The sequence below is a fragment of the Bacillus sp. JJ1566 genome, assembly GCF_036962685.1.
Classification (GTDB): Bacteria; Bacillota; Bacilli; order Bacillales; family Bacillaceae_L; genus Ferdinandcohnia.
The window spans coordinates 1-57671 of record NZ_JBALOP010000027.1 but is presented as its reverse complement, the minus strand read 5'-3'; the positions used below and the strand labels follow the sequence as shown (position 1 = coordinate 57671).

At 37.6% G+C, this 57671-nt stretch carries 58 protein-coding genes (1 of these 58 running past the window's edge); 6 read left to right on the top strand and 52 right to left on the bottom strand.

Annotated elements, in window-relative coordinates; genetic code table 11:
- From pstA to V7112_RS12135, 7 genes are all read right to left on the bottom strand, one after another.
- Positions 1 to 15, bottom strand: the 5' portion of a protein-coding gene (gene pstA / locus V7112_RS12165; protein WP_335419746.1) for a phosphate ABC transporter permease PstA. Its footprint begins 870 nt before the window's first position; 15 of the gene's 885 nt are visible here — the first part of the coding sequence; it begins with the start codon at positions 13 to 15; the stop codon falls past the left edge of the window.
- Between the two features lies 1 nt (position 16).
- On the bottom strand, positions 17 to 958 hold the full coding sequence (pstC, locus tag V7112_RS12160; RefSeq protein WP_335419743.1) for a phosphate ABC transporter permease subunit PstC: 942 nt from the start codon (positions 956 to 958) through the stop codon (positions 17 to 19).
- Between the two features lie 112 nt (positions 959 to 1070).
- Positions 1071 to 2051 (bottom strand): PstS family phosphate ABC transporter substrate-binding protein, encoded by a 981-nt coding sequence (locus tag V7112_RS12155; RefSeq protein WP_335419740.1) that lies wholly within the window; start codon positions 2049 to 2051, stop codon positions 1071 to 1073.
- A 204-nt stretch (positions 2052 to 2255) separates the two neighbouring features.
- On the bottom strand, positions 2256 to 4370 hold the full coding sequence (locus tag V7112_RS12150) for a peptidoglycan D,D-transpeptidase FtsI family protein (RefSeq protein WP_438823886.1): 2115 nt from the start codon (positions 4368 to 4370) through the stop codon (positions 2256 to 2258).
- A 145-nt stretch (positions 4371 to 4515) separates the two neighbouring features.
- Complete coding sequence (locus V7112_RS12145; RefSeq protein WP_335419735.1) at positions 4516 to 5802, bottom strand: MFS transporter; 1287 nt, start codon at positions 5800 to 5802, stop codon at positions 4516 to 4518.
- Positions 5803 to 6027: 225 nt separating this feature from the next.
- Positions 6028 to 6636: a superoxide dismutase SodA gene (sodA, locus tag V7112_RS12140; RefSeq protein ID WP_335419732.1), complete on the bottom strand. Its 609-nt coding sequence runs from the start codon at positions 6634 to 6636 to the stop codon at positions 6028 to 6030.
- Between the two features lie 175 nt (positions 6637 to 6811).
- Positions 6812 to 7294: a DUF456 domain-containing protein gene (locus V7112_RS12135; RefSeq protein WP_335419728.1), complete on the bottom strand. Its 483-nt coding sequence runs from the start codon at positions 7292 to 7294 to the stop codon at positions 6812 to 6814.
- A 129-nt stretch (positions 7295 to 7423) separates the two neighbouring features.
- Between V7112_RS12135 and V7112_RS12130 the strand changes: the two genes are divergently transcribed.
- Both V7112_RS12130 and ispG read left to right on the top strand, forming a co-directional pair.
- Complete coding sequence (locus tag V7112_RS12130) at positions 7424 to 7750, top strand: hypothetical protein (RefSeq protein WP_335419726.1); 327 nt, start codon at positions 7424 to 7426, stop codon at positions 7748 to 7750.
- 312 nt (positions 7751 to 8062) lie between these two features.
- Complete coding sequence (gene ispG / locus V7112_RS12125; protein WP_335419880.1) at positions 8063 to 9166, top strand: flavodoxin-dependent (E)-4-hydroxy-3-methylbut-2-enyl-diphosphate synthase; 1104 nt, start codon at positions 8063 to 8065, stop codon at positions 9164 to 9166.
- Positions 9167 to 9305: 139 nt separating this feature from the next.
- On the opposite strand, the gene V7112_RS12120 is transcribed toward ispG, so the two are convergent.
- The 5 genes from V7112_RS12120 to V7112_RS12100 all read right to left on the bottom strand — a co-directional run bounded on the left by V7112_RS12120 (position 9306) and on the right by V7112_RS12100 (position 12977).
- Positions 9306 to 9698, bottom strand: coding sequence for a DUF4190 domain-containing protein (locus V7112_RS12120; RefSeq protein ID WP_335419723.1), 393 nt, complete (start codon positions 9696 to 9698; stop codon positions 9306 to 9308).
- Positions 9699 to 9894: 196 nt separating this feature from the next.
- On the bottom strand, positions 9895 to 10308 hold the full coding sequence (locus V7112_RS12115; RefSeq protein WP_335419721.1) for a Fur family transcriptional regulator: 414 nt from the start codon (positions 10306 to 10308) through the stop codon (positions 9895 to 9897).
- The gene (locus V7112_RS12110) at positions 10305 to 11147 is read right to left on the bottom strand and encodes a metal ABC transporter permease (protein ID WP_335419718.1); all 843 of its coding nucleotides are present in this window, start codon (positions 11145 to 11147) and stop codon (positions 10305 to 10307) included. The genes V7112_RS12115 and V7112_RS12110 overlap by 4 nt, the downstream gene beginning before the upstream one ends.
- A gap of 4 nt (positions 11148 to 11151) precedes the next feature.
- Positions 11152 to 11925, bottom strand: coding sequence for a metal ABC transporter ATP-binding protein (locus tag V7112_RS12105; protein ID WP_335419716.1), 774 nt, complete (start codon positions 11923 to 11925; stop codon positions 11152 to 11154).
- 182 nt (positions 11926 to 12107) lie between these two features.
- Positions 12108 to 12977 carry a YitT family protein gene (locus V7112_RS12100; RefSeq protein ID WP_335419713.1) on the bottom strand — a complete coding sequence of 290 codons (870 nt, stop codon included), beginning with the start codon at positions 12975 to 12977 and terminating at the stop codon, positions 12108 to 12110.
- Between the two features lie 103 nt (positions 12978 to 13080).
- Between V7112_RS12100 and V7112_RS12095 the strand changes: the two genes are divergently transcribed.
- Positions 13081 to 13338 (top strand): DUF2624 domain-containing protein, encoded by a 258-nt coding sequence (locus V7112_RS12095; protein WP_335419711.1) that lies wholly within the window; start codon positions 13081 to 13083, stop codon positions 13336 to 13338.
- 35 nt (positions 13339 to 13373) lie between these two features.
- Here V7112_RS12095 and V7112_RS12090 read toward each other — a convergent pair whose 3' ends face one another.
- Together V7112_RS12090 and V7112_RS12085 are read right to left on the bottom strand one after the other, a co-directional pair.
- Positions 13374 to 14267: a deoxyribonuclease IV gene (locus V7112_RS12090; RefSeq protein ID WP_335419708.1), complete on the bottom strand. Its 894-nt coding sequence runs from the start codon at positions 14265 to 14267 to the stop codon at positions 13374 to 13376.
- 58 nt (positions 14268 to 14325) lie between these two features.
- Positions 14326 to 15633 carry a DEAD/DEAH box helicase gene (locus tag V7112_RS12085; protein WP_335419706.1) on the bottom strand — a complete coding sequence of 436 codons (1308 nt, stop codon included), beginning with the start codon at positions 15631 to 15633 and terminating at the stop codon, positions 14326 to 14328.
- A gap of 234 nt (positions 15634 to 15867) precedes the next feature.
- Between V7112_RS12085 and vrrA the strand changes: the two genes are divergently transcribed.
- Positions 15868 to 16422 carry a VrrA/YqfQ family protein gene (gene vrrA, locus V7112_RS12080; protein WP_335419703.1) on the top strand — a complete coding sequence of 185 codons (555 nt, stop codon included), beginning with the start codon at positions 15868 to 15870 and terminating at the stop codon, positions 16420 to 16422.
- Between the two features lie 118 nt (positions 16423 to 16540).
- Entirely contained in the window at positions 16541 to 17488 is a 948-nt protein-coding gene (locus tag V7112_RS12075) for a 4-hydroxy-3-methylbut-2-enyl diphosphate reductase (protein WP_335419698.1), read from the top strand.
- A 35-nt stretch (positions 17489 to 17523) separates the two neighbouring features.
- On the opposite strand, the gene V7112_RS12070 is transcribed toward V7112_RS12075, so the two are convergent.
- The 27 genes from V7112_RS12070 to rpsU form a co-directional block, all read right to left on the bottom strand.
- Positions 17524 to 18651 (bottom strand): Nif3-like dinuclear metal center hexameric protein, encoded by a 1128-nt coding sequence (locus V7112_RS12070; RefSeq protein ID WP_335419695.1) that lies wholly within the window; start codon positions 18649 to 18651, stop codon positions 17524 to 17526.
- Positions 18648 to 19352 (bottom strand): tRNA (adenine(22)-N(1))-methyltransferase, encoded by a 705-nt coding sequence (locus V7112_RS12065; protein ID WP_335419692.1) that lies wholly within the window; start codon positions 19350 to 19352, stop codon positions 18648 to 18650. The genes V7112_RS12070 and V7112_RS12065 overlap by 4 nt, the downstream gene beginning before the upstream one ends.
- Positions 19353 to 19477: 125 nt before the next feature.
- Positions 19478 to 19831, bottom strand: a complete 354-nt coding sequence (gene cccA / locus V7112_RS12060) for a cytochrome c550 (protein ID WP_335419689.1) — start codon at positions 19829 to 19831, stop codon at positions 19478 to 19480.
- Between the two features lie 387 nt (positions 19832 to 20218).
- Positions 20219 to 21358, bottom strand: a complete 1140-nt coding sequence (locus tag V7112_RS12055; protein WP_335419686.1) for an acyl-CoA dehydrogenase family protein — start codon at positions 21356 to 21358, stop codon at positions 20219 to 20221.
- A 67-nt stretch (positions 21359 to 21425) separates the two neighbouring features.
- On the bottom strand, positions 21426 to 21959 hold the full coding sequence (locus V7112_RS12050; protein ID WP_335419682.1) for a hypothetical protein: 534 nt from the start codon (positions 21957 to 21959) through the stop codon (positions 21426 to 21428).
- Positions 21960 to 22063: 104 nt separating this feature from the next.
- Positions 22064 to 23200 (bottom strand): RNA polymerase sigma factor RpoD, encoded by a 1137-nt coding sequence (rpoD, locus tag V7112_RS12045; RefSeq protein ID WP_335419679.1) that lies wholly within the window; start codon positions 23198 to 23200, stop codon positions 22064 to 22066.
- A 51-nt stretch (positions 23201 to 23251) separates the two neighbouring features.
- Entirely contained in the window at positions 23252 to 25063 is a 1812-nt protein-coding gene (gene dnaG / locus V7112_RS12040) for a DNA primase (RefSeq protein WP_335419677.1), read from the bottom strand.
- Positions 25064 to 25097: 34 nt separating this feature from the next.
- Positions 25098 to 25544 carry a YaiI/YqxD family protein gene (locus tag V7112_RS12035; RefSeq protein ID WP_335419877.1) on the bottom strand — a complete coding sequence of 149 codons (447 nt, stop codon included), beginning with the start codon at positions 25542 to 25544 and terminating at the stop codon, positions 25098 to 25100.
- Positions 25545 to 25960: 416 nt separating this feature from the next.
- Positions 25961 to 26773 carry a pyruvate, water dikinase regulatory protein gene (locus V7112_RS12030; protein WP_335419674.1) on the bottom strand — a complete coding sequence of 271 codons (813 nt, stop codon included), beginning with the start codon at positions 26771 to 26773 and terminating at the stop codon, positions 25961 to 25963.
- Between the two features lie 27 nt (positions 26774 to 26800).
- A complete protein-coding gene (locus V7112_RS12025; RefSeq protein ID WP_335419671.1) occupies positions 26801 to 27439 on the bottom strand; it encodes a helix-turn-helix transcriptional regulator in 639 nt (212 codons plus the stop codon).
- Between the two features lie 129 nt (positions 27440 to 27568).
- Positions 27569 to 29647, bottom strand: coding sequence for a glycine--tRNA ligase subunit beta (glyS, locus tag V7112_RS12020; RefSeq protein ID WP_335419668.1), 2079 nt, complete (start codon positions 29645 to 29647; stop codon positions 27569 to 27571).
- Positions 29640 to 30530 carry a glycine--tRNA ligase subunit alpha gene (gene glyQ, locus V7112_RS12015; protein WP_335419665.1) on the bottom strand — a complete coding sequence of 297 codons (891 nt, stop codon included), beginning with the start codon at positions 30528 to 30530 and terminating at the stop codon, positions 29640 to 29642. The genes glyS and glyQ overlap by 8 nt, the downstream gene beginning before the upstream one ends.
- Positions 30531 to 31017: 487 nt before the next feature.
- Complete coding sequence (recO, locus tag V7112_RS12010; RefSeq protein ID WP_335419663.1) at positions 31018 to 31767, bottom strand: DNA repair protein RecO; 750 nt, start codon at positions 31765 to 31767, stop codon at positions 31018 to 31020.
- 95 nt (positions 31768 to 31862) lie between these two features.
- Positions 31863 to 32006, bottom strand: a complete 144-nt coding sequence (locus V7112_RS12005) for a YqzL family protein (protein ID WP_099352231.1) — start codon at positions 32004 to 32006, stop codon at positions 31863 to 31865.
- A gap of 154 nt (positions 32007 to 32160) precedes the next feature.
- A complete protein-coding gene (gene era / locus V7112_RS12000; protein ID WP_335419656.1) occupies positions 32161 to 33072 on the bottom strand; it encodes a GTPase Era in 912 nt (303 codons plus the stop codon).
- Positions 33062 to 33463 (bottom strand): cytidine deaminase, encoded by a 402-nt coding sequence (locus V7112_RS11995; protein WP_335419653.1) that lies wholly within the window; start codon positions 33461 to 33463, stop codon positions 33062 to 33064. The genes era and V7112_RS11995 overlap by 11 nt, the downstream gene beginning before the upstream one ends.
- Positions 33464 to 33577: 114 nt before the next feature.
- Positions 33578 to 33964: a diacylglycerol kinase family protein gene (locus tag V7112_RS11990; RefSeq protein WP_335419651.1), complete on the bottom strand. Its 387-nt coding sequence runs from the start codon at positions 33962 to 33964 to the stop codon at positions 33578 to 33580.
- Positions 33948 to 34418 carry an rRNA maturation RNase YbeY gene (gene ybeY, locus V7112_RS11985; RefSeq protein ID WP_335419649.1) on the bottom strand — a complete coding sequence of 157 codons (471 nt, stop codon included), beginning with the start codon at positions 34416 to 34418 and terminating at the stop codon, positions 33948 to 33950. The genes V7112_RS11990 and ybeY overlap by 17 nt, the downstream gene beginning before the upstream one ends.
- Positions 34415 to 36613, bottom strand: coding sequence for an HD family phosphohydrolase (locus V7112_RS11980; RefSeq protein WP_335419647.1), 2199 nt, complete (start codon positions 36611 to 36613; stop codon positions 34415 to 34417). The genes ybeY and V7112_RS11980 overlap by 4 nt, the downstream gene beginning before the upstream one ends.
- Positions 36614 to 36684: 71 nt before the next feature.
- Positions 36685 to 37656: a PhoH family protein gene (locus V7112_RS11975; RefSeq protein ID WP_335419645.1), complete on the bottom strand. Its 972-nt coding sequence runs from the start codon at positions 37654 to 37656 to the stop codon at positions 36685 to 36687.
- Positions 37657 to 37659: 3 nt separating this feature from the next.
- Entirely contained in the window at positions 37660 to 38847 is a 1188-nt protein-coding gene (gene yqfD, locus V7112_RS11970; protein ID WP_335419642.1) for a sporulation protein YqfD, read from the bottom strand.
- Positions 38848 to 38878: 31 nt separating this feature from the next.
- Positions 38879 to 39163 (bottom strand): sporulation protein YqfC, encoded by a 285-nt coding sequence (gene yqfC, locus V7112_RS11965; protein ID WP_057998720.1) that lies wholly within the window; start codon positions 39161 to 39163, stop codon positions 38879 to 38881.
- A gap of 89 nt (positions 39164 to 39252) precedes the next feature.
- On the bottom strand, positions 39253 to 39735 hold the full coding sequence (locus tag V7112_RS11960; protein WP_335419639.1) for a hypothetical protein: 483 nt from the start codon (positions 39733 to 39735) through the stop codon (positions 39253 to 39255).
- A 45-nt stretch (positions 39736 to 39780) separates the two neighbouring features.
- On the bottom strand, positions 39781 to 40770 hold the full coding sequence (gene floA, locus V7112_RS11955) for a flotillin-like protein FloA (protein WP_335419637.1): 990 nt from the start codon (positions 40768 to 40770) through the stop codon (positions 39781 to 39783).
- Positions 40771 to 40791: 21 nt separating this feature from the next.
- Positions 40792 to 42123, bottom strand: a complete 1332-nt coding sequence (locus V7112_RS11950; RefSeq protein WP_335419635.1) for an NfeD family protein — start codon at positions 42121 to 42123, stop codon at positions 40792 to 40794.
- Between the two features lie 234 nt (positions 42124 to 42357).
- A complete protein-coding gene (locus V7112_RS11945; protein ID WP_335419633.1) occupies positions 42358 to 42804 on the bottom strand; it encodes a GatB/YqeY domain-containing protein in 447 nt (148 codons plus the stop codon).
- A 16-nt stretch (positions 42805 to 42820) separates the two neighbouring features.
- Complete coding sequence (gene rpsU, locus V7112_RS11940) at positions 42821 to 42994, bottom strand: 30S ribosomal protein S21 (RefSeq protein ID WP_015595024.1); 174 nt, start codon at positions 42992 to 42994, stop codon at positions 42821 to 42823.
- 327 nt (positions 42995 to 43321) lie between these two features.
- On the opposite strand from rpsU, the gene V7112_RS11935 reads away from it, so the two are divergent.
- Positions 43322 to 44248 carry a Na/Pi symporter gene (locus V7112_RS11935; RefSeq protein WP_335419630.1) on the top strand — a complete coding sequence of 309 codons (927 nt, stop codon included), beginning with the start codon at positions 43322 to 43324 and terminating at the stop codon, positions 44246 to 44248.
- 34 nt (positions 44249 to 44282) lie between these two features.
- On the opposite strand, the gene deoC is transcribed toward V7112_RS11935, so the two are convergent.
- The 11 genes from deoC to V7112_RS11880 form a co-directional block, all read right to left on the bottom strand.
- Positions 44283 to 44954 (bottom strand): deoxyribose-phosphate aldolase, encoded by a 672-nt coding sequence (deoC, locus tag V7112_RS11930; RefSeq protein WP_335419874.1) that lies wholly within the window; start codon positions 44952 to 44954, stop codon positions 44283 to 44285.
- A 145-nt stretch (positions 44955 to 45099) separates the two neighbouring features.
- The gene (mtaB, locus tag V7112_RS11925; RefSeq protein ID WP_335419627.1) at positions 45100 to 46458 is read right to left on the bottom strand and encodes a tRNA (N(6)-L-threonylcarbamoyladenosine(37)-C(2))-methylthiotransferase MtaB; all 1359 of its coding nucleotides are present in this window, start codon (positions 46456 to 46458) and stop codon (positions 45100 to 45102) included.
- Positions 46459 to 46463: 5 nt separating this feature from the next.
- Positions 46464 to 47207: a 16S rRNA (uracil(1498)-N(3))-methyltransferase gene (locus tag V7112_RS11920; protein ID WP_335419625.1), complete on the bottom strand. Its 744-nt coding sequence runs from the start codon at positions 47205 to 47207 to the stop codon at positions 46464 to 46466.
- A gap of 15 nt (positions 47208 to 47222) precedes the next feature.
- Complete coding sequence (gene prmA / locus V7112_RS11915) at positions 47223 to 48167, bottom strand: 50S ribosomal protein L11 methyltransferase (RefSeq protein WP_335419620.1); 945 nt, start codon at positions 48165 to 48167, stop codon at positions 47223 to 47225.
- Positions 48168 to 48396: 229 nt separating this feature from the next.
- Entirely contained in the window at positions 48397 to 49527 is a 1131-nt protein-coding gene (gene dnaJ / locus V7112_RS11910) for a molecular chaperone DnaJ (protein ID WP_335419618.1), read from the bottom strand.
- A gap of 153 nt (positions 49528 to 49680) precedes the next feature.
- The gene (dnaK, locus tag V7112_RS11905) at positions 49681 to 51510 is read right to left on the bottom strand and encodes a molecular chaperone DnaK (RefSeq protein ID WP_335419614.1); all 1830 of its coding nucleotides are present in this window, start codon (positions 51508 to 51510) and stop codon (positions 49681 to 49683) included.
- Positions 51511 to 51675: 165 nt separating this feature from the next.
- Complete coding sequence (grpE, locus tag V7112_RS11900; RefSeq protein WP_438823885.1) at positions 51676 to 52272, bottom strand: nucleotide exchange factor GrpE; 597 nt, start codon at positions 52270 to 52272, stop codon at positions 51676 to 51678.
- A 282-nt stretch (positions 52273 to 52554) separates the two neighbouring features.
- Positions 52555 to 53586, bottom strand: a complete 1032-nt coding sequence (gene hrcA, locus V7112_RS11895; protein WP_335419612.1) for a heat-inducible transcriptional repressor HrcA — start codon at positions 53584 to 53586, stop codon at positions 52555 to 52557.
- A gap of 101 nt (positions 53587 to 53687) precedes the next feature.
- The gene (gene hemW, locus V7112_RS11890) at positions 53688 to 54824 is read right to left on the bottom strand and encodes a radical SAM family heme chaperone HemW (RefSeq protein ID WP_335419607.1); all 1137 of its coding nucleotides are present in this window, start codon (positions 54822 to 54824) and stop codon (positions 53688 to 53690) included.
- A 75-nt stretch (positions 54825 to 54899) separates the two neighbouring features.
- Complete coding sequence (gene lepA, locus V7112_RS11885; protein ID WP_335419605.1) at positions 54900 to 56723, bottom strand: translation elongation factor 4; 1824 nt, start codon at positions 56721 to 56723, stop codon at positions 54900 to 54902.
- A gap of 344 nt (positions 56724 to 57067) precedes the next feature.
- Positions 57068 to 57421: a YqxA family protein gene (locus V7112_RS11880; protein WP_335419602.1), complete on the bottom strand. Its 354-nt coding sequence runs from the start codon at positions 57419 to 57421 to the stop codon at positions 57068 to 57070.
- Between the last annotated feature and the right edge of the window lie 250 nt (positions 57422 to 57671).

The following is a 57671-nucleotide window of genomic DNA, read 5'->3' as shown; positions in this document are numbered from 1 at the left end:
ATTTACATATTTCATCTTAATATTCCTCCTTAAACTTGCGAGAAATATATTGGGCAAGCAGGTTCATAACTAATGTAAATACAAATAGAGTAATAGCTACAGCATATAAACTATAATATAAAGTCGAGCCTGCTGGTGCATCACCACTATTGACTTCAACAATGTAAGAAGTCATTGTTTGCATTGATTGGGTAATATCAAAGGTAAAGTTCTTGGTACTTCCACTAGCAAGAGTAACAATCATGGTTTCACCAATTGCTCTGGATATACCAAGAACAAAAGAAGCAATGATTCCAGACATTGCAGCAGGAATAACAACCTTCCATGTAACTTCAAGTTTTGTTGAGCCTAGACCAAGCGCACCTTCCCTTATAGAACTTGGCACTGAGCTCATAGCATCCTCTGATAGAGATGCGACCATAGGAATAATCATTATACCCATGACGATACCTGGACTGAGGATATTGGTCGGTTCAAGACCAGGAATAATAAATTGTAAAAGAGGTGTTACGAACGTTAATGCAAAGAAACCATAGACAATCGTCGGAATTCCTGCAAGAATTTCAAGGATTGGCTTTAAAATTCTTCTAACTCGGTCTGAAGCATATTCACTTAAATAAATAGCTGACATCATACCGATTGGAATTGCGACTAACATTGCTATAGTCGATGATATAACTGTTCCTGTTAGTAGAGGTAAAACCCCGAACTCAGCATTTTCACCGAGGGGTTTTAAGACGGTACCAGTATAGAAATCGAGAAACGGTACACGTTTAAAAAACTCGAATGTTTCAAAAAGAAGAGTAAAGACGATACCAATTGTCGTTAAAATGGAAACAATCGCAATTAAAAGCAAACCTTTTGGAATGACTTTTTCAATAATTGTGTTCATGCTTTTATTGCTTTTATTTTGAGCGATCAGCTCTCTCACGTTTAAAGCTTTAGAACCTTCCTTCATGATAAACTCCCTTCATTCCACTTTATCATTTATCAAGACCAAAAAATATTTTTCTATCTATAATCAGGTTAAAGATGAGAGCAATTCGTGCTCTCATCCTCTATTTTATTTCTTATTTTAAACCTTCTAATTCTTCAACTGCTTTTTGTAATTCATCTTCTGGAAGTGGAGCGAATCCAGTTTCAGATGCTACACCAGCCGCATTTTTCATAGTATAAATTGCATAGTCTAATACTTGTGGCTTTTCTTTTGCCATGTTTACATTAAGGTAAGTAAATACTGGTCGTGTAAATGGAGCGTAATCTCCATCTTCACTGATTGTATCTGTACTTGGTTCTACAGGACCGTTACCGAAATCAATTTTTACAATTTTTACTTTTTCTTTGTTGTTTGCTGCATAACCATATCCGAAGAATGCAATTGCATTTTTATCTTTTGATACTAAATCTACTAGAGTTGAATATTCTTGTTGTAGATTTGCTTCTGCTACTAAATCTTGCTCATCTAAAATATTTTCCCAGAAGAATTCATACGTACCGTGGTTTTCGTTAGGACCATATGTTTTAATTGGTTCATTTGGAAAATCAGAACGAACATCTGACCAATTTTTCTTACCAGCACTCGCTAAGAAAATATCAATTACTTCTTGCTGTGTTAGCTCTTCTGCCCAATCGTTATCTGGGTGAACTACAAATGTTAAACCGTCAAGCGCAACTTTTAATTCTTTTACATCAATTCCAAGATCCTTAGCAGTAGCTGCTTCCTCGTCTTTGATTTGACGTGATGCGTCATTGAAATCTGTTCCGCCATCTTCAACTAAAAACTTTTTAAATCCAGCACTTGTTCCAGCGCGGCTAACTTCTACTGATACACCCTCTTGTTCATTTAACATATAATTTTCTGCCATTTTAGACATGAAAGGAAATACTGTTCCAGATCCATCAATTACTACGCTGCCTTCCAATTCTGCACTTTCTGTATCACTACCTGTTTGTGGTTCTTCACTATTTGTGTTACTTTCGTTACCGCATGCTGCTAATACAAGCAGTGCAAAAGTGATCATTGCTAAACCTAAGAACTTTAAGCGTTTCATTTCCTTTATTCCCCCTAAGAGTGAGTTTGTTTTGCCTTTGTCTTACAAGATTAGAATAATGGTATTCTATTAATCTCATATGAATTGAATGTAAATGTTTTGTAAATATAAATAAAATGATGAATACACCCTATTTTTGTCGAGGTCTATTACTAATTATTTGCATATAAAAAAGCCTAACGAGTAGTTAGACTTTACTTAAGTTTATTCAGTTTCTTCGGATTCCACTTCATCCTCAGGTGTTTCTTGATGTGTATCTGTATCTGGTGAATCCGTTATTTGTTGTGGTTGTGTTGCTCTCATTTCTTTTAGTTCAAAATATTTATCTAAAACGGCTTCCCCAACTTTAAGGTTCATGTTATGTGAAGTGTTACCATAATATGCGTATGGAATGACTACCGCAAATGCAACCTCAGGGTTGTCAAATGGAGCATAACCAACAAGTGTACTATTAACAGCTTCTATCCCATTAATAAACGATTGGGCTGTTCCTGTTTTTCCGGCAGGATTATATGATTTACCTGCAAAAACGCTGCGGGCAGTTCCATTTCCTCCTTGAAAAACTAATTTAAATCCCTGTTGGACCCGATCGAAATATTTCTGGTCGATATCGACTTTGTTTAAAACGGTAGGTTCAAACGGCTTTTGGATTGGGCCTAATTCATTTTCCTCCATTGTTGGTTGATGAATTTCTCTTACAATCTTAGGTTGCATTCTATATCCATCATTCGCAATCGTTGACACATACTGTGCTAATTGTAGGGTTGTATAGGTGTCATATTGTCCAATTGCTAAGTCCATAAGTAAACCAGAAAGACGGTCTGGCCCAGGAAAACCTATAGCTTCACCTGGTAAATCAATTCCCGTCTTCACACCTAAACCAAACTGACTGAAATAATTTCTAACAGTCCGGAAGGCATCTTCATCAATGGAAATAGGTTGACCATAAACATAATTTCCACCTGCTAAATCAAGGAACGTCTTAAACATATAGACGTTTGATGACATTTCTAGAGCTTTAAGGTCATTGGTAGGTCCTAAAGTTTTCCAGGATCCCTTTAGAGAGCCTTCTCTTCCAATTTTCATTGGTGAATCATAGTACATAGAACCAATATCAATGGTACCCGTATCATATCCTGTTAACATGGTGGCGCCTTTGACAGTGGAACCCATCTCATAAGCGGCATTCATTGTACCAAGTGCATAGTCCTGGAATTCGCCTTTTGAATATACTTTTCCAGCCATACTTAAAATTTCACCTGTATTAGGGTTCATCATGACGACAAATGCACGGTCAAGATATTGTGTATTGGCCATTTGTTTATGAGCTAGCATTTGATCCTCGAGGATTTGTTCAACTGCCTGCTGGAGCTCCATATCAATGGTAAGAACAAGATCACTCCCTCTTTGTCCTTCTGAAATCACAATTGTTTCTTGAACAGCATTACCTTTTATCACATTTTCTACCTTAGCTTTTTGTCCATGTAGTACGGATTCATATTGTGCTTCTAAATAACTTAATCCAACACGGTCATTACGGTTATACCCACGGGATAAATAATAATCAAGCTTATCACTTGGTAGACCTTCATCTGTGTTAGAGATTCTGCCAAGTATGGTTTTTAAGGTATACTCATATTTATAATCTCGAACCCAATCGGTTGTTGTATTAACACCTGGTAAACTCTCGAGGTTTTCACTGACCACCGCATATTCTTCAGGTGTAACATTTTCATTTTTAACAATTTGCGGTACAAGTGCATAGCCCTTCGTCATTTCACGGAAAATTGCCGCTACCTCTAACTCAGGCTCTGTTATCTGTTTAAGGTCTTCTTCCGTAATTCGTTCGATTTGGAGTTTATAAATGTCCTTACTCGATAAATCTCCATCTTGCTCTTTCTGTAATTCTTGTTCAGTGACCAACGCTTTAGCGTCTTCAGGATTTATTAGCATCCAGAAATCCTTTAAATCTCGTTCTGTGACTTTTTCTGTGTCCATTTCAATTAGGGTTGCAAGAGTTTCTGCCACTTTAAGCACTTCTTCTGATTTTGTCCCTCTTGCTCGTGTATAAGTGATTGCATTTAAAGCTTTATTATCTACAATAACATTTCCATTTTTGTCATAAATCTTGCCCCGTGGAACAGGCAGATTTACAATTTCGTTTTCCGTCTTTTCTACTTCCTTTTGAAATTTCTCACCGTGAACAATTTGGACAACCCCAAGTCGTAAAATAAGGGCTGAAAAAAGTAAAAAGACAGCAAAAAATAATATATTTAAACGAAAGGGAACATGTGATTTTTTCTTTTTAATCATTAACATCAACTACCTTTATATTTTGGCCTATTAGTAATTTTATCATTGTGCAGAATTCTTATGAAAGAAAAAAGACACCCAGCCAGGCTAGGTGCCTTTGTCTTCTATTGTATAAGAAACTTAAACTTTTTTCCATGATAAAAAACTGGTTTTACGCCGTAGAGCCACCTTCACCTTCAATTAGTTTCCGATTTGCAGCAGATTTTGATTGAACGGCACCAGCTGCATCGGGTGTTTGGATTCGCCTGATTGGAAAATATAAAAGTAAATGTCCAGCCCCGATAACGGCTAAGAGAATGGGAATGCTATGTTTTTCATCGAAAAATGTGACAGCAAATAGAAACAATATGATTGAGACAATCCTTCCGATATTTAAAAAGATTTCCCTAACGACCACATATTCGATTCTCATTTCTTTTGCGTTCCATCCCTTACCAATAACATCATAGGTTAAGGAATTATATGGAACCAGCAAAATCGGGTAAGCTGCTCCGATAATGACACCATATATAATCAGCCTTGTGTAGGTTACATCAAAAAGAATCGCAAATATAGCAAGATACACCATTAAGCCTCCAAAAAGAATTGCTTTTTTGCGCATTTTCTTTTTGATTAACCTCGTCGCTAGAAAATAAAACAAAAAGGATACGGCTGAATTAATTAAACCAAATTTTCCTAAGGCCAGCTCACTTCCAGTTGCAACGAATACAAAAACTGAGATAACAAACACAAATGTACCTTCACGAATTCCTTGAAAAAAGTGAGCATGTAAGATATTTTTCCAATTTGAATTCTTTTTTCGCTCTTTAAGTATTCGTCTAAAAACAAAATCCCCTTCCGCACTTCGCCTTTTTAAGAAAAAGCTAAGCACAACTGCACCGGTAAATAACCCTAAAGAAATTCCGAAAATGACGGTATAGCCTGTAAAACTCTCCATGGAAGATATGATGATACCCGCTGCAATTGGACCAATCATCCCAGCAAACGAGCCCAGCAATCCTAAAAATCCGTTAAAAAAGTCACGCGTTTCAGGCTCTGTTATTTCAAAGGTTAAGACATTAAAGGCCAGCCAATAAAAACCATAGCCAATCCCAAGTAGAGCTCCTAAAAGTAATAGATAGTGCGAGGCGTTTTCTCCAATCCATAGAACGGTGATATAAAAAATGGCTAAGAATGAAACTCCAAGCCTTAGTACGATCACTCTATCAATTTTTTTAGCCCATCTCCCAGCAAGGATAAAGGTTAATGGTTGTAAAACAACGACTGCTAAATTATATAAACCCAAATCTTTAAAATCACCTGACTGCTTCCATAAATAGACGTTTACAAACGTGTTTGATAAAGCGATACTTAGTGCATATAATCCACCAATGACAAGTAACAAAATTAAATCCCTGTGTACGGGTACATCACCGAGTACCTTATTAAAACGAAACATTGCTGACTCCCCTTTTCAATCTACACTCATTATTGTGTGATAAAAAAAAGGAGATATACAAAGAAAAACTTCAGCGACTTGCCAGCCCCGACAAGCATAAGAAAAGCAGGCGAGAAGGATGCCTTTTATCCTTCTTGACTGCTTGGCTAGACCAGAGAGGGGCCGGGCGCTGAAGCTAGACACGAAAAAAAGCCAGTGGACAAAGCCCACTGGCTTTAATCTTCATTATTTTGCTGCGTTGTAACGGTTTGCTACTTCTTCCCAATTAACTACATTAAAGAATGCAGAAATGTAATCAGGTCGACGGTTTTGGTAGTTTAGATAGTAAGCATGCTCCCAAACATCAAGACCTAGAACTGGAGTTTTACCTTCCATTAATGGAGAGTCTTGGTTTGGAGTGCTTGTTACTTCAAGCTCACCATTGTTTACAACTAACCAAGCCCAACCAGAACCGAAACGAGTTGTAGCTGCTTTTGTGAACTCATCTTTGAATGCTTCAAAGCTTCCAAATTTGCTGTTAATTGCGTCAGCTAATTCGCCAGTTGGTGCACCGCCTCCGTTTGGAGAAAGGATTGTCCAGAATAAGCTGTGGTTCGCATGTCCACCACCATTGTTTCTTACTGCTGTACGAATATCTTCTGGAACAGCGTCAAGATTTGAAACTAACTCTTCTACTGATTTACTTTCTAAATCAGCTTTGCCAGCAATTGCATTGTTTACGTTAGTAACGTATGTGTTGTGGTGCTTAGTGTGGTGAATGTTCATTGTTTCTTTGTCAATGTGTGGTTCTAATGCATCATAAGCATAAGGTAATTGTGGTAATTCGTATGCCATTGTTTTATTCCTCCTTAAAAATATATGTAATGTTGAACCTTTTGAAAACGAATACGTCTTCAGTAGCCCTCACTTGTTAGATTACCAAAATAAGTATAATCTTTCAAATAAAAAGCTTTGTTAATTAATCATACAACACCAGATTTAACGTTCCACTGGAGAATGTCTTTTATTCTCATAACACGACAAATAAAAAATAGATAATCATGATGGCTTGAATGATCCCTTTTGCAAGAACACCACTAAGAAAACCAATGAGGGAACCGATACCACTTTTAAAAGCATCCTTTAGATCCTTTTTATGCACGAGTAATTCAGCTAGAAATGCTCCAAGGAATGGACCGATAATAATGCCCACTATCGGAATCACAAAGGGACCTACAAGAAGTCCGATTGTACTTCCCCAAACAGCTGCCTTGCTTCCACCATACTTTTTTACTCCTAGTAAATTAGTTGCGTAATCTGCGCCTAATAATAGAAAGAGAAACAAACCTTCGATTATCCAGAACCATATCGTTAACGATTCAAAGCCTTGAAAGAATCCATAAATTAGAAAACCACCGGCGATAAAGAGCACACTCGGAATAATTGGATAGACAAGTCCAATAAAGGCAATTAGAAACAATAAAATAATGATCGTCCACATAAGAAATCCCATGTAATTAAAACCTCCTAGAATGTAAATCTAGCTTTCCTATTAAATTTTATCCTTTTTCTATTATTTGTAGGCATATAAAGGTAAGTCAAGCATATTCTGTATTAAATAGTCCTAGCGGAGGTTTTAATTATGAAGCGTTTTTTTGCATTCCTAGCAATTGCATTTATTTTATATATTATTTATTACGATGTGAGAGTTGGAACTCTATCAGTTGAAAAAAATGAAACAATAGAAGCTACAGAGGTCGTTGCCCAAACACCAAGCAATCCATATCAGGAAATTAAAGTAAAGGCTGGTGACACTTTATTATCCATTGTTGAAAATGTGAATGAAGGGAAGCAGATTTCTTCCATTGAATCTGTCATTAAAGACTTTGAAGAACTTAATCCTGACAGTAAGGCTGAGCTTCTCCAAATTGGAAAAAGCTATAAGTTTCCATTATATAAAAACGAGTAAGGGACTTTTCTTGTCATTTTTTCGATTCAACTGTAAAATAGGCAAGTAAATGATTCTTTAGACTAGATATTTTTCTAATAAAGGATTACTCTTAAATAAGTGATTAAATAGGTTTTAACTTTATTCTTCAAAGACTTGCAGAATAAAGTAAGCCTCCGGCGGATGCCTCAGATTTTTAAAGGAAACTTTTCGAGCATAAGATCAAAGACTAAGAACGCCACATCCTGTGGCAACGTCTTTGTGACCCACATCGTGTGGGCCTAAAAAATCTGGGCGCAAATACGCCAAGGCGTATTTGATTTAAAAGGAGCGATATTCGTGAGTGAGATCATCCATCGTACAAAAACACGTCCTGTAAAGGTTGGTAATTTAACGATTGGTGGTAATAATGAAGTCATTATTCAAAGTATGACCACTACTAAGACACATGATGTTGATGCAACTGTTGCAGAAATAAAACGCCTTGAAGAAGCAGGATGTCAAATTGTTCGTGTAGCATGTCCTGATGAGCGCGCAGCAAATGCGATTTCAGAAATCAAAAAAAGAATTTCAATTCCTCTTGTAGTTGATATACATTTCGATTATAAATTAGCCTTAAAAGCGATTGAGGGAGGGGCCGACAAAATTCGGATTAACCCTGGTAATATCGGTCGTAAAGAAAAGGTTGAGGCCGTTGTTAAAGCAGCGAAGGAAAAAGGGATTCCAATTCGTATTGGGGTAAATGCGGGATCATTAGAGAAGCGCATCCTTGATAAATATGGCTATCCTACTGCTGACGGTATGGTTGAAAGTGCATTACACCATATCAAAATTTTAGAGGACCTCGATTTCCATGACATAATCGTGTCAATGAAAGCATCTACTGTATCGCTTGCCATTGAAGCGTATGAAAAAGCGGCAAAGGCATTCGATTACCCATTACACTTAGGTATTACTGAATCTGGTACACTTTTTACTGGAACAGTTAAAAGTGCAGCTGGTTTAGGTGCTATTTTAAGTAAGGGAATTGGAAATACATTACGTATTTCACTAAGTGCAGATCCTGTTGAAGAAGTTAAGGTTGCTCGAGAATTATTAAAATCATTTGGTTTAATATCTAATGCAGCAACATTAGTTTCATGCCCAACATGTGGACGTATTGAAATCGACCTCATTAAAATCGCAAATGAGGTAGAAGAATATATTTCAACGATTAAAGCACCAATTAAGGTTTCAGTATTAGGCTGTGCGGTTAATGGTCCTGGAGAGGCAAAAGAGGCCGATATTGGTATTGCAGGAGCGAGAGGGGAAGGATTACTTTTCCGTCACGGGAAAACCGTTCGTAAAGTACCTGAGGCTACTATGGTGGAAGAATTGAAAAAAGAAATCGACAAGCTAGCTGAAGAATATTACGCAAAACAAGCTGCTGAAAAATAGAAAAGTGCAAGCGCCTTGCTCAGCCCTGACAGATAGGTTTGTGACATCGAGGGGCTAGGCGCTAAAAACTAGACACCAAAAAGTAATAATAAAAATAAGCCCGGCACACGATTGTGTCGGGCTTATTTTATTTTAATCGTTAAAAGAATGGGAGGATGAAGATGCCTACGATAATCGATACAGCACCGATCCCGATTGCCCATGCTCCTAAACCAGTTGCTCCACGTCGGCGTGCAATGAATCCAATGATAATACCTGCTGCTCCTAATAATACAGGCATTACAAATAAGGAAATAATTGATAAAGCAAGAGCTAGCCAGCCTAAACCTGCACCACCTGCTCTATCTTGCGTATTATCCCCTTCATAGTTCGCCTCACGTCTAGTGGTTCCATAATTGATTGGGGCGGCAACCTCTGCTGCCGTTTCCTCATTATAGCTTGAGTCAGCATTTGCACCTAAGTTTGGATCAACGTAATAATCAAAATCATTATTGTCCATTGAATTTTTTACGTTATTATCTTGTTCTGCCATGCTTATCCCTCGCTTTCCTTATGGGTAAGGAGCATTAATAGTATGAGTTAAGGAAGAGAGAAATATAATTGTTAATCATTTACTATAATTGCGCTTTATTTTTCAGAATTGCGCGTTAGCTAACTAGAAATGCGCGTTAGTTATCGAAATTGCGCTTTAAACTGGATAATTGCACTTTACCGTAGGAAACTTGGTATTAAGCTTGACATTCTGGACACGAACCATATATTTCAAATTTATGTCCGGTTACATCATATCCGGATAAATTATCGATGATTTTATCCATAGGGCAGGATTCAATCTCTTTGGTTTTTCCACAGTCTAGACAAATAAAGTGATGGTGATGGTGGCTCCCACCACAGGAAAAGCGGAAATGTTTTTCTCCTGAAAGCTCCGTCATTTCCAAAACGCCGAGATCCGCAAATAAAGAAAGGTTTCGGTAAATCGTGTCAAAGCTTAGTCCAGGATAGTTTTCCTTTAAGCCATCCAAAACATCCTTTGCAGTTAAATATTTATCTGATACAGAAAATAATTCAAGCATTTCTTGTCTTTTTCCAGTATGTTTAAACCCTTTTTCCTTCATTAGTTGCATCGCTTCAGATACATTCATGCTACTCTTCCTTTCCACCATTTTTTCCAGCTAATTGCACCTAAAAGTATCATGATTGCAAGGACAACGATTGTTCCTCCTGGAGCTAAATCAAGATAATAGGATAGCACTAATCCAAAAACAACAGCTAATTCACCAAATACGATTGAAAGAATAATCGTTTGTTTAAAGCCTCTTGCAATCCGAATCGCTGCCGCAACTGGTAATGTCATTAAGGACGATACTAATAAAATCCCAACAATTCTCATTGAAGCAGCAATAACTAATGCCACTGTCACAATAAAGATAAAGTGGATGGTTTTTGCATTAATTCCTGAAACTGCAGCATGTTCCTCATCAAATGATAAAAGAAATAATTCCTTATATAGAAGTAAGACAATTAAAATCACAAGCACAGAAATCCCAAGGATCGTCCATAAATCTGATTTACTAATTGCACTCACGCTTCCGAATAAATAATTAAATAAATCGGTATTAAATCCGTCTGCAAGTGAAATAAAAATAACACCTAACCCAATCCCACCAGACAAAATAATTGGAATTGCAAGCTCTTGATAATGCTTATATACCGTTCTTAAACGTTCAATAAAAAGAGAACCAACAACTGAAAATGTCATTCCCATATAAATAGGATTAATTGGCTGAGTAAGCCCTAGCTTCCTTTCAAGTAAAAGACTTGCAGCAATTCCTGCTAATGTAACATGGCTTAAGGCATCTGCAATAAGCGACAGCCGTCTTACGACAATAAAAACACCGAGCAATGGTGCAATTAACCCAATCAGCAAACCACTTAGGAATGCATTTTGTAGAAATTCATATTGAAATATGTCTGAAAGCATCGTTTCACCTTCCGTGATTATGTTCATGGGTAATTACTTGAAGTGAATGTCCATAAAATTGGGATAAATCATGGTCTTGAACATGTTCAAATTCCTCAGCACTGCCATGGAAGTGAAGGTGCTTATTTAAACATGCCACATGTGATACCTTTTCCGAAACCGTCCCTACATCATGGGTGACTAAAATCAATGTAATTCCCTTTTTCTTATTAATATCTTCAAGCATGTGGTAAAAAGTTTGAACCGTCCTAGCGTCAACCCCAACTGTCGGTTCATCAAGTATAAGAAGCTCCGGTTCACTCACAAGAGCCCTTGCGATAAAGACACGCTGCTGTTGTCCGCCGGAAAGCTCACCAATGTTTCGATATAAAAATTGTTCCATTCCAACCGATTGCAGAGCTTCTATTATTTTTTTCTTGTGCATTGCTTTGAAAAAATGAAACAAACCAAGCTTTGCTGTCAACCCACTTGAAACAACTTCAAATACGGTTGCCGGAAATCCTGAGTTAAAGCTATTTGCTTTTTGAGAGACAAATCCAATTTTTGGCCAGTCTTTAAATTTAGAAATGGGTGTTCCAAATAATTCAATCGACCCTTTTTGAAGATTGACAAGCCCGAGGATACTTTTTAACAGGGTTGTTTTACCGGACCCATTAGGTCCAACTATCGCTAAGAAGGAGCCTTGGGGGACAACTAAATTAATGTTTTCTAAGACGGTTTGTTCATCATATCTAAAGAAAAGATCCTTTATCGTCAATACCGAATTTGACTGTGTCAAGTTATCACCTTACTTATTAGTTTATTCTTATGTCTTATTAAGAATCATTACGATTTATACTTTATGAAGTATACAGGATGAATTTTATAAAGTAAAGTTAATTGATAACCAAAAAAGATTAACCCTTTTTGAAAAAATCTGTTTTGTAGAACAGAACCTTTTGAAAAAGAGTTAATCACTTGTTAGTGAACAGCAGATTTAAAGCGGCCCCCTCTTACCTCATGAGTATCCATAATTGTTACGAAGGCAGTTGGATCAATTTCTTGAATGATACTTTTCAATTTCGTTACTTCAAGTCTTGTGACAACCACATAAACAACTTCCTTTTCTTCGTCCGTATATCCGCCTCTACCTTTTAGCTTTGTTGTTCCACGACCAAGGCGATGTAGGATGGCATCTGAGACCTCATTAAATTGCTCAGAAACGATAATGGCAGCCTTCGTTTCATCTAGCCCTTCTACCACTGTATCAATTGTTTTAAACGCAATGTAATAGGCTAAAACAGAATACATCGCAGATTCAAGACCAAAAACAAAGCCTGCCATTGCAAAAATAAAGATATTAATAAACATGACAAATTCTCCAACAGAGAACGGCAGTTTTTTGGTTAAAATAATCGATAAGATTTCAGTTCCGTCCATTGATCCGCCATTACGTATGACAAGTCCAACTCCTGAACCAAGAAGAAGGCCTCCAAATACTGCAGCGAGGATTGGTTCAATATCAAAGGGCTGTATATAGTGAAGTAAGGTTTCAATGATAGCTAATACTACAATCCCTAGGATGCTTGACCACATAAAGGTTTTACCGATTTGTTTATACCCGGAATACATAAACGGTAGGTTAAACAAAACAACAAGAAAACCAAATGTGATATAGCTCGGTGTTAAATAATCCACAATCAACGAAATACCAATGATTCCACCGTCAATAATTTTATTGGGAATTAAGAATAGTTCAATCGAAGTCGCCGCAAAGGCCGCACCAATTATAATCATAAACATGCGAAAGATGATATGTGAAACGCTTTCCTTTTTATGCTCTCTGTTCATCTCATCACTCCAATTCGAAAAAGTATTGTTATCTTAATTTCTTTTATGCACACACCGTTTCGTGTTGAAATAGACTAACGTGAGGAAGGTGAAGAGTGTAAATATGAATATCTATCAGCAAATCATTAACCAAAAATTAAAAACCCTAACACCAGAGGATTTAATGAAATATGGGAAACAATATGATATATATGTATCCAAGGCTCAAGCATCAAATGTGTTAAAATTGATTCGAAAAAAGAAAAATATAAATATTTTTAATCCCGATGAAAAAAATCAATTATTAAAAGAAATTGCCCAGATAACGAGTCCTGATGTTGCTAGAAAGCTAAACCAATTGTTCATCAAATTTACAAGTTGAAAAAAGCTGTCACCACTAGACAGCTTTTTTCAATATTATTGATTCATAATTTTCTCTAATAAGTTATCATCAAATGTTTCCTTTTGAATCATCTCAATTTCAAACTTATATGGAGCTTTTTTATTGTTTTTGTCTTCACCTACATAAGGTGTTTCAAGAATTTTAGGGACATTTTCAAGGGATGGATGATGGACAATATAATTAATTGCCTTAAATCCAATTTTCCCAAATCCAATATTTTCATGACGGTCTTTTCCTGCGCCTTTTTCATTTTTACTATCATTAATATGAAGGACCTTAATCCGGTCAATGCCAATTAATTTATCGAATTGGTCTAGTACCCCATCAAAATCATTCACAATATCATAACCAGCATCATGGGTATGACATGTATCGAAGCATACAGATAGCCTGTCATTATGTGTGACACCATCAATAATCTGTGCAAGTTCTTCAAAGGACCTTCCACATTCAGACCCTTTTCCAGCCATTGTTTCTAATGCTATTTGTACTTTTTGGTCCTTTATCAGAACCTCATTTAATCCCTCGATGATCTTCTTGATTCCTGCTTCAGCGCCAGCACCTACATGTGCACCTGGATGAAGGACAATTTGATTTGCTCCGAGCGCTTCTGTTCTCTCAATTTCTGAACGTAAGAAATTTACACCCAATTCAAAGGTAGCTGGATTAGAAGTGTTTCCAATATTAATTATATATGGAGCATGAACTACAATTTCATTAATCCCATTTTCCTTCATATGGGCTTGTCCAGCCTCTATATTTAAGTCTTCAATTTTTTTACGTCTCGTATTTTGTGGTGCACCTGTATAAATCATGAATGTATTCGCACTATATGACACTGCTTCTTCACTTGCTGCAAGAAGCATCTTTTTACCACTCATTGAAACATGTGAGCCTATCTTTAGCATATGTTACACTCCAATCTCCCTAAAACAATTCATACAACCATTTTACCATATTTATTACTTATTTTCTCTTCAAACGTCTTTGGCGCTTTTTAAAATCTTCTATTTCTTTGTTCATTTTTTTCTTATAGCCAGGCTTCACCTTTTTAGGCTTTTTTACCTTATTTTTGGCAAGTTCATTAATTTCATCTACTTGTTTTTTGCGAGCCTTTCGTTTGTTTCTCTCGCCAATCTGTACCCATTCGTCATTTTCAAGGTCCATATTCACAAATGAAATACCCATTTTTTCAAGCTTTACAATTGCATCTTCATCAGAAAGATCATAAATGGTTGCAGCAATTCCAGAATACCCCGCTCTAGCTGTTCTACCAACTCGATGAATGTAAAAATCAAGATCACTAGGCAGCTCATAGTTGATAACATGGCTAACACCTTCAATATCAATCCCTCTTGCCGCTAAATCTGTTGCAACAACATATTGAAACTCAAGTGAATTGATTTGCTTCATGACTTTTTTGCGTTCACGTGGTGGAAGGTCCCCGTGGATTCTTCCCACCTTTAACCCTTTTTCAATTAGGCCATCAGCTACTTCATCAGCCATTTTTTTTGTGTTTGTAAAAATAATCGCCAAATATGGGTTATACGCCTCCAAAATCGACTTTAGTAGAGCTTGCTTATTTCGATGGCGCAGTGGAACAAGAATATGTTCAACCTTTGCTGCTGTAGCCTGCTCTGGTGCAACATGGGTATAACGAGGGTTTTCCATATATTTTTTTAAAAAGGGCTTTAATTTTTCAGGTATCGTTGCTGAAAACACCAAAATTTGAAGGTCTTCCGGCATTCTGGCTGCAATTTGATCAACATCTTCAATAAAGCCCATATCAAGCATTAGGTCAGCCTCATCAACGACGATTTGATTGGCCGTGTATACCTGAAGAGCTTGCTCCTTAACTAAATCATGAATCCTTCCTGGAGTACCGACAACAATATGTGGCTGTGTTTTTAGTTTTTCAATAGTACGGACCTTATCAGTACCGCCCACAAATAATTTTGCTGTGATCGGATTCTCGTCACTAAATTTAGTGATTTTGCCAATCTCTTGATGAATTTGAGTCGCTAGCTCTCTTGTTGGTGCTGTGATAACCGCTTGTACCTCTTGTTTCTTGGCGTCAATCTTGTTAATAATTGGTAACAGGTAAGCATGAGTTTTACCTGTTCCTGTTTGTGATTGGCCAATGGCACTTTCACCACGCTGTATGCTTGGTATTAATCGTTCTTGAATTTCAGTTGGCTTTGTAAATTTAATCTCCTTTAATGCCTCAAGTAAAAATGGTTGAAATTGAAATTTTTCAAAATCTTGTACTGTCATTACGATCCCTCATTTATATAAATATGAATTTTGTATGTAAGGTTTAATTTCACTTCTTTGTATCATCATAACCTAACAATTTATTATATAGGAAAGCATGAAAAAACACCAATCGAGCCCAATTGAGTGATTTACTTAAACATTCATTTACCTAATCGCATATCCTAAAAACAGGGTATTATCACTATATTTATTCTTCCACTAATCAAGGCAATGTGAAAGGAGGATAAGAAAATGTTTTATCCACGACAACCATTGAACCAAATGAGACCCATGAGGCAGATGAGACCACCATCTATGTTTCCACAGCAATATGGTTTTCGACCACCTGGAATGTTCGGTGGTATGCAAGGTATACAAGGACAAGGAAGATCCGGCATAGGCGGTCTTCTCAAGAAATTAATCCCTGGAATGGGGAAGCGGAATCCGATGCAAGGTATGGGAGGAATGCCTGGCTTCTTTAATCCTTCCCAAGGAATGAACCCAAGTACCCTTCAGAGTTTAGCAAATCCTTCGAACCTAAGTGCAATGATGGGAAATGTACAAAAAACTTTAAAAATGGCAGAATCCGTCGTTCCAATGGTTCAACAATATGGTCCATTAATGAAAAATATTCCAGCCATGATTAGAATGTACAGTGCCATTAAAAATGCAGGAAATGAAGCGGAAGAAGATAATGAAACAATTTCACTTTCCGATGTAACTTCTAACAGTGACGACTTACCGAATGAAGAAGAAAAACCAAAAGCAACGGGCACTGGAAAATCAGTACCAAAGCTTTACATTTAAAAGACTTTGTATTATCCTCCATACTCAGATATAATAAATACGAGATTACGAGAGTACCAGTTATTATGGTATAAGGGAATAAGCTATCCGATTTATTATTCTTTAGGAGGAGAAGTGAATGGAAGTAATCAAAATTGCACCGCGTGGTTATTGCTACGGTGTAGTGGATGCGATGGTTATTGCGAAAAACGCCGCTTTAGATAAAACATTACCTAGACCCATTTATATATTAGGAATGATTGTTCATAATAAACACGTTACCGATGCATTTGAAGAAGAGGGCATTATTACACTTGATGGACCGAATCGTTTAGATATTCTAAATCAAGTTAAAGAAGGTACTGTCATTTTCACAGCTCATGGTGTATCACCTGAGGTGAAACGACTAGCGAAGGAAAGAGGTCTTGTTACACTAGATGCGACATGCCCTGACGTTACTAGAACACATGATTTAATCAAGGAAAAATCAGCTGAAGGCTACCACATTATTTATATTGGAAAAAAAGGTCATCCGGAGCCAGAAGGAGCAATTGGTGAAGCACCTGGTTTCGTTCATCTTGTTCAAACAGTTGAAGATGTTGAAAAGCTTGAGCTAAGTAGTGAAAAGCTTGTTGTAACCAACCAAACAACGATGAGCCAATGGGATGTTCTCGATGTTATGGAAAAAGTACAGGAAAAATTCCCGCATACTGAAGTCCATAATGAAATTTGTCTAGCTACACAGGTTCGTCAAGAGGCGGTGGCAGAACAAGCAGGGGTGGCAGACTTAACACTCGTAGTTGGGGACCCGATGAGCAATAACTCAAACCGTCTTGCACAGGTTTCTGAGGAAATTGCAGGTACTACAGCTTATCGTGTAGCAGATGTAAGTGACATCCAGCTAAAATGGCTTGAAGGAGTAGAGAAAGTAGCTGTAACAGCAGGTGCTTCCACTCCAACACCGATTACTAAAGAAGTGATTAACTTCTTAGAACAATATGACCCAGAAGATAAAGAAACTTGGGAACGTGTTCGAAAAGTTCCACTTCATAAAGTGCTACCAAAGGTGAAAGTTCCTAAAAAATAAGCGAAAGGTACTCCAGTCGGAGTACCTTTTTTATTTTATAGAAATTTAAAGGGATCGGTATTTAGTTCTGATGTGATTACTGAAACCTCGAATTTCTTTTCTTTAAAACGATCGGTTAAGACGTTTGCTACCCCTTTTTTCATGACCTTTTCAATATTATGACCAGGGTCCACAATATTAAGGCCCATCATCATCGCATCATGAGCGACATGGTAATACATATCACCTGTTACATAAACGTCTGCCCCAGCTCGTTTGGCCTGTGAAATATATTTATTGCCATCTCCACCAAGGACGGCAACCTTTTTTATTTTATCTGAAAGAGAACCAACGACACGTATACCATCAACCTCTAATCTATCCTTTACATGCTCCGCAAATTGCTCAAGCGTCATCTCATTTTCAAGATAGCCAACTCGCCCCAGGCCAAGTACATTCCCTTCATTTTCAAGAGGATAAATATCATAGGCAACCTCTTCATATGGATGTGCTTTTAGCATGGCCGTAACAACCTTTTTCTGGAGACCGCTAGGAAAAACAGTTTCAATTTTGATTTCATTCACTTCTTCTAATTTTCCTATTTCCCCGATATGAGGGGTTGTTCCTTCATGTGGCAAAAAGGTTCCGGTACCTTGGGAATTAAACGTGCAATGACTGTAATTTCCAATAAAACCAGCACCGGCCGTTCCTAATGCCATCCTAACTTCTTCTGCAGATTCCCTTGGAACATAGACAGCTAGTTTTTTTAGTTTTTCCTCGTAGGTTGGTGCGAGCAATTCAGTATTTGTTAACTCTAATGCATTCGCTAATAAATCATTGACCCCACCGATTGCCACATCGAGATTCGTATGCGCTGCATAGACCGCAATCTTATGCAAAATGCATTTTTCAATGATTCTTCCCGTAGGCGTATCTGTTTGAACAGCTTTTAACGGGCGGAAAATCGGAGGATGATGAGCGATAATTAAATCGATATCCTTTGAAATAGCTTCATTTACAACGTCCTCTATGACATCAAGTACTATCATAATTTTTTTAACGGGTTTGTTTAATGTTCCAATTTGTAGGCCAATTTTTTCCCGGTCACCTTCAACAGCTAAATATTTGGGGGAAAATTGCTCAAATACTTCGATGACTTCAAATCCGTTAGGTATTTTGCTCATTTTAACGCCTCCTTAACAATCTCGATTTTTTGCTCAAGCTCTTCTTTTCGCAAACGGTTTTCAGGAGTTTCCCCTGCAGGCTTAAGCTGTTCTAAGATTCTCTCCCAGTGCTTTAGCTCGTGGGTCCATTTTTTGATGAAGATGGGATTTTTTTCTTTTAGTAAATATGGACCAAGTAATAGTTCTTGTTCCTTATTTTTATATGGTTTTCGTGGATTTCCTTTTTCGGCAACTAATACTTCATAAATTTTTCTGTCTTCTTCCAAAATTTCTTCAGCGATTAGCTCCCAATCATTTTCAATCAGCCAATCCCTAATTGTAGAAGCTCCGATATTCGGTTGAAGGATAAGCCGTTCCACGCCAAGTAATTTGCTCTTGCCCTGGTCAAGAATGGAGCGAATCAGTGAACCACCCATTCCAGCAATGGTGATACATGTTACTTCATTGGGTTGAATGACTTCTAGTCCATTCCCTTTTCGAGCCTCTAAAGCAAGATCAAGTTGATTTTTAGAGATTTGCTTTTTTGCTGATTGAAATGGGCCTTCTGCGACTTCTCCAGCGATTCCTTGTGAAATCATACCATTAAGATATGCATAGCATGGTAGATAGGCATGGTCAGAGCCGATGTCTGCTAAAATAGCCCCTTTCGGTATGTATGACGCGACTGTTTCGAGCCGCATTGATAGCTTTTCTTCATTCATATAATAACACCACATTTTTTATAAATTAGGTTTCATTATACAGGATTTATAGGTAAACTTCCATCCAGTGTGATGAATGCAGAAAAAAACCCCTTACATTAAATGCAAAGGGTTTTAATCTATTATTATTTTTGTTCTACTAACCAATTTGCTATTTCTTGTACTTGTGCAGGGTCCTTAACTAAGCCACCTGGCATTGCACCTTTACCATTTGTGATTACATCTTGAATTTCTTCAACAGATAAATCAAGACCTTTCAATGCAGGTGCAGTACCTTGACCAGCTAAATCCTGACCATGGCATGCCGCACATGTACTTTTGACAATTTCTTCTGGGGAAGCAGTAGCTGTTTCAGGAGCCTCTTCACCTTTGTTTGCCATTTCGTCCATGTTACCTAATCCAACAAAGCCTAATAGGAACATAAGTCCAATACCAAAAACTGCAATTAAAGCAAATGGTATTAATGGATTCTTTTTCATTTTCTGACCTCCCTTACCTTATGTACATCTTTGAAAGAAGTTATTATATATATTCTATACAAACACTCTCTATTTTACTTGAAATTTGATAGAAGTGAAAGTCCTAATTATACAAAGAACCCTATTAACATATTATTGCAAAATTATTTTACACAGAAATGTCACAAATTTGTCAAAAGTATTCAAATCAAATACGCCTTGGTGTATTTGCCGCCCGATTTTTAGGCCCACAGGAAGTGGCGCTTTTCGTCTTTAATCTTACCTGCTCGAAAAATTTCCTTTGAAAAATCGTGGCATCCGCCGGAGGCTTTAACTTTATTCAGCATTCCATGAATAAAGGAAAACTCCTTTACCAAATGGAAAGGAGTTATTCGTTACATCAGATTATTAACATCCGATTGCTCTAGCAATCACCATTCTTTGAATTTCAGATGTCCCTTCCCCGATTTCTAATAACTTTGCATCCCGCATAAATCTTTCCACATGATATTCTTTCATATAGCCATATCCACCGTGAATCTGAACTGCTTGGTTTGTAACCTCCATGCAAATTTCAGATGCATATAATTTGGCCATTGAAGCTTCTTTTGAAAAATTACGGTTTTGATCCTTTAACCATGCAGCTTTATACACCATATTTCGTGCCAACTCAATTTTCATCGCCATGTCTGCTAGTTTAAATTGGATTGCTTGAAAGCTAGAAATCGATCTCCCAAACTGCTTTCGCTCTTTAGCATAGGATAACGCCTTTTCATATGCTGCTTGAGCAATCCCAACTGCCATTGCTCCAATTCCAATTCTGCCACCATCTAGCGTGATTAAAAACTGCCTGAAGCCTTCTCCTCGTTTACCAAGTAAGTTTTCCTCAGGGACACGTACATCCTCTAAAACTAATTCTGTCGTGTTCGATGCATGCAGCCCCATTTTCTCATAATTATCGATCACCTTAAATCCTGTTGCTTCGGTTGGAACAATGATCGCACTGATTTCCTTTTTCCCGCTATCTCGACCCGTTATCGCGGTAAGAGCTAGATGCTTCGCAAAGCTTGCATTGGTAATAAAGCATTTATTTCCATTGATAATAAACTCATTCTTCTCAAGTATGGCCTCTGTTTGCGTTCCACCCGCATCTGAACCTGCATTAGGTTCAGTCAGTCCAAATGCGCCAAGCGACTCACCTGTACAGATGGGTGTTAAGTATTTTTGTTTTTGATCCCTGGTTCCAAATAAATGAAGGGGTGCACCACCAAGCGAAATATGTGCTGAGTATGTAATTCCGGTAGACCCACAGGCACGGCTCAGTTCTTCGACTACGATTGCAAAACTGATTGTATCTGAGTCTGCTCCTCCGTATTCTTCAGGAAACGGTAGACCCATCATACCTAATTCACCAAGCTTTTGAAAAACTTCAATTGGGAAACGTTTGTCTTTATCTCGTTGTTCAGCACCTGGAGCAACTTCAGCTTCAGAAAACTCCCTTATAGTTTTTTGTATCATTTTTTGCTCAGTCGTTAAATCGAAATTCATAGTACCCCTCCCGTTGTATGCGTTTTCAATATCTATTATATAGGGAGTTGATGAATTTTCAAACAATTTAAATATTAAAAAATATCATTCCTGTAGTAATACTTCCAATAATGCCGGCAATTAAAAAATATTTTTTCTTTGAAAAAATGCCAACTATGATCCAACAAACACAATTCAAGAAAATCATTCCGGATAAATAAAGTCCATGTCCTTTAAATAGAAAATCACTTCCGTTTACTGATAAAAGAAGGATAAAAAGAGCAAGTATGATGGACCCGATATGTACGAATAGCGGATTATTATTATTCTTAATTAAGCCTAAGATACAGACAATTATAAAAATAAAGTTTATTACCATTTGCAATATAGGCGATATTTCAGTAAAATAAGTGACAAGAAATAAAACTGGTAAAAGTAAACCAATTCCGAGTATCGAAATCATTGATTTTTTCTTAGTTGGAGCTGTTGATTTTGTGGGTTCAACCCCTTCGCCTTCTGTATATAATGAAAGAAGGAAATTACAATAGGCTTCTGGCAGTAATTTATTTTCACGCCAATAAAGGATTTCGTTGATAATGATTTTTTTTCTGTCTTGATTCATGAAAGCGCTCACCTTTCTAATGCTTTACAACTAGGGTATATTACCTAAAAAAAATAGTTTACTTCAATTTTATGAAGTAAACTACGAAATGTAAATGAAAAATTTTATTCTAAGAAATCTTTTAGTCGTTTACTTCGGCTTGGATGACGAAGCTTACGTAGTGCTTTTGCCTCAATTTGGCGTATACGCTCACGAGTAACACCAAATACCTTACCTACTTCTTCAAGGGTACGTGTACGTCCGTCGTCTAAACCAAAACGTAGACGTAATACGTTTTCTTCTCTATCTGTTAAGGTATCAAGGACATCTTCTAGTTGTTCCTTTAAAAGCTCATATGCAGCATGCTCTGATGGAGATGTTGCATCCTGGTCTTCAATAAAATCACCAAGATGTGAGTCATCTTCTTCACCTATTGGTGTTTCTAACGACACAGGTTCTTGAGCAATCTTTAAAATTTCTCTAACCTTTTCAGGTGTTAAATCCATATCTTCGGCAATTTCTTCGGGAGTTGGTTCGCGTCCAAGATCCTGCAGTAGCTGACGTTGTACACGGATTAATTTATTGATTGTTTCGACCATATGAACAGGGATACGAATGGTCCTTGCTTGGTCTGCAATTGCACGTGTAATTGCTTGACGAATCCACCAAGTGGCATACGTACTGAACTTAAAGCCTTTGCGGTAATCAAATTTCTCGACAGCTTTAATAAGTCCCATATTTCCTTCTTGGATTAAATCTAGGAACAGCATCCCACGACCAACGTAACGCTTTGCAATACTTACAACTAGTCGCAAATTGGCTTCTGCAAGTCGGCGTTTGGCCTCTTCATCACCTTGTTCGATTCTTTCAGCAAGCTGAATTTCATCATCGGCTGAGAGTAAATCAACACGACCAATTTCTTTTAAGTACATACGTACTGGGTCATTAATCTTAACCCCTGGAGGAACACTAAGGTCATTTAAATCAAATTCTTCTTCCTTTGATAACTCTTGGACATTCGGATCATCTTCATTATCATCTGCTGCATCATGATCTTCGCCTTCACCTATTAATTCAATCCCCTGCTCTCCAAGGAACTCATAGTATTCATCAAGATGGTCTGATTCAACTTCAAAACCAGACATACGCTCAGCGATTTCCTCATAGGTTAATACACCGCGTTTTTTACCTAGCTGTGTTAATTTTTCTTTAACTTGTTCTAATGTTAATTCTGTATCAACTTCTTTAGACTTTTCAGCCATTTGTTCCCCTCCTTCCAAAACTAGTAAGACATAGAGGTTAGAAAACCTATTTTAATGTAATGCTTTTTTCATTTGAATAATTTCATTTGCAATCGTAGCGGCCTTCAAATAATCCTTACTACGCTCGGCTTCAAGTTGCTCAGATTCTTTTTCTTTTATCATTGACATTTTTTTGTGATTCAACACCTGTTTCACATAATCTGATAACACAGAATCTGATACTTCTTCTTCAATTGACATCATTGCTATATCAGTTACAATCCGTTTTAAATTATCATCATGTATCCTTGTTAGAAATGTGCTGATATCAGGTTCATTACCTTCTTCATAAAACGCATATAAATACGTTACAATTGCTCGATGCTCTTCAATATTAAATTCGGCTTGGAGCTGATCTTGTACTTTATCAGCAATATCCTGACTCCGTAGCATATACGCAAGTAAAAAACGTTCTGCATTATGATAGGCTTTAAGTAAGTGTTTAGATATGGTAGGTTTTGCTTTCGTATTATTTCTATTCGAAGAGAAATTATCCCTTTTTTTCCGTTCAGATTTATAATACTGAAGCTGTTGTGTTTTTAGTGCATCAAGCGAAATCGAAAATTCACTTGAAAGCTGGCGCAAATAATGGTCTCTTTCGACAGCCTTTTCTAAAAAGGAAATTTCCTTAAGTACATCTTCTATATAACGGATGCGTTCTCCTTCATCCTGAAGATTTTTTCCTCTTCTTAGGTACTGAAGTTTAAATGCCATTAATGTAAGACTTGCCCCTATTACATCATTTTTAAACTTCTCTGCGCCATATTTGCTAATGTAGTCATCAGGGTCCATGCCATTTGGCATTGTTGCAACTCTCACATAACAGCCGGCCTCGACAAGCATCGATGAAGCTCTTAAAGCGGCATCAAGCCCAGCATTATCAGAGTCATAGCAGATGACAACAGATTCCACATTCCTTCTAATTATTTTTACATGTTCATCCGTTAAGGATGTGCCCATAGTACCAATTGAATTTGGAACATCTGCTGAATCAGCTGCAATTACATCTGCAAATCCTTCAAATAGGATCACCTGCTGTTGTTTTCGGATATCAAGTCTTGCTTGATGAAAATTGTAAAGGGTTTTACTCTTATTAAAAATAATCGTTTCAGGACTATTTAAATATTTTGGTTCCTGCCCCTTTCCAAGCACCCTGCCAGAAAAAGCAATTGTTTTGCCTTGATGATCCCAGATTGGGAACATGATACGGTTTCGAAATCTATCAAAGAATGTCCCGGTGTCCTCCTTTTTTACGAGTAATCCGGCACGTTCCATCAACTCAGGCTTAAAGCCTCTTTTTTGGAGAAATTTCGTTGCAAAGTTCCATGAATCAAGGGAATAGCCAATTTCAAACTTATCGATAATTTCTCTCGTGAAGCCCCTATTTGTTAGATAGTCTAGCGCTGGTTCACCTTCTTTTGTATTAAGTAATAGGTGGTGATAGAATTTCTTTAATAATTCGTGTGCTTCTTGCATTTTTGATGCATCATTGTTTTTTTTATCAGAAACAGCTGTTTGCTGTTCAAAATCCGATAGGTCAATGTTCACTTTATTAGCTAAGTTTACTGCGGCCTCTGCGAATGAATACCCTTCTAAGTCCATTAAAAAAGAAAATACATTTCCACCTGCTCCACACCCAAAACAATGAAAGATTTGTTTATCAGGGGATACAGAAAATGAAGGGGTATTTTCACCATGAAATGGACATAAGCCAAAATAATTTCTACCTTGCTTCTTCAATTGAACATATTCACTAATAACATCAACAATGTCAACAGATATACGAATTTTTTCGATTGTCTCTTCGGGAATTCGATACCCCATGTTTAACATCCCCAAGTACTAAAATATTCGATAGTCAGAGTTTAAATCCTGCAATATTCGACAAACTTTTTTTAAAAATTTTAGTAAAATGCTGTCTGTCATCGTCAGTAAAGGGTTTTGGTCCTTTCGAGTAGGAGCCATTACGTCTTTCCTTTGCAGATAAAAAGCGGAAATGGAGAATTTGTTCCATGTCCTCTTCCTTAAACTCTTTGCCACGGGGTGATATAGCTGTTACACCTCTGTTTACTAAAATACTTGCTAAGCCAGTATCCTGGGTAATGACGATATCTTTTTTAATTGCATGATTCATAATATAAAGATCTGCAGCTTCTTTCTCAGCATCCACGTACACCCATTTTCCACCCATGGGATTTGACATAACATGGGCATAAGAAGCGACAAATACAACATTGATATTATATGTACCTGCAATGTTAAGTATTTCTTCTTTAACTGGACATGCATCTGCATCAACAAATATTTTATTCTTTTTTTCGTCATATTTCTCTATTCTACATCACTCCAGAGAATCCTTCTTTTCCAGAAAAAGATTTAAAATATGTTCAAAAAATGTGATAGTCCCAATCTTTAGGTGAGTAATAAGAAAGCACAAGGCGCCTGAAGCTAGACACAAAGAACGGATATTCAAAAGCAATTTTGGAAAGAAAAAAATTGAAATGAGAAAATAATGTCGAAAATTAATTCACCTATTTCCTTATCTTACCCTTGACAACCTTCAATACATAGTCTATTCTATCCAATCGAACTCTAAACCTAAAAATATGTATTTTTATCACAATTTTTTATTATAATATAAAATTCCTTCAAGTGCCATAAAAAAACATATCTTTTTAAGATATGTTTTCTCTTAACTTATATAGGTATTTAAAATTGCCTTTATTGATTTTTGCGTTTATTGATTTTATTTAAAATAATATTTGCCGTTTCTTCAACTGCTTTATTTGAGACATCGACAACTTCACAACCGATTTTACTAATAATTGATTCGAAATGTTCAAGTTCTTCTTTAATGCGGTTAATATTCGCATAGATTGCTTGGTCATCTAAGCCTAGTGATTTTAACCTTTCGCGTCTAATATGATTAAGTTTGTCAGGACTGATTTTTAATCCAAAGCATTTATTTGGTGACACTTTAAACAGTTCTTCCGGTGGATCAACCTCGGGAACGATTGGAACGTTTGCAACCTTAAAGCGCTTATGTGCCAGGTATTGGGATAAAGGTGTCTTAGAGGTTCTTGAAACACCAATTAGGACGATATCTGCACGAAGAATTCCCCTTGGGTCGCGTCCATCATCATATTTAACCGCAAATTCAATTGCCTCTATTTTCTTAAAATAATCCTCGTCTAATTTTCTGACAAGACCCGCTTCGAATCTTGGGTTACTATCATAAACGCCTGACATTTTATCAATTAGCGGACCAATAATATCATTCACAATGACTCCTTCTCGCTCTGCTTCCTTCACAAGGAAATCTCTTAGTTCAGGAACCACAAGTGTAAAAGCAATAATTGCATTATTAAGCTTCGCAAGGGCCACAACCTCTGACAATGTAGCTGTATCTTCAACATAAGGAATTCGTTTAATATCTGTATGTGAGCCATTAAATTGACTTACCGCTGCTTTTACAACCAATTCTGCTGTTTCTCCAACTGAATCTGATACTACATATACCACACGTTTACTCATCTGCTACTCCATCTCCTTACCAAAAAATTAGAGGATTTCATCCCCTGCGAGGGCCACCAAGGCTTTTGTCATATTTGTCTTTGTGATTCTCCCAATGACCTCTATACCACGTTCAGAATGCTTTACAACAGGTAATGCATCGATTTGCTTTTCTATTAATTTATGAGCCACATCAAGTAAAAGATCATCTTTTTCACACATTGTAATATTAGGCATGCGGGTCATAATGATTGTGACTGGAACAGATTTTAAATCCTGGTTACCAAGACTTGCCCGCAGCAAATCTTTTCTTGATAAGACTCCAACAAGGATCGACGATTTATCCACCACAAATAAAGTCCCGACATCTTCCAAAAACATGGTAACAATCGCATCATATACAGATATACTCTCATTTATTACGACAGGAATAGATTGATAATCCATCACTTTGATTTTTTTAATCTTGTCGGCTAGTAACTGCTGACCTGTTTTTCCCGTATAAAAATATCCGACACGAGGTCTTGCTTCAAGATAGCCCGCCATTGTTAAAATGGCGAGATCTGGACGAAGAGTTGCCCTCGTCAAATTTAATCGGTCAGCAATCGCTTCTCCTGTAATCGGCCCATTGTCTTTAACAATTTGTACGATTTGTTCTTGCCGTTTGCTTAGTTCTATTGTACTCACCACCAATCCTAGAATCTATTGTTTTATGTATATTTTCAATAAGGTTATACTAATTAGAATTATTATATACTAATTGCGCAAAGACGTATAGTAGATAGAAAAAGACTAGGAGCAAAATGCCCCTAGTTATTATTTTACAATAATCGAATTCAAGTCCCCGATGAAGTGGATGAGTTTTGAAAGTTGAACCATTTGTGCAAGGCGGTTTTTCTTCACTGCCTCATCGTCTGCCATTACCATTGTATGTTCAAAATATTGGTCAATTAATTCTCTTAATGAAGCTAATAAATGGAAAGCTTCTGTTACATCATGATTATTAAAGCTTTCGATTACCTTTGGTTTAACCTCCGTAAACTTCTCAAAGAGATGCTTTTCTTCATTTGATTCAAAAAGGCTAGGCTTAATTTCAGCTTCTTCACCCTTTTTTGCGATATTTAGTACTCTACTCAGTGATTCGATAGTTGCTTTAAAGTCTTTATGGTCTTTATTCTTTTCAAGCATTTCAGCTTTGTTAATAAGTAGTCCAACGTTTCCGAGCTTTGTACCAAGAACTGCATCAATAATGTCATAGCGGATGTTTCGATTGTTTAATTCGTGTTTAATACGTAATTTAAAGAATTGAACAAGCTCTTTTTCAATTTCTTGTTTTTCGAGCTTTGCGATATTCGCTTCGACAAACAGATTTAATACATAATCGAATAACTCTTCAAGACTAATATCCCAATCTTTATCAAGTAAGATTTGAACTACACCAGATGCCATACGACGTAATGCATACGGATCCTGAGAACCTGTCGGAATAATGCCAATGGAGAAGCACCCAATAATCGTATCTAGTTTATCAGCAAGACTAATTACAGCACCAATGGTTGATGAAGGGCTAACATCATCAGCGTGTCGTGGCATGTAATGCTCATTAATAGCTACAGCGATCGCTTCGTCCTCACCACTTAATCGTGCATATCGCTCTCCCATGACTCCTTGAAGCTCAGGAAATTCGTAAACCATATTCGTAACAAGGTCAAATTTACAAACCCCAGCAGCTCGACTTGCCTTTTCCTGCGTTTCGCTGTCAAGGTTAAGAAGCTGTGAAAGGTGCTTCGTGATTTGCTGAATTCGTCTCACCTTGTCACCAATTGAGCCAATTTCTTCATGATATATGACTTTATCAAGCTTCTGTATTAAATCATCAATTTTTAATTTTTGATCTTCTTTATAGAAGAAGTCAGCATCAGATAATCTGGCACGAAGTACCTTCTCATTCCCCCTAGCGACTTTTTCAAGGTGCTTATGGTCACCATTTCGAACAGCTACAAAGAAAGGAAGAAGGGCACCATCTTTGTCTTTTACAGGGAAATAGCGTTGATGCTCTCTCATGCTTGTAATTAACACTTCTTCTGGTAAATTTAAAAATTCTTCTTCAAATTTTCCATAAAAAGCAGTTGGATATTCAACAAGATTTGTTACTTCTTCTAGTAAATCTGCATCAATTGGAATTTCCCAATTATTGTCTTCTTCTAGTATATTAATTTGGTTTATAATTGCTTCTTTGCGCTCCAGATAATCTGCAATTACATATTGAGACATAAGGAGTTTTTCATAGTCTCTTGGTGATGTAATTTCAACATCATGGCCTAAGAAACGATGCCCCCATGTTTTATTGCTCGCTGTAACATTTGTGATTGAAATTGGAATAATATCCGTTCCGAATAAAGCGACAATCCATTTTATCGGACGTACATAGCGAAGCTCTTGATCGCCCCAACGCATATTTTTAGGGAATGATAGATGGGTAATGACTTCCTCAAGCTCACCTAAAATTTCTTTTGTGTCTTTTCCTTTAATGAATTTATTTATATGTGCATATTCCACACCATTAATCTCTTTAAAAAAGATATCTTCAACTGTAGCACCTTGTCCTCTTGTGAAGCCCTGCGCAGCTTTTGTCCAATTTCCGTCCTGGTCCAATGCGATTTTTTTCGCTGGACCTTTCGCTTCAAGTTCAACATCCTTTTGTTTTTCAGCAACATCTTGTACAAGTACCGCTAGTCTTCTAGGTGAAGAAAAATGTTCAACCTGTTCAAAAGAAATATTATGTTCACGTAACCAGTTTGTAACCTTGTCCGAAAGCTGATTCATAGCATCTGTTACAAACCGTGCTGGCATCTCCTCTAAACCAATTTCAATCAATAAATCTCGCTTACTCATGACGATCGTCTCCTTTTGCCTGCAGCATTGGGAAGCCCAATTTTTCCCGCTCTTCATAAAACGTTTTAGCTACTTTACGAGCTAAGTTACGAACTCTGCCTATATACCCTGTTCTTTCTGTGACTGAGATTGCTCCCCTTGCATCTAGCTGGTTAAAGGTGTGTGAACACTTTAAAACATAGTCATAAGCTGGGTGAACGAGTCCCTCATCCATTTGACGGTGTGCTTCTTTTTCATAAATGCTAAATAAGTTAAAGAGCATTTCTGTATCAGATGTTTCAAACGTGTATTTTGAATGCTCGTATTCAGGCTGATGGAAAATATCACGAACTGTAAAGCCTTTTGTCCACTCAAGATCAAAAACATTCTCCTTATCTTGAATATAAGAGGCTAAACGTTCAATTCCATAAGTGATTTCAACAGAGACTGGTTTACACTCAATGCCCCCAACCTGTTGGAAATATGTAAATTGTGTAACCTCCATTCCGTCAAGCCAAACTTCCCAACCAAGTCCTGCAGCACCTAATGTCGGTGCCTCCCAGTTATCTTCAACAAAGCGTATATCATGTTCTAACGGATCAATTCCTAGTTTACGTAAGGAATCGAGGTAAAGCTCCTGAATATTGTCAGGTGATGGCTTCATGATAACCTGGAATTGATGGTGTTGATAAAGGCGATTTGGGTTTTCTCCGTAGCGGCCATCGACCGGACGTCTTGATGGTTCCACATAAGCTACATTCCACGGCTCTGGACCAAGGCTTCTTAAGAAAGTATAGGGGCTCATGGTTCCTGCACCCTTTTCTACGTCATAGGCCTGCATGAGAATACAGCCTTGATCTGACCAATGCTTTTGTAATGTTAATATCATTTCTTGTATATTCATTAATCTCGCACCTCCGGTAAAATTACATGAAAAATAATCCTAAGTTAATTTTGTTACAAAAATAAAAAACTCCCCTCCTCTATGCCTAATTGTAGACATAGGGACGAGAGTTTACCCGCGGTTCCACCCTATTTGCAAACAACTCGTATAATGAGTTATTGCCTCTTTCATTCGTTACACTCTGGAACGCCTTCCTTATCTGTTCATACCCTAGCTTCCACCGTCCTAGGTTCGCTTTTATGAACAATAAGAGGATGTCAAAATGTCCAGGAAAAATGACACATCGAATTTCTGCGTTGGCTTGCTTTTCCGCTCCTCACGTATTAACTACATACGTTACAGTGCTCAAACCTGCGCCGCCTTGAACTTCTCGGTCCTTTTTATCCTCCATTTTGAACATACACTTTAATAAGTACTATTTTCCTTCACCGTGCGGTATTTTTAATTGAACTATAGTCCAAATTTACATCCATGTCAAGTAACCTCTTTACGGTAGACGTAAATTATCGAGTTGATCTAAGAATCGTTTTGATTTTAGATACAAGCCTGAATATTCTTCGTAATACATGGCAATCACCATTTTTAATTCTTTCTTCGTTTCTTCCTTTACGGCTATACTACCTAACCGACTTAAATCGAAATAATAAAACAAGCGAAGTAATCGAATTGTTGCTTGCGATACTTTCAGATGATACGGTTCTTTTTCGTAACAACGATGACACAGAAGTCCGCCTTCTTTTATCGAAAAAGCAAATTCACCTTCTGTACTTTTACAAATAGTGCATTCGTCTAGCCGAGGATATAGCCCTAGTAATGGAAGCATTTTTAGCTCATAAATATACAGAAGAATGTCCGGATCATATCCTTCATTTAAGTAATTTAATGTTTGAAACAGCATTTCAAATAAGAAAGGATTTGATCTTTTTTCTTCTGTACATTTATCGGTCAATTCAACCACATACGATGCATATGCGGTTAAGAAAATATCTTCCCGAATGGAACGGAAGGTGGATATGGTTTCACCTTGCTGTAAAACACCTAAACCAGATGTCTTTTGAACTAAAAACTGTCCATATGTAAAAACCTGAGTAATAGCAGCAAGGCGACTACTTGGTTTCTTTGCGCCTCTCGCCATTACCCCAATTTTTCCCCATTCTCGGGTATACAAAGTTACGATTTTATTCGTTTCACCATAATCACTTGTTCTAATGATCATACCTTCGCATTTTTGCAGCACTTCTGTCACCATCCATTGGCAACAAGGCAACCAATTACCTTTGTTACTAAATTATTACGTCCCTATGTTAAGTCTAAGACGCTTTTTTAGGATGGTCAAGTAATTGGAAAATCTATTTCTGCTAGCTCCTCACTCTGTGCTTCGGGTCTCTCAGTCTTCTCTTGTTCCAATTCCTTAAAAAGAAGATACGTATCAACATTACCTGTTTGACTAAACACCTTCCAGGTAAAATCTAACATAGTAACCCCACCTTTTCGTTATTTTTACTAGCAAAGACTCTCCAATTTCATTCACTTGTAAGAATATCTTGACCGAAAATCCTAAAAAACATGTTACATAAATTTTGCTAATCCGCGTATTTTTTTTCAGAAATGCAAATACTTTAACATTCTTCTAATATTCATCTTCTCTAAAACCATAATCACGAAGCTGGGACATTTTGTTACGCCAGTCCTTTTGAACCTTCACCCAAAGCTCTAAAAAGACTTTTGACCCAAGTAGCGCTTCTATATCTGCTCTCGCTCGCTTACCAACCTCTTTGAGCATACTGCCTTGTTTTCCTATCACAATTCCTTTTTGCGAATTACGTTCCACAATAATAGTAGCCGCAACGTAGACGGTATTGCCACCCTCTCTTCTTTCAAGTGAATCCATCACAACGGCAATCGAATGTGGTACTTCCTCTCTTGTGAGGTGAAGTACTTTTTCACGAATTAATTCCGTGATAATAAATCGTTCCGGATGATCTGTTACTTGATCAGCTGGATAATATTGAGGTCCCTCCGGCAAATAATTTTTAATTTGTTCAACTAATCGTGGAGTATTCGTACCCTGCAGCGCTGAAATCGGTACAATTTCCTTGAAAGGATAGAGTCCTTTGTACTTCTCAATTAATTCTAATAATTTATCAGGATGTATTTGGTCTATCTTATTAACAACAAGAAAAACTGGTGTCTGAATATTTTTTAGGCGTTCAATGATAAACTCATCACCTCGGCCATAGCCTTCTTCAGCATTTATCATAAATAAGACGATATCGACTTCCTTAAGTGTGTTCTGGGCAACTTTCATCATAAAATCGCCTAGCTTATGCTTTGGTTTATGAATCCCTGGCGTATCAATAAAAATAATTTGGGAGTTTTCCTCAGTAAAGACCCCTTGCACTTTGTTCCGTGTCGTTTGAGGTTTATCACTCATTATCGCAATTTTTTGCCCGATAACATGATTTAAAAAAGTGGACTTTCCAACATTTGGTCGTCCAATAATTGAAACAAAACCTGATTTATATCCATTCTTATTTTCCATGTAAATCCTCCGGTGTAAAAGCTCCTGGCAGTAATTCATTTATCGTTGTCTCTTGTATATCGCCCTTAAGATTTGATAAATAAACCTTCATATCAGGCTGGCAAAGCTCTGAAATGACTTGACGACATACCCCACACGGGGGTACTGGACGGTCTGTATCTGCAACTACAGCAAGTGCTGTAAATTCCTTATCTCCTTCAGAAACTGCCTTAAATAGGGCAGTTCTTTCCGCGCAATTAGTTGCACTATAGCCTGCATTTTCAATGTTACAGCCATGGTACACTTTACCTTCCTTTGTTAGTAGAGCAGCCCCTACCTTAAAGCTTGAGTACGGAACATATGCTAGTTCTCTTGCTTTTTTCGCTTCGTTGATTAGTTCCTCTTTTTTCACAACTATTTCTTCCTTTCAGCGTATCTTAATACGCAAGTGTATTTTTATTTTACATAAAATACTTGATTAATGCATGGGTTTGATTCATTTGTTACACAATTGTAAGAATTTTCTTTATATTAAACTGATTATGTAAGGTAGGAAAATGATAAATCCTGCAATAACAGATATGATCGCAAAGATGAGGACAGCCCCTGCTGCGATATCCTTAGCTTTCTTAGCTAAAGGGTGATATTCATTGGTAACTAAATCCACCACTTTTTCAACTGCCGTATTCATTAATTCAATCGAAAACATTCCACCGATTAAAAGCAGGATAACTATCCATTCTACCTGCGTAATTTTAAAAATGAAACCACAAATTACAACAATTACGGAAAACAAAAAGTGTATTTGTAAATTACGTTCCGAAAAAAACGCTTCTCGCAAGCCTTGTAAAGCATACGAAAAGCTTCGAATTAATCGTGACCATTTACTTTTTTGTTTATCTTTCAAGTCCATAAGCCTCTAGGATTTCCTTTTGTCTTGAAAACATTTTTTCCTCATCCTTATCTGTCATATGGTCATAGCCAAGTAAATGCAAGAAACCATGAACAGCTAGGAAACCTAATTCTCGAGCAAAGGAATGACCATAATCTTCGGCCTGTTCCCTTGCCCTAGGGATTGAAATGATAATATCTCCTAATAGCTTTGGAATGTTTTCACCGATAATCGCAATTTCTCCCTCACCCATTTCTTCCATTGCAAAGGAAATCACATCTGTAGGTTGATCTTTATCGCGGTATTCTCGATTTATTTCTTGGATTCGGTCATTGTCAACAAACGTAATCGAAACCTCCGTTCCTTCTTCAACACCTTCTTTTTCTGCAGCTAAAAAAAGTAGTTCCTTAACCAAATTACATTCTTCTTCTTTTACTTCCCCAATTTCATCGTTAAAATCAATATCTAACCTCATGCTTCCTTCACCTTCTGTTTTGTAGCCTCCGCAGGGTATTCAATCCTTGAGTGGAAGATTCCCTTTAGTGATTCACAAAGTGTTTTTGCAACGATATCAAGCTCTTTTAAAGTGATATCACATTCATCAAATTGACCATCCTGTAAGCGGTCAGCAATAATGCTATTAACCAGTGATTCGATTTTTTGTGGAGTTGGATTTGATAGTGAACGCACCGCGGCTTCAACGCTATCGGCTATTCCAATTACGGAAGCCTCTTTTGTTTGTGCTTTAGGTCCCACATATCTAAAATCAGATTCTAGAATTTCTCGCTCACTTTGTTGCTTTGCTTTATGATAAAAATATTTTAACAGGGTTGTTCCATGATGCTGCTCAGCAATATCAACAATTTCTTTGGGCATTTTATATTTCCTTAATGTTTCAGCCCCATCTGTGGCATGTGCTGTAATAATCGTTTTACTAAGCTGTGGAGCAATCTTATCATGTGGATTCTCAATATTCATCTGGTTTTCGATAAAGAAATGCGGTCGTTTTGTTTTTCCAATATCATGATAATAAGAAGAAACTCTAGCTAATAATCCATTCGCCCCAATTGCTTCGCAGGCGGACTCAGATAAATTCGCAACCATGACACTATGATGATACGTACCCGGTGCTTCCGTTAAAATTTTTCGTAATAACGGATGATTTGGATTCGACAACTCAATTAATTTCATTGTTGATAAAATATTAAACCCTGCTTCAAAAAACGGCAGTAGGCCAATTGTAAGAACGGCAGCTATAACACCTGATAAAACTCCCATAATAATGGATGAACCATAATCTAAACTCGAATAACTACCATTTTGTAATAACATGATTGAAAATATCACGATAATATTGATCAATGCAACAAATAGCCCTGCTTGGAGAATTTTTCCTCTTCGGTTATGCTTACTTAAAAACAACACACCAGCTAAACAACCAAATAAGAAATAAATTCCTGCTGTGAAATTGAGCGTACCTGTAACACCTTCATTAAAGATAAGACTTCCACAAACGGCAAAAATCATACTTGAGAGAATGGCAACTTTTTCATTAATCAATAGTTTTATTAACATTGCACCCATAGCAACAGGAACAATATATCCGATATCAGAATAATCGATTTGTTGGAATAAACTAATACCTTTCATCAATAGAATGGTAGTAGTAAAGATAATCGCAAAAATTAACACATAAATATTCCGGTGCCGATCAGTAGGAATCATATCGTTATGAAAATGATAAATTATAGTCGCTATTACTAAAACAATAATTAACGCCAATCCGATAAAAGGTTGAATTGGGTTATTCGTGCTAGTCATCCCTAGCAACTCGAGTTGACGATAAATATCCCGTGTGATTAATTGTCCTTCTTCCACGATAATTTGACCTTGAAGAATTTTTACAGGCTCTACCGTTTCAATTGCTTGTTGGCGTTTTTCTTCAGTTGCTTCAACATCATAATAGACGTTTTGAACGACTGCAAAACGCGCCATTTCACGCATCGGCTCACGTAGAGTTGTGTCTACACTAGAGTAGCGTAATTCCTCCACCACTTTATTTTTGGCATTTTCTACCTCAGATGAAGGAATTCTAGTGTTCATTACATTATTAACAGCTGTGATAACGGCATCTTTTGTACGTGATAATTGTTCAGGAGTTGCTGTTAATAAAGCTGTAAAAACTTCATCCGGGATTCGGTTTGTTAAATCCTGTGGCAGCTTCGTTTTTAACATCTGTAATTTTTCTGAAGCCGTCAATTGTTTTGGTTCTTCCCCTCGATCTTCTTCTGTAAGGCTTTCCCATTCTTTTATCTTCCCATTATACATATCCAATGCTTCATTATTCGTTTCTTCAATTGAGTCAAAGATTGAAATGGCAAGGTCAATTTGATTATCAGCATATTCGGATTTGAGTGTGAAAACATCCTCAACTTCTTTTGCTGCTGTATCCTGTTTTGCCTTGGTAGCTGCTTTGTCTTCAATTGTTAATGGCGAACGAATTGTCTGTTCAGATGGATGCAAAACCTCTAAATTCAAGACTTCTGGTTTAACATTACTATACATAACTAAAAACATAATTCCAGCAAGGAGGATATAAATCAATATATGTAAGGATTGATTGCTTTTAATAACGGACAACTTATTTAGTAGCTTATTCGGATTCCTCATTTCTTGAACCTCCTTTTCTAAGGTTTATTTTACCAGTTCCTGTAATGATAAAAAAGACCCATATGGGTCTTTTACTTTTGGTCAGCCTCAGCCTTTTCATACGCTTCAACAATACGTGCTACAAGTGGGTGGCGTACAACATCAGACTGTTCTAAATAGATAAACGCAGAACCATACACATCCTTCAGTATATGCATTGCTTCACGCAAACCAGATTTTACTCCTTTAGGTAAATCGATTTGCGAGATATCTCCAGTTATGACCATTTTAGAGCCAAAACCTAGGCGTGTCAAAAACATCTTCATTTGCGCCAAGGTGGTATTTTGGGCTTCATCTAATATGACAAAAGCATCGTCAAGCGTACGCCCTCTCATATAGGCTAATGGGGCAATTTCAATGATTCCTCGTTCCATTAAACGTTCGGTGTGCTCAGCACCAAGCACATCGTGTAATCCATCATATAAAGGACGTAAATATGGGTCAACCTTTTCCTTTAAATCACCTGGTAAAAATCCAAGACTCTCGCCCGCTTCAACAGCTGGACGAGTTAGAATAATACGTTTAACCTGTCCATTCTTTAGAGCGTTAACAGCCATAACAACGGCCAAATATGTTTTTCCAGTACCGGCTGGGCCGATTCCGAAAACTAAATCATGCTGTTTGATAGCAGCCACGTATTGACGTTGTCCATGTGTTTTTACACGAATGGATTTTCCTTTAGCGGTTTTTGTAATTTCTTCATCATATAATTCTTCAAACGAATCTAATTTTCCGCTTTTCGCCATTTGAATACAGTAAATAACATCACGTTCACTTATACGTATTCCTTTTCGAATCACACCAAGAAGCTTATCAAGAATTTCCTCAACAAGCTGTACATTTGTTGAGTCACCTGAAACGTGAAGAGCCTCACCCCTTGTGATGATTGAAACATTTAATTCTTCTTCAATTCTTTTTAAATGAAGATCATTGTTTCCTAATAAAACAAGTGCTTCGTTTGGATTTTCTAATTGGTGTTTACTCATTACTAAATCTTCTGACATCCTTTAGTCTCCTTGAACTAATGGTATCGTAGTGACGATATTCTCAATAACATTATATTTTATTTCCAATTTTACTTTACCATTGTTAATGGATTGACGCAAAACTTTTTCTTCTATAATTTCAGCATCATTGTCCAGTTGTTGCTCTAATTTCTTTCTGCCGATATCCATTGCTGCCTCGACGGCTTCATTTGGTTTATATGTTCTGGTGATTTTTTCACTTTCTCTAAGCGTCTCTATTTCATAGGCAATTGGTAGTTCCCAGTTAAAAAATTTGATATGTCTTTCATCCAATTCTGTTTGATATTCCTTATATTCAATTTTGCCAATTCCCCAAATCGGAATACGTAAATCTCCTAACGAAATATAATGTTTAATTTTATTCTCCCCTGTTAGCACCTCAAGTTTCGTTGTAATATCTACCTTTACTTCAGACTTGTACCATGTTTCACCAAAAATTTTTCCACGTGCAGGTACATAGATTTCTTCTCCTTCTTTTCCAATTTTACCTGTAACTAAGAGGTCACCTTTTTTGACAAAATCGTTTTCACCCACAACAGGCTTTCCTTCTTCAACAATTAATTTCTTGATGATTGCTTTTTTATTTGCAACAAGATTTCTTGGACTAAATTGTTCTGGTGGATCAGGCTGGTTCTTTTCAACAACCTCAAAGTGATAGGTCGTCCCATTTAATTCCACACCAATCCAAGTAATATCGTTGATGGCATCCTCAAGATGTCTTTGCAATGATTCATTATCTTCAATAAAAAATTGAAGCTTCCCTTTTTCTACACCAAGCTTTTTCAATTCTTGAATAATCCGGTGCTCTGTTTCCGGTTTGGCCCCTTCGACCTTTATACCCCAGACCATATTAGATAATAATGTAACAATGATGAAAAACGAAATGGACCCAATTAAAAAACCACTATTATTCAATGCCTTTTGAACAAGAAACGGTAAGCCCTTTTTTCCAATGAATCTGAGCTTACAATCGTTTTTACGAACAACCCGGCGAATTTTTTTTATATCCTTTAAATACATAGAAAAGCTAAGGGTATGGGTACCTGGCTTCTTTACATCCCACACAACAATACCTTGTCTTACACATTCATTGATAAAACGCTCGGTCCCTTTTCCAGAAATAATAGCTTTGACACTCCCACTAAAAAAATGCATCCAATGGTTTTTCATGCTTAAATCCTCCTAGTGAATCTGTTATGAATCAATTCTCAATATATTGCACATGTTCAATTTTTCCTTCAAGCATTATTTCCTCAGGTAAAATTGTTTTTATCACAAATGCTTTCCCCTTTATCAGAAGTTGTCCTTGTTTCAATAATAGCCGTACCTCTTTATCTGAAAAGGTTAATAATCCGCGATGATTCTCTATGTATATATGTAATTGTCCAATCATTGTTATTCTCGGAAGATCCATCATGACGTCAGCAGGAAGTTCCATCTTGTTTGTGATCCATCTTTTCATGCGTTGTCCTAGGTTTTTAGGCATAACAAAGAACCCCCTTTCAACTCATGTTTATGAGAGAAAGAGGGTGCATAGAACATTTTTATATTAGGGAAATGTGATAAGTGAAAAGACTATCGACGAGTTTGATACGGTCTTTTTGCCCTTGGAGGACCCAGTATTTCAGACCAAATAATCCCTTCGACGACCTTGTTCTTCGAGAAGCCTTTGACGCCCCTTTGTTCTGAAGTGGCTCCCGTCGGTTTAATAACTGTTAAGGCTTGTTCTTCCTCCTCGAACGTCGCTTCACTGTATGTTCCCCTTTGCTGTAGCTCTTGATATCGATCATAAAACGTATTTGGAACATGAGAATCAGAACCATTTTCAGATTCAAACTCTTCATAATCATACTTTGTTTCTACCTGATGGTCTTCCTTTTCAGGTTTTGGTTCTTGATCAAACGGATTAAACTGCTTTGGTAGTGGGATTTGAGTCGTTGGCTCTTTTTTACCACTCGCAAAACGTTTAAACGCATTAATAAATAACCCAAATGCGATAATCAAAATTATCGGATTTGCCATAATAAATTTTATAAGCCCTTCGATAGGTGAATCCACAGTGTAAACCTCCTTTCGCGTTTTGAGGTTTATTTTTGATAATTATTATTTATTATCTTCATCATGATCTTTTGTACTTTTACCAATTGAATCCCTCATATCAGTGTCAGCCATGATATTTTTTAGATTTGTATAATCAAGTACACCAAGGTTACCAGAACGTAATGCTTCTGCCATTGCCAGTGGTACTTCAGCCTCAGCTTCTACAACCTTCGCTTTCATTTCTTCTACGCGAGCACGCATTTCTTGTTCACTTGCAACCGCCATTGCACGGCGTTCTTCAGCTTTCGCTTGAGCGATTTTCTTGTCGGCTTCCGCTTGGTCTGTTTGAAGCACGGCACCTATGTTTCTGCCGATATCAATATCTGCAATATCAATAGATAGGATTTCAAATGCTGTACCTGCATCTAGCCCTTTTGCCAAAACCGTTTGAGAAATCATATCAGGATTTTCAAGGACCTTTTTGTGGTCCGTTTGAGAACCGATTGTACTTACAATACCCTCACCTACACGGGCAATAACAGTTTCTTCCCCTGCACCCCCGACTAAACGATCAATATTGGCACGAACGGTGATACGAGTTTTTGCTTTTACTTCAATTCCATCCATCGCAACACCTGAAATAAATGGTGTTTCAATTACCTTAGGGTTAACACTCATTTGGACAGCTTCTAACACGTCACGACCTGCTAAATCGATTGCAGCCGCTCTTTCAAAGGTTAATTCAATGTTTGCACGTTGTGCAGCGATTAATGCATTTACAACACGGTCAACATTACCACCTGCTAAATAGTGACTCTCCAATTGGTTTGTATTAAGTAGTAAACCTGCTTTTTGAGCCTTAATTAACGGGATAATTACACGGTTCGGGATAACCCGACGTAACCTCATCCCGATTAATGTAAAGATACTTACACGGACACCAGCAGCAAGTGCTGAAATCCATAGTGCAACTGGCACAAATGTAAATAGTACACCCAATAAAATAATAGCGAGTGCAACCAATATTAGAATTGTAATCATACCTGTTGGCATTCTTTTTCCTCCTACTTGTTTTTATTTATCAATGTCAGGAACTTCTCGAACAACAATTCGAGAACCTTCTGTTTTGATGACTTCTACTTTCGTATTTTTCTCAATGTAATTCCCCTGTGTAACAACATCTATTCTTTCATCATTGATCATGACGGTACCAGAAGGTCTTAATGTTGTTAAGGAAATTCCTTGTTTTCCAATTAAATCTTCTCGATTCTTATTCGAAACATACCCACTCTCGGTATTGGTAGATTCAAAAAGGATAATCTTTTTAAATGCATGTAGGTTCTTGCCAAATACTTTCACTAAAATAATAGATACAACAATCGTTGCTACTAAAGCTACTAACAGTGAAATACCAATTACCATGACACTGCTTCCCGCCAAGAAAAAGCTCGTTAAAATAGCCCCTAATCCTATCAAGCCTATAACCCCCCCTGGCAAAACAAACTCCAATAAAATTAATACAATTCCTACTACAAAAAGGATAATGGCCTCCATTCCAGCTAGTCCCGCTACTAAATGCCCATAGAAAAAGAGCAATAGTGCCGATATTCCCATTATACCAGGAATACCAAAACCTGGAGAGTATAATTCAACAACTAATCCTAAGCTTCCGATTGTTAAAAGAAGTGAAACAACTATTGGATTTGTAATAAAGCGAGCAATTTTTTCAGCTAAACTAACCTCAGCTTCCTCAACAGCAGCCTTTTCATAGCCTAACGTTTTTAATAAATCAGCTTTATCCTGTACAATACCTTCTGCATAACCAACTGAAAGAGCCTGTTTGGCAGTTAAAGTTAGGAATTTTCCTTTTTCGGCCCCTAGTTCTGGAAGGTCAATCTCTTTATCTGCCATTGCCAATGCGTAAATCGGATCACGGCCATTGTTTTCGGCAGCACCTTTCATTGCCGACAACCAGTAGGAAACGGCTTTTTCATCTGCTGTATTCCCTGCTTGGTCAATGATGCCGGCTGCTCCCATTCTACCATTATGGGACATATAAATCTTATCTGCATTTAATGCGATAAAGGCACCCGCTGAGATGGCATCATTATTGATATAAGCAACTGTAGGAATAGCTGTTTCCTGAATTCGTTTCCCAATCTGTGTCGCCGCATCAACCGCACCTCCAGGGGTATTGATTTCAAAAATGAGGATGTTTGCTCCTTTATTCTCAGCATCTGTTATTGAACGATCAATAAAAGCACTTAATCCTTTTTCGACCGTTTCTTCTAACGGGATGATATACACCACTTGGTCCGTTGCACTAGAGCTTTTATTTGGCGTTAGTGTGAGGATTAGTGGCAAGAGAATAATGGATAAGAAAAAAAGAATTCTCCATTTTTTCAAATCACGTCCCCCCCTCTCTATTCATATTTTCGTCTTGGTAGTATGTAATACGATTGAAATGCTTACAGGTTTCAAAATTTGCGTATTTCAATACAATCTTTTTCGTGGTAATTCTTACCTTTTATTATGTATTAGAGCAGGCATTTTTAAGGGGATGTTATTACACCTCCTAAAATCGCACCCTTTCTTTCCCTTATAATGAAAAAACACCTTACGCGATGTAAGGTGTTTTTGTTAAGATAATTGCTGTTGAACAAGTTTGTTTACGAGACCGCCGTCAGCCTTACCTTTTACCTTAGGCATGATTGCAGCCATCACTTTACCCATGTCAGCCTTTGAAGAAGCATTGACCTCTTGTACTGTTTCTTTTACAATCTCAACAAGATCCTCTTCAGATAATTGTTCTGGAAGGTATACCTCTAATATCTCAATTTCAGTTTGAATTTTATTAACAAGATCTTCACGACCAGCGTTACTAAATTCGCGGAGGGAATCTTTTCGTTGTTTTAATTCACGAGTTAGAACTGTTAGTTCTGCTTCATCTGTTAGTTCACTGGTTCCAAACTTTATACCTTCATTTTGAAGTGCAGCCTTCACCATTCGAATAACAGATAGCTTATCTTTCTCTTTATTCTTCATCGCTGTTTTCATATCACTATTTAAACGCTCGAGAAGACTCATAAAACTACACCCTCTTTTAGAATTTACGCTTTCTAGCAGCTTCAGATTTCTTCTTACGCTTTACGCTAGGCTTTTCATAGAATTCGCGCTTTCTAGCTTCTTGAATCGTACCTGATTTAGATACAGTACGTTTGAAGCGGCGAAGAGCATCTTCAAGCGATTCGTTTTTACGAACGACCGTTTTTGACATTCTAATTCCCTCCCTCCGAAAACAACCACTAACTCTGATTAAGACACATGTTACATTTCTGTCGATCGAAAATATCGTCAAAAAAATAAACATGTACTTTGCAATTATAATATATGCATGATTTTTGGTCAACTGTAATTCACGATTGTAACACTAGAATTCATGACTCCACTACTAGTTTTGATGAAATTTTTTGCTGCTATTCCTGCTAATTCCTCTCTTTTTATAGGCTATGTATAACCAGTTTAACATGTATTAGGGTTAAAAATATTGATGTAGTCATTTTCACGTATTCTTGTCCATACAATGTGATAGGGGTGAAAATGCATGATTGAACTTATATCGTTATTTGCTGTATTTATTGCAATTTTTCTGTTTGGTATGACTGTGATGAGGACAGGCCTCTATAATCTTACCGGAGATCGATTAAAGGTTTGGTTGATTCGTTTTACCAATAACCCGATTAAGGGATTATTAACAGGCATGATCATTACCGCAATTATCCACAGCAGTTCTGCTGTTATGGTGCTTGTTGTCGGGTTAATTGCGACAGGATATTTAACCTTTAAACAATCAATTGGAATCATTCTTGGTACAAATATTGGAACAACATTTACTGCAGAAATGATAACCTTTGACATTTTTGAATGGATAGTTCCAATTTTAATTTTAGGGTTTTTATGTTTGTTTATTAGTAATCAACAGGTGTTTAGCTTCGGTGCTTTTTTATTTGGTTTGGGATGCATGTTTGTTGCGATGAATGGATTTGAGCAGCTTGCAAGACCAATTTCACAATTCCCATCCATTCATACTTTTTTTCAGCATACAAATGAAAGCGGCATTTTTGGAGTGGGAGTAGGGACTATTTTGACTTCTATTATTCAATCTAGTACGGCGACTACCGGAATCATCATGGGGTTTATGAATGAACAGCTTCTAACTTTAAATGCAGGAATTGCAGTGTTACTGGGAGCGAATATCGGAACATGTATTACTGCTTATATTGCAAGTTTTGGGAGCAGACATGAAGCAAAATTAGCTGCATATGCCCATATTTGGGTCAATGTGATTGGTGTAGTTTTGTTTTTCCCATTAATAAATGTACTTGGTCAAATCGCCATGCTGCTTACATCTCATCCTGATGTTCAAATCGCTCATGTTAGTTTGATATTTAATGTTCTAACTTCACTGCTCTTCTTGCCTTTTGCTGGTGTATTGACCAATTTTATTACAAAAGTACACCGTGCTGCATAAGGAAAGCTGGCCCAATGGGCCAGCTTTTATAGTTTTAATAGTCTGATGATCCTGAAAGTCCGTTAACGATTGCTACTCCAGCACTTGCGCCAATTCTTGTTGCACCTGCTTCAATCATATCTTGGGTGCCTTTTACGTCACGAACTCCGCCAGAAGCTTTCACTCCGATATCTGGTCCGACTGTTTTACGCATTAAACGAATGTCTTCTACAGTTGCTCCTCCAGCCCCGAAACCAGTAGATGTTTTCACAAAATCAGCTCCGGCTTTAACGGAGAGCTCACACGCTCTAACTTTTTCCTCATCCGTTAGCAGACATGTTTCAATAATAACCTTTGTAAGTGCCTTGCCTTTTGCTGCTTCTACAACTGCGCGGATGTCTTTTTCAACTAATTCGTTATTATTATCCTTTAGAGCACCAATATTGATAACCATATCCACTTCGGTTGCACCTTTTTCAATGGCATCTTTTGTTTCAAATGCTTTCGTTTCTGAGGTACTAGCCCCTAATGGAAATCCGATAACTGTACAAACCTTCACTTCAGAATCTTTTAACAGGCTAGCTGCAGTTTCAACCCATGTTGGATTCACACAAACAGACATAAATCCGTATTCCTTTGCCTCTGCACAAAGTTTTTCAATTTGCTCTTTTGTTGTATCTGCTTTTAATGCTGTATGATCAATCATTTTAGCAATATTCGTCATTATGTATTTCTCCTTTTATCTTTTAGTTGTACGTACCTCTAACATCATATCATTGTTGTAATAGGTTTGACTAGCACCTAACAGTTATATTATGTGATAAAAAAAAGAAGCTAATCACATGATTAGCTTTCTTACATTTCTATTTAGGTTACGCAGTAGTTCTTGCTTCTTCCTCAATCGTAAGGTCTTCTGCAACTTTTACAAATTGACCTTCGTTGTATGGATAACCAGCTTTTGTGATTTTTACTTTCACGATTTTACCAATCATATCTTCACTGGCATCGAACTTAACCTTTAGATAATTGTCAGTATAACCGATATATAGACCGCTTGTTGGATCGTCCTTGTCTAGCTCCTCAGGAATAACCTCTAATACTTCTCCTTCGTAATTAGATGCATATTCCTTCGCTAATTGGTCAGAAAGTGAAATGAGACGGTGAACACGCTCATTTTTCACTTCTTCATCAATTTGGTCTTCCATTCTGGCTGCTGGTGTGCCTGTACGCTTAGAGTACGGGAAAACGTGTAATTCAGAGAATTTATGTTCTTTTACAAAATTATAAGTTTCCATAAACTCTTCTTCTGTCTCACCAGGGAAACCAACAATAACATCAGATGTTAACGCTAATCCTGGTAAAGCTTCACGTAGTTTTGTTAAACGCTCAGCAAAAAACTCCATTGTGTATTTACGTCTCATACGTTTTAACACAGTGTTAGAACCAGATTGCAGTGGAACATGCAGATGTCTTACAACTTTTGTAGATTGATCAAGTACTTCAATAATCTCATCGGTGATTTGGCTTGCCTCGATGGAAGAAATACGAATTCTCTTAAGACCAATTACCTTAGATTCTAAGTCACGTAAAAGAGCAGCTAGATTGTAGTCCTTCATATCTTCACCATAGCCGCCAGTATGAATGCCTGTTAGGACAATCTCTTTATAACCTGCATTTACAAGCTGTTGTGCTTGTTTAATTACCTCTTCTGGATCACGAGAACGCATGAGACCACGAGCCCATGGAATGATACAGAAAGTACAGAAATTGTTACAACCCTCTTGAATTTTTAATGACGCACGTGTGCGGTCTGTAAATGAAGGCACATCTAATTCTTCATATACACGTGTTTTCATAATATTACCTACACCATTAATCGGCGTGCGTTCTTGCTTGTATTGCTCAATATATTCAAGCATTTTCTTTCGATCTTGTGTTCCTACAACAATATCTACACCAGGAATCGCCATGATTTCTGCAGGTGAAGTTTGCGCATAACAACCTGTAACACAAATAACAGCATCAGGGTTTTTACGAATTGCTCTACGTATTACCTGTCTACTCTTTTTGTCCCCAGTATTTGTAACCGTACAAGTATTAATAACATATACATCAGCAGTACTTTCAAATTCAGTACGTTCATACCCATTTTCTTTAAATAGTTGCCAAATCGCTTCTGTTTCATAATGATTTACTTTACATCCTAATGTATGGAATGCAACTAATGACATTGTTGTCACCTCGCTAATTCAAAATAATATGATACAGCTGATAAAACGTATAGTGGCGCTGTCTCAGTTCGTAAAATTCTTGGACCAAAGCTACAGGAAATAAATTCATTCTCTATTAAAGTCGATACCTCTTTTTCAGTTAGACCACCTTCAGGTCCAATCACAACAAAAAGGGATTCTCCGTGTTTCAATTGTGATAATACACGTGCTAGATTTGAACTCTCACCGCGCTTTGCTTCCTCTTCATAAGCTACTACTTTATAAGTAAAGGATCTGCTAAAAGACAATAATTCTTTAAAAGTCAAAGGTTTACTTACATCAGGAACGACTGCACGGTGTGATTGCTCTGCTGCTTCCTTTGCAATTTTACCCCAGCGCTCCACCTTTTTTTGTCCTTTTTTTTCATCCCATTTGACAATTGAACGAGCCGCAACAAAAGGGACAAACTCAGATGCCCCAAGCTCCGTCCCTTTTTGGATTACATATTCAAGCTTGTCCCCTTTTGGTAATCCACTTGCAATACATACGTTAATAGGGAGCTCATTCGAATTCTCTACCCATTCTACAACATTTGCCAAAACCGTATCATTGGTAATTTCAGTAATTGTACAAACTGCTACCCTTCCATTATAACAACAAATAATGGACTCTCCAACTGACATTCTCATGACCCGTGTAATATGGTGAACATCTTCACCTACAATTGTGGCCCCAGTTTCGCTCATCTGATCGACGAAATATCGTTGCATGTTTTATCTCACCACTTACTCGCTTTTCTTTCTAGCAATCATTGATACCCAGTCTTCCATAACTAGCACTTCCTCGATCGTGAATCCAGAAGCTAGAAGGCTGTCCTTTACTTCTTGTTTTTTCGTATTAATGATACCAGATACAATGAATGCACCATTTGGTTTTAAGATTTTTGCCGCGTCATCTGTGAAACGAACAATGATTTCAGCAAGAATATTCGCCACAATGAGATCCACTGGTCCTTCAATATCATCAAGAAGATTATTTTGAGAGACATTAACTACGTCATGTACTTTATTTAATTTAATATTGAGCTTTGCACTTTCAACGGCTACTATATCTAAATCAAGTGCTTTAATAGACCCTGCTCCAAGCATTGCAGCAGCGATGCTTAATACACCAGAACCTGTCCCAACGTCGATAATTGTATCTCCCTGTTTTACAGTGCGTTCAAGGGCTTGAATACTCATGACAGTTGTAGGGTGTGTCCCTGTTCCAAATGCCATTCCAGGATCTAACTCGATAATTAATTCATCGCTATGGACAGGCTCGTACATTTCCCATGTCGGTACGATGGTGAATTTTTCAGAGATTTTGACCGGGTGATAGTATTTTTTCCACGCTGTAGCCCATTCTTCCTCGTGAACTTCACTAATTGTGATTTTATTATGGCCCAGATCAATATCAAAAAGCAAAAGATTGTTAATTGCTTCTTTTATTTCGTCTACTGTTTCACCTAAAAAGCTATTGACAGGGAGGTATGCTTTCACGATAACACCTTCATCAGGATAATCATCAGGATTAAGTTGGTAGATCTCACCAAACACATTTTCTCGTTCCTTTGTTAGGTCGAATGGATCTTCAATAACAACTCCACTTGCACCTGCTTCATGAAGTATATTCGATACAGGCTCCACCGCCTCCTGTGTTGTATGAATACTAATTTCAGACCATTTCATATCTACCAACTCCAATCCAATTCTATAAAAATGGGTTCTCATGTCCAATTGCAGCGCCTAGCCCCTCGAGGTCACAAGCCATTCCGTCCAGAAGGTTAAAGAGCAACCTTCTAGCCGACCCGTCTTGTGCTTGTCGGACTTGCACAGGACGTGCTGACATCGACGTTTGCCACAGGACGTGGCAGTTATTAGTCGATGTTCCTATACAAGGCGCTTTCACATTTCGTTTTTATTCACCTTTGAAAGCGCGTTTTACTTTTGAAAAAAAATTATCATGCTGTTCATCTGGAGTTTCATTACCGCTTATTTCAGTAAATTCACGAAGCAATTGTTTTTGCTTTTCTGTAAGCTTTGTTGGGGTAATGACACGTACTTGAATATGTTGGTCTCCTTGACCGTATCCTCGTACATTTGGTACACCCTTGCCGCGAAGACGGAAATTCGTACCAGTTTGAGTACCCGCAGGAATTTTGAGCTTTACCTTTCCATGAAGGGTAGGTACTTCAATTTCATCACCTAATGCAGCTTGCGCAAACGTTAATGGCATTTCACAGTAGATATCGTCCCCATCGCGCTCGAAAAATTCATGGGAACGCACATGGAATACAACATATAAATCTCCTGGAGGCCCACCATTCACACCTGGTTCACCTTGACCGGCAACACGAAGCTGTTGACCGTCATCGATACCAGCAGGAATTTTTACATGGATTTTTTTACGTTTTTTCACCTTACCAGAGCCGCTACATGTTGAACATTTATCCTTAATAAATTTCCCAGTTCCACTACAGTGATGACAGACACGTCGATTCACGATTCTGCCAAATGCCGTGTTCTGCTCAACATTGATTTGACCCGAACCGCCACAGTGTGAACAAGTTTCTGGTTTAGTCCCAGTTTTTGCACCCGATCCATGACAGGTTGAACATTCTTCTTCTCTTGGAATCTCGATATCCGTTTCTTTACCAAATACAGCTTCTTCAAATTTTAGGGTCATTGTGTATTGTAAATCTGCCCCTTGACGCGGTGCATTTGGGTCACGTCGCCTTGTTCCACCGCCAAAGATTGAACTAAAGATATCTTCAAAACCGAAGCCTCCGCCAAAATCGGCACCCCCGCCAAAACCACCAAAGCCTTGGTTCGGATCTGTGTGGCCGAATTGGTCATAATGGGCACGTTTGTTATCGTCCGTTAAGGCATCATATGCTTCGGTAATTTCTTTAAACTTATCAGCAGCATCTGCTTCTTTATTGATATCGGGGTGATATTTTTTAGATAATTTTCGATATGCTTTTTTTATTTCATCTTTATTTGCACTTTTTGAAACCCCGAGTACCTCATAATAATCTCTTTTACTCATAAAATCCACTCCCGCATCATTCACATAAAGAATATTGTATCATTTATTTTTGTAAAAAGGCAATAATACATGTTTTCCACATAAAAGTAAAAAAGCCAAAGCCAAGACAGGCCTGACTTCGACTTTTTAAGCTTTAATTCTTCATTTTTATTCTTACTTGTCGTCGTTTACTTCTTCGTATTCAGCGTCCACTACATTATCGTCTTTTTTACCTTGGGTTGCGTCTTCAGTTCCTTGTGCAGCTTGGGCTTGTTGTGCTTGCTCATAAAGCTTCACGGAAAGCTGTTGAACGATTTCCTGTAGTGCATCTTTCTTCGCTTTAATTTCATCGAGATCATTTTTCTCAATAGCTTGTTTTAAAGCATCTTTCGCCTCATTTGCTTTTGCAACTTCAGCAGCATCTACCTTGCCTTCAAGATCTTTCAGTGTTTTTTCAGTTGTAAACACTAATTGATCTGCTTCATTACGAAGTTCAACTTCTTCTTTACGCTTCTTGTCAGCTTCTGCATTTTCCTCAGCTTCACGAACCATGCGATCAACTTCGTCGTCAGATAGGCCAGAAGATGATTGAATTGTAATAGCTTGTTCTTTGTTAGTACCTAAATCTTTAGCACGAACATTTACAATACCGTTTTTATCAATATCAAATGTTACTTCGATTTGTGGTATCCCACGTGGTGCTGGTGGAATATCTGTTAATTGGAAGCGACCTAGTGTTTTGTTGTCGGCTGCCATTTGACGTTCCCCTTGAAGCACATGAATATCAACAGCAGTTTGGTTATCCGCAGCAGTTGAGAATGTTTGAGACTTACTTGTTGGGATTGTTGTATTACGGTCAATTAAACGAGTAAATACGCCACCCATTGTTTCTATACCAAGTGATAATGGTGTTACGTCTAAAAGAACTACGTCTTTTACATCACCAGTCAATACTCCACCTTGAATTGCTGCACCAAGAGCAACAACTTCGTCTGGGTTAACACCTTTATGTGGTTCTTTACCAGTCTCTTTCTTGATTGCTTCTTGAACAGCTGGAATACGTGTTGACCCACCAACAAGGATTACCTTGTCTAATTCACTTGCTGAAAGACCAGCATCTTGAAGGGCACGGCGAGTTGGTCCCATTGTACGCTCAACAAGTCCTGCTGAAAGCTCATCAAATTTCGCACGAGTTAAGTTTACTTCTAAGTGAAGTGGTCCTGCTTCTCCTGCAGTGATGAATGGAAGAGAAATTTGTGTAGAAGTTACACCTGATAAATCTTTCTTTGCTTTTTCAGCAGCATCTTTTAGACGTTGTAAGGCCATTTTATCTTTGGAAAGATCAATGCCATTTTCTTTTCTAAATTGTTCTACCAAATAGTCGATAATCACTTGGTCAAAGTCATCCCCACCAAGACGATTGTCACCAGCAGTTGACAGAACTTCGAAAACTCCATCACCAAGTTCAAGAATGGATACGTCGAATGTTCCACCACCAAGGTCATAGACAAGAATCGTTTGATCTTCGTCTGTTTTCTCTAAACCATATGCAAGAGCAGCAGCAGTTGGTTCGTTTATAATACGTTCAACTTCAAGACCAGCAATTCGACCAGCATCTTTAGTCGCTTGACGTTCAGCGTCATTAAAGTATGCAGGAACTGTGATTACTGCTTTCGTTACCTTTTCGCCAAGGTATTCTTCTGCATACGATTTAAAGTATTGAAGAAGAATAGCAGATACTTCCTGTGGAGTATATTCCTTGCCTTCAATTTCAACTTTGTAATCTGTACCCATGTGGCGCTTGATGGACATAATGGTGTTTGGGTTTGTGATTGCTTGACGTTTTGCAACTTCCCCAATTTGTCTTTCTCCATTTTTAAATGAAACAACAGATGGAGTTGTGCGGTTACCTTCTGGGTTTGGAATAACCTTTGCTTCTCCACCTTCCATAACAGCAACACATGAGTTTGTTGTACCTAAATCTATTCCAATGATTTTACTCATGAAAAAAACCTCCTTATATTAACAACAGCTTAGATTTATCTGGTGTCCAGCTCCAGGTGCCGTCAACTCTTGGTTATAAGCCAATCGCTTCGGAAGGTAAAAGGCACCTTCTGTCAGCGCTCGTCTTATGCTTGTCGGCGATAGGCGGGCACCTTGCGCTTTTCGTTATTCATTCACCTTCACCATGGAAGGTCGTAAAACTCGATCTTTAAGTTTATATCCTTTTTGGAACTCTTCTAGAACCATATTTGATTCTGCATCCGGCTCACTCACCTGCATTACTGCTTGATGAACATTCGGATCAAATTGTGTTCCAACTGCTTCGATTACTTCTACCCCTTCTTTTTTTAGGGCATCCATAATACTGCGGTATACCATTTCTACACCTTGCATAATTGATTTAGCTTGCTCATTTGTTGCTTCAACTTGAAGCGCTCTTTCAAAGTTATCAAGAGCTGGCAACAAATCATTCACAAGGCTTTGAGCTCTATATGTAGCAGCTGTTTCTTGATCTAAGCGAGCACGTCTCTTAAAGTTTTCAAAGTCGGCAACCTGACGCAAAATGCGGTTTTCTGCCTCTTCTAGCTTAGCCTCAAGTCCTGCAATTTTTTCATTGGCTTTCGAAAGTTCGGCATTCACATCATTTTCTTGTTCTTCTACTAATTCTGCTTCAGCCTGCTCAATCGTTTCTACCACATCATTTTCTACAATTGCTTCTTCTACTTCGATTTCTTCTTTCACTACTTCATTCTCGTTAGCCAATACACTCACCTCCCTTAAAGTGAAATGTCTCACTTCATAATTACTAGTATATGTATTAGAGGGGCTTAGCACCCTCCTAACCAAATACGCCAGAGCGTATTTGCGCCCAGATTTTTTTAGGCCCACACGAAGTGGGTCACAAAGACGTTGCCACAGGACGTGACGCTCTTAGTCTTTGATCCTTTGCTCGAAAAACTTCCTTTAAAAATCTGTGGCATCCGCCGGAGGCTTTAACTTTATTTAATAGGGCTCCCCTATTGAATAAAGTTAATATAGCCACTGCTATTCTATTTGATACAGCTTTGTCAGTACCTTTGAAAAATCTTGACTAATGTGCTGCAACAAAGTGATAACACGTGAATACTCCATCCTTGTAGGACCTAAAATGGCGATAGACCCAAGATGCTCGTTACCAATGGAATACGTTGCCGTTATTAAGCTACAATCATTTATCGCGATATTGTTGTTCTCATGACCGATTTTTATATCGATTCCCGCTTTATCTGTTCGTAACAGTCTTGAAAATTCATGCTCACTTTCGATCATTGTTAATAATGAGCGTACCTTTTCAATGTCATGGAACTCCGGTTGACTTAATATATTGGTTTTTCCACCTATATACATTTTTTCTTCCGCATTAAATGTAAGTGTTTTGTCCAATACATTAATGACTGAGTCATAGTTGCGAATATTCGTTCTTAACAGATATGCAACCTCTTTATAAATTTTGTTTTTCAGATCAATCAGTGGAACTCCAACAAGCCGCTCGTTTAGAATGTTAACCATTTTTTCGATATCGGTCGGGTCAATGGACTCAGGAAACGAAATCGTTCGATTTTCCACATGTCCATTATCCGTTACGATAATGGCAACTGCTGTTTCATTATTAATTGGAACAATTTGCAGCCGTTTCACTTTATTTTCTTTAAAGGCTGGACCTAAAACAATTGAAGTATAATTTGTTAGTTCAGATAAAATCTGTGCGGATTTTTGGACAATTTTTTCAAGTTCATAAATCTTCTCTGCAAAAATTGACTTTAACTCCTGCTTTTCTTTTATAGATAATCGGCTCGGAGATAATAAATGATCCACATAGTATCGATAGCCTTGTTCGGATGGAACTCTACCAGATGAGCTGTGAGTTTTTTCGATAAATCCGAGTTCTTCCAGATCTGCCATCTCATTGCGAATAGTTGCGGAGCTAAACACAATCCCATCTTTTTTCGACAATGTTCTTGACCCTACTGGCTGTGCAGATCTGATAAAGTCATCAATTATAACTTGAAGAATCAATAGTTGACGATCTGTTAGCAAGGAACATCACCTCTGTTAGCACTCTAATTTAGCGAGTGCTAATTCTATAATTAAATTACCAAATACGAGTGTCATTGTCAACGATTTAAACTCTACTAAAATTAAAGTAAAAACGCTTGAAAAACATCATTTCCAAGAAATTTCCCATTATGTGTTAGCCGAATAAAATCATTTTTTTCCTCAAGCAGACCTTTTGCTTTTTGTTCTTTAATTTGGCTTTCAAAAACATCAAAAATACTGACAGAAAACTTTTTTTGAAAATGGGAAATTGATACTCCTTTGGTTTTACGAAGTCCCAGAAAGAGTTCTTCCTCCATTTTTTCCTGTAACGTAACTGAGTGAGTTTCGACATGCGGGAAACCATGTTCATCTATAGCTGACATGTATTTTTTGATTGGTCCTGCATTTGAAATTCTTTTTCCTGCCACATAACCATGGGCACCAGCGCCAATTCCGTAATATTCTTCATTATTCCAATATGTTAGATTATGACGGCTTTCAAAACCATTTTTAGAAAAATTACTGATTTCATATTGATGGAACCCGTGCTTCTCCATTTCATCCATTAACGTTTCGTACATTTTAGCCTCGTGTTCTTGACTAGGGAGATTGAGTTTTCCTTTCCTCATCAAGTTATAGAACACGGTCTTTGGTTCGATAATGAGAGAATATGCGGAAACATGCTCGACATCAAGGGAGAAGGCTAAATCAAGTGATTCCTGAAAGCTTTCGATTGTTTGATGTGGGAGTGCATACATTAAATCAATGCTAATATTTTCAAAACCAACATGTTTTGCCAATTCAAGAGTTTGAAACACATCATTACGACGATGTGTTCTTCCAATTGCTTTAAGAAGTTCATCATCAAATGTTTGTACACCAAAACTTATTCGATTGACACCTGAATCGAGTAAGACTTTTAATTTATCCTCTGTAAGATCACCAGGATTAGCTTCAAAGGTAAATTCTATATTCTCGCTTCGGGGGGTTAAATATTTGTTAATACTCGATAGGAATGCTTCCAGTTGTTTAACGGAAAGAACAGTTGGTGTTCCCCCACCGACGAATATGGATTTGAGCATTGATGGTGGATACGCCTCAATTGTATTTTTCATTTCTGTATCCATATATTGAAGATATTCATCGACTGGTTGCCCTTTTAGAAAAACTTTATTGAAATCACAATAGTGACAGATTTGCTCACAAAAGGGGATGTGAAGGTATGCTGCTTGTACCAAAAAATCACTTCTTCCTATAAGGGGTTTACGTATGATATTGAAAAAAACCGCAGAAACATCTGCGGTATTTCCACATTATTTATCATCCATTTTAAGTACTGCCATAAATGCTTCTTGGGGTACTTCAACTGAACCGACTTGCTTCATTCGTTTTTTACCTTCTTTTTGTTTTTCAAGAAGCTTACGTTTACGAGAAATGTCACCACCGTAACATTTCGCTAGCACGTTTTTACGAATTGCTTTAATGGTAGAGCGCGCGACAATCTTTTGACCTATCGCTGCTTGAATTGGAACCTCGAATTGCTGTCTTGGAATTAATTCTTTGAGCTTCTCAACGATTAATTTTCCACGATCATATGCTGAATCCTTATGAACGATAAAGGAAAGCGCATCTACTTTTTCAGCATTCAATAGAATATCCATCTTCACAAGCTTAGATGGCTTATAGCCAATCAATTCATAGTCAAATGACGCATAGCCCTTTGTACTTGATTTTAATTGGTCAAAGAAATCATATACGATTTCCGCAAGCGGAATTTCATAAATGATGCTTACGCGTTTTTCATCAAGGTATTGCATGTCAATGAAGTTACCGCGCTTGCCTTGACAGAGCTCCATTACAGCACCAACATAATCGTTTGGAACCATCATTGTCGCTTTTACGTATGGCTCTTCAATTCTGTCAATTTTTTGTGGGTCTGGCATATCGGATGGGTTATCGATTTTCAAATCCGTTCCATCCGTTAGGAATACATCATAAATAACGCTCGGCGCCGTTGTAATTAAATCGATTTTAAATTCTCTTTCAATTCGCTCTTGGATAATTTCCATATGCAACAGGCCTAAGAATCCACAACGGAAACCAAATCCTAGTGCTTGTGATGTTTCAGGTTCGAATTGAAGGGCAGCGTCGTTTATTTCAAGCTTTTCCAACGCTTCACGTAAATCATTGTATTTAGCTGTATCGATTGGATACAGTCCACAGAAAACCATTGGATTTAAGCGTCGATAACCTGGTAATGGTGTTGTTACGCCATTTTTCGCACTCGTTATGGTATCACCAACACGTGTGTCGCCAACATGCTTGATTGATGCTGTTAAGAATCCAACATCTCCAACTGTAAGTTCGTCCTGCAATGTCGCACGTGGTGTAAATACACCTGCTTCAATAACCTCGAACTCTTTACCAGTTGCCATCATTTTAATTTTGTCTCCAGGTTTAACAGTACCTTGGACGATTCGAATATAAGCTACTACTCCACGGTATGGATCATATACAGAGTCAAAAATTAGTGCCTGTAATGGCGCTTCCGGGTCACCCTGTGGTGCAGGAACTTTTTCAACGACCTGTTCTAAGATATCTTCGATCCCAATTCCTGCTTTGGCAGATGCTAGAACTGCCTCCGAAGCATCAAGTCCGATCACATCTTCAATCTCTTGTCTTACCCGCTCAGGGTCGGCACTTGGCAAATCGATTTTATTAATAACTGGTAAAATCTCAAGATCATTGTCTAATGCAAGGTACACGTTTGCTAGTGTTTGTGCTTCAATTCCTTGTGCTGCGTCAACTACAAGTACTGCACCTTCACATGCCGCTAAACTTCGAGAAACCTCATATGTAAAGTCAACATGTCCAGGGGTATCGATTAGGTGAAAAGTATATTCCTCGCCATCTTTTGCTTTATATTTTAATTGTACAGCATTTAATTTAATCGTAATCCCACGTTCTCTTTCTAGGTCCATGGAGTCTAGCAATTGCTCTTTCATTTCTCGATGGGTTAACGCGTTTGTTTTTTCAAGAATGCGGTCAGCCAAGGTTGATTTACCATGGTCGATATGAGCAATTATTGAAAAATTTCGGATTCTAGATTGTCTATTACGTCTCTCTTCTTGGTTCATTCAAAATCCTCCTGATACGAAAAGCGCAAGCGCCTAAATATTGGAACGTCTACTAAGTACTGCCACGTCCTTTGGCAACGTATACTTCAGCACATCCTATGCAAGTCCGAAAAGCGCTGGAACCTCGACGAGGAGGCTGTTGCTGCCGCAGGAGGGGTGAAGCGACCTCGAGGGGCTAGGCGCTGGAGCTGGACAATATAACTTAATCGTACATGTTATCTTACTATAAAATTATAGAATTCACTAGATTAGATTATACAGAACTCTTTTGTGACATTCAATTAAGAAAATACGACCACAAAAAAAAGAGAGCTTGCTTTTTTATTTTAAGAAGCAAACTCCCCCTATATTATATCAAGTAAACTTCCAATTCCGTTTCCAATGGCCCTCATGATATTTTCAAATAGAGCACTAACTCCATTTCCTAGCTTTTCACCAATGCTTGAAAAAAGATTAAAGGCTTCAACATCCTCTAGTTGTTTTTGTTTCTGTTCTAGATCATGACTCGTTACTTTTCGACCTAAGACGGATGCTTCCACTTCACCGTTATCATCAGTGATATGAAAGGCACCTTGAAGAGAGGGGTCATTATAACCCCTCATTTTCTTCATACCCTCATTTGCTTGCTGCATGCCGATCAATACCCCTAAAAGGAGAACGGTCACAATCAAGAAACATTTCATCATGAATTTAACCATTGGAATTGCTCCCTCTTATTAACACTTTTATTACTTTTTGACATTCACTTTCCGTTGGGTGATAAAGGAGGACCCTTTTCCTCACCATATCGCTTCTTGCGCACATGCTTTGCCTTTTTTTATCGAAGCATGTACCTCTAGACACTTCTTGCGGTACATACTTCACCTTTTTTCATCGGAGCATGTACCTCTAGACACTTCTTGCGGTACATGCTTCACCTTTTTTCATCGGAGCATGTACCTCTAGACA

Excerpts from the sequence above, each read along its gene's own strand:
- pstC (WP_335419743.1), bottom strand. The coding sequence starts at position 958 with ATGAAGGAAGGTTCTAAAGCTTTAAACGTGAGAGAGCTGATCGCTCAA.
- V7112_RS12155 (WP_335419740.1), bottom strand. The coding sequence starts at position 2,051 with ATGAAACGCTTAAAGTTCTTAGGTTTAGCAATGATCACTTTTGCACTG.
- V7112_RS12150 (WP_438823886.1), bottom strand. The coding sequence starts at position 4,370 with ATGTTAATGATTAAAAAGAAAAAATCACATGTTCCCTTTCGTTTAAAT.
- V7112_RS12145 (WP_335419735.1), bottom strand. The coding sequence starts at position 5,802 with ATGTTTCGTTTTAATAAGGTACTCGGTGATGTACCCGTACACAGGGAT.
- sodA (WP_335419732.1), bottom strand. The coding sequence starts at position 6,636 with ATGGCATACGAATTACCACAATTACCTTATGCTTATGATGCATTAGAA.
- V7112_RS12135 (WP_335419728.1), bottom strand. The coding sequence starts at position 7,294 with ATGGGATTTCTTATGTGGACGATCATTATTTTATTGTTTCTAATTGCC.
- V7112_RS12130 (WP_335419726.1), top strand. The coding sequence starts at position 7,424 with ATGAAGCGTTTTTTTGCATTCCTAGCAATTGCATTTATTTTATATATT.
- V7112_RS12120 (WP_335419723.1), bottom strand. The coding sequence starts at position 9,698 with ATGGCAGAACAAGATAATAACGTAAAAAATTCAATGGACAATAATGAT.
- V7112_RS12115 (WP_335419721.1), bottom strand. The coding sequence starts at position 10,308 with ATGAATGTATCTGAAGCGATGCAACTAATGAAGGAAAAAGGGTTTAAA.
- V7112_RS12110 (WP_335419718.1), bottom strand. The coding sequence starts at position 11,147 with ATGCTTTCAGACATATTTCAATATGAATTTCTACAAAATGCATTCCTA.
- V7112_RS12100 (WP_335419713.1), bottom strand. The coding sequence starts at position 12,977 with ATGAACAGAGAGCATAAAAAGGAAAGCGTTTCACATATCATCTTTCGC.
- V7112_RS12095 (WP_335419711.1), top strand. The coding sequence starts at position 13,081 with ATGAATATCTATCAGCAAATCATTAACCAAAAATTAAAAACCCTAACA.
- V7112_RS12090 (WP_335419708.1), bottom strand. The coding sequence starts at position 14,267 with ATGCTAAAGATAGGCTCACATGTTTCAATGAGTGGTAAAAAGATGCTT.
- V7112_RS12085 (WP_335419706.1), bottom strand. The coding sequence starts at position 15,633 with ATGACAGTACAAGATTTTGAAAAATTTCAATTTCAACCATTTTTACTT.
- vrrA (WP_335419703.1), top strand. The coding sequence starts at position 15,868 with ATGTTTTATCCACGACAACCATTGAACCAAATGAGACCCATGAGGCAG.
- V7112_RS12075 (WP_335419698.1), top strand. The coding sequence starts at position 16,541 with ATGGAAGTAATCAAAATTGCACCGCGTGGTTATTGCTACGGTGTAGTG.
- V7112_RS12070 (WP_335419695.1), bottom strand. The coding sequence starts at position 18,651 with ATGAGCAAAATACCTAACGGATTTGAAGTCATCGAAGTATTTGAGCAA.
- V7112_RS12065 (WP_335419692.1), bottom strand. The coding sequence starts at position 19,352 with ATGAATGAAGAAAAGCTATCAATGCGGCTCGAAACAGTCGCGTCATAC.
- cccA (WP_335419689.1), bottom strand. The coding sequence starts at position 19,831 with ATGAAAAAGAATCCATTAATACCATTTGCTTTAATTGCAGTTTTTGGT.
- V7112_RS12055 (WP_335419686.1), bottom strand. The coding sequence starts at position 21,358 with ATGAATTTCGATTTAACGACTGAGCAAAAAATGATACAAAAAACTATA.
- V7112_RS12050 (WP_335419682.1), bottom strand. The coding sequence starts at position 21,959 with ATGAATCAAGACAGAAAAAAAATCATTATCAACGAAATCCTTTATTGG.
- rpoD (WP_335419679.1), bottom strand. The coding sequence starts at position 23,200 with ATGGCTGAAAAGTCTAAAGAAGTTGATACAGAATTAACATTAGAACAA.
- dnaG (WP_335419677.1), bottom strand. The coding sequence starts at position 25,063 with ATGGGGTATCGAATTCCCGAAGAGACAATCGAAAAAATTCGTATATCT.
- V7112_RS12030 (WP_335419674.1), bottom strand. The coding sequence starts at position 26,773 with ATGAGTAAACGTGTGGTATATGTAGTATCAGATTCAGTTGGAGAAACA.
- glyS (WP_335419668.1), bottom strand. The coding sequence starts at position 29,647 with ATGAGTAAGCGAGATTTATTGATTGAAATTGGTTTAGAGGAGATGCCA.
- glyQ (WP_335419665.1), bottom strand. The coding sequence starts at position 30,530 with ATGAATATACAAGAAATGATATTAACATTACAAAAGCATTGGTCAGAT.
- V7112_RS12005 (WP_099352231.1), bottom strand. The coding sequence starts at position 32,006 with ATGTTAGATTTTACCTGGAAGGTGTTTAGTCAAACAGGTAATGTTGAT.
- era (WP_335419656.1), bottom strand. The coding sequence starts at position 33,072 with ATGGAAAATAAGAATGGATATAAATCAGGTTTTGTTTCAATTATTGGA.
- V7112_RS11990 (WP_335419651.1), bottom strand. The coding sequence starts at position 33,964 with ATGGACTTGAAAGATAAACAAAAAAGTAAATGGTCACGATTAATTCGA.
- ybeY (WP_335419649.1), bottom strand. The coding sequence starts at position 34,418 with ATGAGGTTAGATATTGATTTTAACGATGAAATTGGGGAAGTAAAAGAA.
- V7112_RS11980 (WP_335419647.1), bottom strand. The coding sequence starts at position 36,613 with ATGAGGAATCCGAATAAGCTACTAAATAAGTTGTCCGTTATTAAAAGC.
- V7112_RS11975 (WP_335419645.1), bottom strand. The coding sequence starts at position 37,656 with ATGTCAGAAGATTTAGTAATGAGTAAACACCAATTAGAAAATCCAAAC.
- yqfD (WP_335419642.1), bottom strand. The coding sequence starts at position 38,847 with ATGAAAAACCATTGGATGCATTTTTTTAGTGGGAGTGTCAAAGCTATT.
- yqfC (WP_057998720.1), bottom strand. The coding sequence starts at position 39,163 with ATGCCTAAAAACCTAGGACAACGCATGAAAAGATGGATCACAAACAAG.
- floA (WP_335419637.1), bottom strand. The coding sequence starts at position 40,770 with ATGCCAACAGGTATGATTACAATTCTAATATTGGTTGCACTCGCTATT.
- V7112_RS11945 (WP_335419633.1), bottom strand. The coding sequence starts at position 42,804 with ATGAGTCTTCTCGAGCGTTTAAATAGTGATATGAAAACAGCGATGAAG.
- rpsU (WP_015595024.1), bottom strand. The coding sequence starts at position 42,994 with ATGTCAAAAACGGTCGTTCGTAAAAACGAATCGCTTGAAGATGCTCTT.
- V7112_RS11935 (WP_335419630.1), top strand. The coding sequence starts at position 43,322 with ATGATTGAACTTATATCGTTATTTGCTGTATTTATTGCAATTTTTCTG.
- mtaB (WP_335419627.1), bottom strand. The coding sequence starts at position 46,458 with ATGTCATTAGTTGCATTCCATACATTAGGATGTAAAGTAAATCATTAT.
- V7112_RS11920 (WP_335419625.1), bottom strand. The coding sequence starts at position 47,207 with ATGCAACGATATTTCGTCGATCAGATGAGCGAAACTGGGGCCACAATT.
- prmA (WP_335419620.1), bottom strand. The coding sequence starts at position 48,167 with ATGAAATGGTCTGAAATTAGTATTCATACAACACAGGAGGCGGTGGAG.
- dnaJ (WP_335419618.1), bottom strand. The coding sequence starts at position 49,527 with ATGAGTAAAAGAGATTATTATGAGGTACTCGGGGTTTCAAAAAGTGCA.
- dnaK (WP_335419614.1), bottom strand. The coding sequence starts at position 51,510 with ATGAGTAAAATCATTGGAATAGATTTAGGTACAACAAACTCATGTGTT.
- lepA (WP_335419605.1), bottom strand. The coding sequence starts at position 56,723 with ATGAACCAAGAAGAGAGACGTAATAGACAATCTAGAATCCGAAATTTT.
- V7112_RS11880 (WP_335419602.1), bottom strand. The coding sequence starts at position 57,421 with ATGGTTAAATTCATGATGAAATGTTTCTTGATTGTGACCGTTCTCCTT.